The sequence below is a fragment of the Achromobacter sp. RTa genome, assembly GCF_000757485.1.
GTDB lineage: Bacteria > Pseudomonadota > Gammaproteobacteria > Burkholderiales > Burkholderiaceae_B > Achromobacter.
The window spans coordinates 57076-113034 of record NZ_JPYO01000013.1 but is presented as its reverse complement, the minus strand read 5'-3'; the positions used below and the strand labels follow the sequence as shown (position 1 = coordinate 113034).

50 protein-coding genes (2 of these 50 cut by a window edge) are annotated in these 55959 nt (G+C 67.7%); 19 read left to right on the top strand and 31 right to left on the bottom strand.

Features of this window, described 5'->3' with window-relative positions:
• A protein-coding gene (locus tag JL37_RS05220) for a nucleoside recognition domain-containing protein (RefSeq protein ID WP_043542642.1) crosses the window boundary here: on the bottom strand, nt 1-59 show its 5' end (the start). 1171 nt of this gene lie to the left of the window's left edge; the window shows 59 of its 1230 coding nt (coding positions 1-59); it begins with the start codon at nt 57-59; its stop codon lies off the left edge, out of view.
• A 131-nt stretch (nt 60-190) separates the two neighbouring features.
• On the opposite strand from JL37_RS05220, the gene JL37_RS05215 reads away from it, so the two are divergent.
• Nucleotides 191-2482 (top strand): acyl-CoA dehydrogenase, encoded by a 2292-nt coding sequence (locus tag JL37_RS05215; RefSeq protein ID WP_052096871.1) that lies wholly within the window; start codon nt 191-193, stop codon nt 2480-2482.
• Here the strand turns inward: JL37_RS05215 and def are convergent.
• The 8 genes from def to glyQ form a co-directional block, all read right to left on the bottom strand.
• Nucleotides 2479-3012, bottom strand: coding sequence for a peptide deformylase (gene def / locus JL37_RS05210; protein WP_043542491.1), 534 nt, complete (start codon nt 3010-3012; stop codon nt 2479-2481). The genes JL37_RS05215 and def overlap by 4 nt on opposite strands.
• 411 nt (nt 3013-3423) lie before the next feature.
• A complete protein-coding gene (gloA, locus tag JL37_RS05205) occupies nt 3424-3819 on the bottom strand; it encodes a lactoylglutathione lyase (protein ID WP_043542490.1) in 396 nt (131 codons plus the stop codon).
• An 11-nt stretch (nt 3820-3830) separates the two neighbouring features.
• Entirely contained in the window at nt 3831-4973 is a 1143-nt protein-coding gene (locus JL37_RS05200; protein WP_043542489.1) for a 2-aminoethylphosphonate--pyruvate transaminase, read from the bottom strand.
• A 37-nt stretch (nt 4974-5010) separates the two neighbouring features.
• A complete protein-coding gene (locus JL37_RS05195) occupies nt 5011-5988 on the bottom strand; it encodes a M48 family metallopeptidase (RefSeq protein WP_081954979.1) in 978 nt (325 codons plus the stop codon).
• Entirely contained in the window at nt 5975-6703 is a 729-nt protein-coding gene (locus tag JL37_RS05190) for a 1-acyl-sn-glycerol-3-phosphate acyltransferase (RefSeq protein WP_043542488.1), read from the bottom strand. The genes JL37_RS05195 and JL37_RS05190 overlap by 14 nt, the downstream gene beginning before the upstream one ends.
• A 4-nt stretch (nt 6704-6707) precedes the next feature.
• Nucleotides 6708-7247 carry a D-glycero-beta-D-manno-heptose 1,7-bisphosphate 7-phosphatase gene (gmhB, locus tag JL37_RS05185; protein WP_043542487.1) on the bottom strand — a complete coding sequence of 180 codons (540 nt, stop codon included), beginning with the start codon at nt 7245-7247 and terminating at the stop codon, nt 6708-6710.
• Nucleotides 7244-9382 carry a glycine--tRNA ligase subunit beta gene (gene glyS / locus JL37_RS05180; RefSeq protein WP_043542486.1) on the bottom strand — a complete coding sequence of 713 codons (2139 nt, stop codon included), beginning with the start codon at nt 9380-9382 and terminating at the stop codon, nt 7244-7246. The genes gmhB and glyS overlap by 4 nt, the downstream gene beginning before the upstream one ends.
• Nucleotides 9383-10294, bottom strand: a complete 912-nt coding sequence (glyQ, locus tag JL37_RS05175; protein ID WP_043542485.1) for a glycine--tRNA ligase subunit alpha — start codon at nt 10292-10294, stop codon at nt 9383-9385.
• A 264-nt stretch (nt 10295-10558) separates the two neighbouring features.
• On the opposite strand from glyQ, the gene JL37_RS05170 reads away from it, so the two are divergent.
• Nucleotides 10559-11326: a crotonase/enoyl-CoA hydratase family protein gene (locus JL37_RS05170; RefSeq protein ID WP_043542484.1), complete on the top strand. Its 768-nt coding sequence runs from the start codon at nt 10559-10561 to the stop codon at nt 11324-11326.
• 115 nt (nt 11327-11441) lie between these two features.
• Entirely contained in the window at nt 11442-12965 is a 1524-nt protein-coding gene (locus JL37_RS05165) for a fumarate hydratase (protein ID WP_043542483.1), read from the top strand.
• 58 nt (nt 12966-13023) lie between these two features.
• On the opposite strand, the gene JL37_RS05160 is transcribed toward JL37_RS05165, so the two are convergent.
• Genes JL37_RS05160 through JL37_RS05150 form a run of 3 tightly spaced genes read right to left on the bottom strand, consistent with a single transcriptional unit; the run spans nt 13024 to nt 16047 of the window.
• Nucleotides 13024-14268: a CaiB/BaiF CoA-transferase family protein gene (locus tag JL37_RS05160; protein ID WP_043542482.1), complete on the bottom strand. Its 1245-nt coding sequence runs from the start codon at nt 14266-14268 to the stop codon at nt 13024-13026.
• Complete coding sequence (locus JL37_RS05155) at nt 14265-15125, bottom strand: MaoC/PaaZ C-terminal domain-containing protein (protein ID WP_043542481.1); 861 nt, start codon at nt 15123-15125, stop codon at nt 14265-14267. The genes JL37_RS05160 and JL37_RS05155 overlap by 4 nt, the downstream gene beginning before the upstream one ends.
• Nucleotides 15126-15132: 7 nt before the next feature.
• Entirely contained in the window at nt 15133-16047 is a 915-nt protein-coding gene (locus JL37_RS05150) for an SDR family NAD(P)-dependent oxidoreductase (protein ID WP_043542480.1), read from the bottom strand.
• Between the two features lie 149 nt (nt 16048-16196).
• On the opposite strand from JL37_RS05150, the gene JL37_RS05145 reads away from it, so the two are divergent.
• Nucleotides 16197-17096, top strand: coding sequence for a LysR substrate-binding domain-containing protein (locus JL37_RS05145; protein WP_043542479.1), 900 nt, complete (start codon nt 16197-16199; stop codon nt 17094-17096).
• Nucleotides 17097-17280: 184 nt separating this feature from the next.
• Nucleotides 17281-18264, top strand: coding sequence for a tripartite tricarboxylate transporter substrate binding protein (locus JL37_RS05140; protein ID WP_043542478.1), 984 nt, complete (start codon nt 17281-17283; stop codon nt 18262-18264).
• A gap of 312 nt (nt 18265-18576) precedes the next feature.
• Here the strand turns inward: JL37_RS05140 and JL37_RS05135 are convergent, their stop codons facing one another.
• From JL37_RS05135 to JL37_RS05115, 5 genes are read right to left on the bottom strand one after another with little or no spacing between them, the layout of a single operon-like run.
• A complete protein-coding gene (locus JL37_RS05135; RefSeq protein ID WP_043542639.1) occupies nt 18577-19542 on the bottom strand; it encodes a nitronate monooxygenase family protein in 966 nt (321 codons plus the stop codon).
• 17 nt (nt 19543-19559) lie between these two features.
• A complete protein-coding gene (locus JL37_RS05130) occupies nt 19560-20537 on the bottom strand; it encodes a tripartite tricarboxylate transporter substrate binding protein (RefSeq protein WP_043542638.1) in 978 nt (325 codons plus the stop codon).
• A gap of 55 nt (nt 20538-20592) precedes the next feature.
• A complete protein-coding gene (locus JL37_RS05125; RefSeq protein ID WP_052096891.1) occupies nt 20593-22113 on the bottom strand; it encodes a class I adenylate-forming enzyme family protein in 1521 nt (506 codons plus the stop codon).
• A gap of 14 nt (nt 22114-22127) precedes the next feature.
• Nucleotides 22128-23300, bottom strand: coding sequence for a thiolase (locus JL37_RS05120; protein WP_043542477.1), 1173 nt, complete (start codon nt 23298-23300; stop codon nt 22128-22130).
• The gene (locus tag JL37_RS05115) at nt 23297-23701 is read right to left on the bottom strand and encodes a Zn-ribbon domain-containing OB-fold protein (RefSeq protein WP_043542476.1); all 405 of its coding nucleotides are present in this window, start codon (nt 23699-23701) and stop codon (nt 23297-23299) included. The genes JL37_RS05120 and JL37_RS05115 overlap by 4 nt, the downstream gene beginning before the upstream one ends.
• Nucleotides 23702-23905: 204 nt before the next feature.
• Between JL37_RS05115 and JL37_RS05110 the strand changes: the two genes are divergently transcribed.
• Genes JL37_RS05110 through paaG form a run of 3 tightly spaced genes read left to right on the top strand, consistent with a single transcriptional unit; the run spans nt 23906 to nt 27057 of the window.
• Nucleotides 23906-25096: an acyl-CoA dehydrogenase family protein gene (locus tag JL37_RS05110; protein WP_043542475.1), complete on the top strand. Its 1191-nt coding sequence runs from the start codon at nt 23906-23908 to the stop codon at nt 25094-25096.
• Nucleotides 25097-25135: 39 nt separating this feature from the next.
• Complete coding sequence (locus JL37_RS05105; RefSeq protein WP_043542474.1) at nt 25136-26248, top strand: acyl-CoA dehydrogenase family protein; 1113 nt, start codon at nt 25136-25138, stop codon at nt 26246-26248.
• Nucleotides 26245-27057 carry a 2-(1,2-epoxy-1,2-dihydrophenyl)acetyl-CoA isomerase PaaG gene (gene paaG, locus JL37_RS05100; protein WP_043542473.1) on the top strand — a complete coding sequence of 271 codons (813 nt, stop codon included), beginning with the start codon at nt 26245-26247 and terminating at the stop codon, nt 27055-27057. The genes JL37_RS05105 and paaG overlap by 4 nt, the downstream gene beginning before the upstream one ends.
• Nucleotides 27058-27109: 52 nt before the next feature.
• Here paaG and JL37_RS05095 read toward each other — a convergent pair whose 3' ends face one another.
• Nucleotides 27110-28003: a LysR substrate-binding domain-containing protein gene (locus JL37_RS05095; protein WP_043542472.1), complete on the bottom strand. Its 894-nt coding sequence runs from the start codon at nt 28001-28003 to the stop codon at nt 27110-27112.
• Between the two features lie 150 nt (nt 28004-28153).
• Between JL37_RS05095 and JL37_RS05090 the strand changes: the two genes are divergently transcribed.
• From JL37_RS05090 to JL37_RS05075, 4 genes are read left to right on the top strand one after another with little or no spacing between them, the layout of a single operon-like run.
• Entirely contained in the window at nt 28154-28984 is an 831-nt protein-coding gene (locus tag JL37_RS05090; protein WP_043542471.1) for a MaoC family dehydratase N-terminal domain-containing protein, read from the top strand.
• On the top strand, nt 28981-30174 hold the full coding sequence (locus tag JL37_RS05085; protein ID WP_043542470.1) for a CaiB/BaiF CoA-transferase family protein: 1194 nt from the start codon (nt 28981-28983) through the stop codon (nt 30172-30174). Before JL37_RS05090 ends, JL37_RS05085 begins: the two co-directional genes overlap by 4 nt.
• A complete protein-coding gene (locus JL37_RS05080; protein WP_043542469.1) occupies nt 30171-31004 on the top strand; it encodes a CoA ester lyase in 834 nt (277 codons plus the stop codon). The genes JL37_RS05085 and JL37_RS05080 overlap by 4 nt, the downstream gene beginning before the upstream one ends.
• A gap of 37 nt (nt 31005-31041) precedes the next feature.
• Nucleotides 31042-31953, top strand: coding sequence for a sugar kinase (locus tag JL37_RS05075; RefSeq protein ID WP_043542468.1), 912 nt, complete (start codon nt 31042-31044; stop codon nt 31951-31953).
• Nucleotides 31954-32286: 333 nt separating this feature from the next.
• Here JL37_RS05075 and JL37_RS05070 read toward each other — a convergent pair whose 3' ends face one another.
• From JL37_RS05070 to hda, 4 genes are read right to left on the bottom strand one after another with little or no spacing between them, the layout of a single operon-like run.
• The gene (locus JL37_RS05070) at nt 32287-32781 is read right to left on the bottom strand and encodes a 2-amino-4-hydroxy-6-hydroxymethyldihydropteridine diphosphokinase (RefSeq protein WP_043542467.1); all 495 of its coding nucleotides are present in this window, start codon (nt 32779-32781) and stop codon (nt 32287-32289) included.
• 3 nt (nt 32782-32784) lie between these two features.
• The gene (pcnB, locus tag JL37_RS05065; RefSeq protein WP_043542466.1) at nt 32785-34143 is read right to left on the bottom strand and encodes a polynucleotide adenylyltransferase PcnB; all 1359 of its coding nucleotides are present in this window, start codon (nt 34141-34143) and stop codon (nt 32785-32787) included.
• The gene (locus tag JL37_RS05060) at nt 34144-34842 is read right to left on the bottom strand and encodes an HAD family phosphatase (protein WP_043542465.1); all 699 of its coding nucleotides are present in this window, start codon (nt 34840-34842) and stop codon (nt 34144-34146) included.
• A complete protein-coding gene (gene hda / locus JL37_RS05055; RefSeq protein ID WP_043542464.1) occupies nt 34839-35540 on the bottom strand; it encodes a DnaA regulatory inactivator Hda in 702 nt (233 codons plus the stop codon). The genes JL37_RS05060 and hda overlap by 4 nt, the downstream gene beginning before the upstream one ends.
• 418 nt (nt 35541-35958) lie before the next feature.
• Between hda and purM the strand changes: the two genes are divergently transcribed.
• Nucleotides 35959-37008 (top strand): phosphoribosylformylglycinamidine cyclo-ligase, encoded by a 1050-nt coding sequence (gene purM, locus JL37_RS05050; RefSeq protein WP_043542463.1) that lies wholly within the window; start codon nt 35959-35961, stop codon nt 37006-37008.
• A 224-nt stretch (nt 37009-37232) separates the two neighbouring features.
• Here the strand turns inward: purM and miaA are convergent, their stop codons facing one another.
• Complete coding sequence (gene miaA / locus JL37_RS05045) at nt 37233-38195, bottom strand: tRNA (adenosine(37)-N6)-dimethylallyltransferase MiaA (protein WP_043542462.1); 963 nt, start codon at nt 38193-38195, stop codon at nt 37233-37235.
• Nucleotides 38196-38197: 2 nt separating this feature from the next.
• A complete protein-coding gene (gene mutL, locus JL37_RS05040; protein WP_043542636.1) occupies nt 38198-40147 on the bottom strand; it encodes a DNA mismatch repair endonuclease MutL in 1950 nt (649 codons plus the stop codon).
• A gap of 104 nt (nt 40148-40251) precedes the next feature.
• On the opposite strand from mutL, the gene JL37_RS05035 reads away from it, so the two are divergent.
• On the top strand, nt 40252-40893 hold the full coding sequence (locus tag JL37_RS05035) for a VTT domain-containing protein (RefSeq protein ID WP_081954978.1): 642 nt from the start codon (nt 40252-40254) through the stop codon (nt 40891-40893).
• Nucleotides 40894-40996: 103 nt separating this feature from the next.
• Here JL37_RS05035 and JL37_RS05030 read toward each other — a convergent pair whose 3' ends face one another.
• Both JL37_RS05030 and tsaE read right to left on the bottom strand, forming a co-directional pair.
• Nucleotides 40997-42382, bottom strand: coding sequence for an N-acetylmuramoyl-L-alanine amidase (locus tag JL37_RS05030; protein WP_043542461.1), 1386 nt, complete (start codon nt 42380-42382; stop codon nt 40997-40999).
• A complete protein-coding gene (tsaE, locus tag JL37_RS29920) occupies nt 42310-42849 on the bottom strand; it encodes a tRNA (adenosine(37)-N6)-threonylcarbamoyltransferase complex ATPase subunit type 1 TsaE (protein WP_081954977.1) in 540 nt (179 codons plus the stop codon). The genes JL37_RS05030 and tsaE overlap by 73 nt, the downstream gene beginning before the upstream one ends.
• Before the next feature lie 163 nt (nt 42850-43012).
• Between tsaE and fumC the strand changes: the two genes are divergently transcribed.
• Nucleotides 43013-44398 carry a class II fumarate hydratase gene (fumC, locus tag JL37_RS05025; protein ID WP_043542460.1) on the top strand — a complete coding sequence of 462 codons (1386 nt, stop codon included), beginning with the start codon at nt 43013-43015 and terminating at the stop codon, nt 44396-44398.
• 274 nt (nt 44399-44672) lie between these two features.
• On the opposite strand, the gene JL37_RS05020 is transcribed toward fumC, so the two are convergent.
• Nucleotides 44673-45566, bottom strand: a complete 894-nt coding sequence (locus tag JL37_RS05020; protein ID WP_043542634.1) for an AEC family transporter — start codon at nt 45564-45566, stop codon at nt 44673-44675.
• A gap of 241 nt (nt 45567-45807) precedes the next feature.
• Here JL37_RS05020 and JL37_RS05015 point away from each other — a divergent pair, with 241 nt between their 5' ends.
• Nucleotides 45808-46800, top strand: a complete 993-nt coding sequence (locus JL37_RS05015) for a tripartite tricarboxylate transporter substrate binding protein BugE (RefSeq protein ID WP_043542459.1) — start codon at nt 45808-45810, stop codon at nt 46798-46800.
• Nucleotides 46801-46885: 85 nt separating this feature from the next.
• Here JL37_RS05015 and JL37_RS05010 read toward each other — a convergent pair whose 3' ends face one another.
• The gene (locus JL37_RS05010; RefSeq protein ID WP_043542458.1) at nt 46886-47791 is read right to left on the bottom strand and encodes a LysR family transcriptional regulator; all 906 of its coding nucleotides are present in this window, start codon (nt 47789-47791) and stop codon (nt 46886-46888) included.
• A gap of 109 nt (nt 47792-47900) precedes the next feature.
• On the opposite strand from JL37_RS05010, the gene ggt reads away from it, so the two are divergent.
• Nucleotides 47901-49658, top strand: coding sequence for a gamma-glutamyltransferase (gene ggt, locus JL37_RS05005; protein ID WP_043542457.1), 1758 nt, complete (start codon nt 47901-47903; stop codon nt 49656-49658).
• Nucleotides 49659-49948: 290 nt separating this feature from the next.
• Here the strand turns inward: ggt and JL37_RS05000 are convergent, their stop codons facing one another.
• From JL37_RS05000 to JL37_RS04990, 3 genes are read right to left on the bottom strand one after another with little or no spacing between them, the layout of a single operon-like run.
• Nucleotides 49949-51055: a CaiB/BaiF CoA-transferase family protein gene (locus tag JL37_RS05000; protein WP_043542456.1), complete on the bottom strand. Its 1107-nt coding sequence runs from the start codon at nt 51053-51055 to the stop codon at nt 49949-49951.
• Between the two features lie 11 nt (nt 51056-51066).
• Complete coding sequence (locus JL37_RS04995) at nt 51067-52047, bottom strand: tripartite tricarboxylate transporter substrate binding protein (protein WP_043542455.1); 981 nt, start codon at nt 52045-52047, stop codon at nt 51067-51069.
• A 48-nt stretch (nt 52048-52095) separates the two neighbouring features.
• Nucleotides 52096-53796, bottom strand: a complete 1701-nt coding sequence (locus JL37_RS04990; RefSeq protein ID WP_043542454.1) for an acyl-CoA dehydrogenase family protein — start codon at nt 53794-53796, stop codon at nt 52096-52098.
• Nucleotides 53797-53920: 124 nt separating this feature from the next.
• Here JL37_RS04990 and JL37_RS04985 point away from each other — a divergent pair, with 124 nt between their 5' ends.
• Entirely contained in the window at nt 53921-54823 is a 903-nt protein-coding gene (locus JL37_RS04985; RefSeq protein ID WP_043542453.1) for a LysR family transcriptional regulator, read from the top strand.
• Nucleotides 54824-55012: 189 nt separating this feature from the next.
• Nucleotides 55013-55959, top strand: partial view of a SulP family inorganic anion transporter gene (locus JL37_RS04980; RefSeq protein WP_043542451.1) — the 5' portion only. 727 nt of this gene lie beyond the right edge of the window; 947 of the gene's 1674 nt are visible here — the first part of the coding sequence; it begins with the start codon at nt 55013-55015; its stop codon lies beyond the right edge, outside the window.

Sequence of the window (55959 nt, the reverse complement as noted above, 5' to 3'; positions counted from 1 at the left end):
CGGTACAGCGCGGCCGCCGCTGCGGTAAGGAAGAAGCCCAGCCAGAGTTTGTTCAGCATGCGGAAAGTGCCCGGATAGCGATTCGTTGCGCCGCCCATTGTCGCATCCCGGCAAGCCGCAGCTTGGCCCGGGCTTGCCAATTCTGGTACTTTGGTCCCAGGGCGATAACAGATAACAGTGAGAGACACTCATGGATTTCAATGCCTGGCGCCGGCGCCGCATCTCGGAACCCGCGTATCGCTGGGCGCGCAACGCGCTGCCGGCCATGTCCGCTACCGAGCGCGAAGCCATCGAGGCCGGCGACACCTGGTGGGACGCCGACCTGTTCACCGGCAACCCCGACTGGCGCAAGCTGCTGGACGTGCCCGCCGCCGTGCTGACGCCGGAAGAGCAGCGCTTCATCGACGGCCCGGTAGCCCGTTTGTGCGCCATGCTGGACGAATGGGACATCACCTGGAACCGGCGCGACCTGCCGCCCGAGGTCTGGGCTTTCCTGAAGGCCGAGCGCTTCTTCGGCATGATCATTCCGCGGCGCTATGGCGGCCTGGGGTTTTCGCCCTATGCCCATTCCGAAGTCGTGCGGCGCATTTCGGCCTATTCCATCACCGCGGGCGTGACGGTCATGGTGCCCAACTCGCTGGGCCCGGGCGAATTGCTGATGCAGTTCGGCACGCCCGCCCAGCGCGATTACTGGCTGCCCCGACTGGCCGACGGCAGCGAGGTGCCGTGCTTCGGCCTCACCAGCCCCGAGGCGGGCTCGGACGCGGCGTCCATGGTGGACACGGGCGTCGTCTGCCGGCAGGTGGTGGACGGCCGCGAACTGATCGGAATCCGGCTGAACTGGCACAAGCGCTACATCACGCTGGGCCCCGTGGCGACCGTGCTGGGCCTGGCCTTCAAGATGTCGGATCCGGACGGCATCCTGGGAGGGCCCAAGGACATCGGCATTTCGGTCGCCCTGGTGCCGACCGAGGCGCCGGGCGTGGAGATCGGCCGCCGCCACCTTCCGGCCATGCAGGTCTTCCAGAACGGCCCCAACCGTGGGCGCGACGTGTTCGTGCCCCTGGATGCGCTGATCGGCGGCGCCGAGCGCGCGGGCCATGGCTGGCAGATGCTGATGAGCGCGCTGGCGGCGGGCCGGGGCATTTCGCTGCCGTCGCTGTCGGCCGCCGCCGCCGTGATGTGCGCGCACACCACCGGCATGTACGCGCGCGTGCGCGAGCAATTCGGCATACCGGTGGGCAAGTTCGAAGGCGTGCAGGAGCGCCTGGCCAGCCTGGCGGGCAATGCCTACCTGGTGGAGGCCGCCAGGCGCCTGACCTGCGCCGCGCTGAACCAGGACGTGAAGCCGGCGGTGGTCTCCGGCATCATGAAGTACCACGCCACCGAACGCATGCGCAGTTCGGTCAACGACGCCATGGACATCCATGCGGGCCGCGCCGTCATCGACGGCCCCAGCAACTACCTGGGCGCGCTGTATCGCGCCGTGCCCATCGCCATCACGGTCGAAGGCGCCAACATCCTGACGCGCAACCTGATCATCTTCGGCCAGGGCGCGATCCGCGCCCATCCCTACCTGATGCCGGAAATCCTGGCGCTGGGCAACCCCGACGAGGAACGCGGCATTGCCGTTTTCCACGACGTGTTCTGGCGGCACCTGCGCCATGCGGGGATCAACGCCCTGCGCGCCGTCGGCCGCGCCTGGACCGGAGGCCTGCTGGCGCCGGCTCCGGCCTCGGGGCCCACGGCCGGGCATTACCGGCGGTTGAGCCGCTACGCGTCGGGCTTCGCCCTGCTCGCCGACGCAACGCTGGGGCAGCTGGGAGGGGCCTTGAAGCGTCGCGAAATGATCTCCGCGCGGCTGGGGGACATCCTGTCCGAGCTGTACCTGCTGTCCGCCGTGCTGAAGCGCTGGGAGGACGAGGGCCGCAAGCACGATGACCTGCCCCTGGTGCATTGGTGCCTGGAACAGGGCTACGCCGCCATCGAGAAAGGCATGGACCAGGTGCTGCGCAACCTGCCGGGCCGCGTGCTGTCCTGGGGCCTGCGCGCGGCCATTCTGCCGCTGCGCCTGGCCAGGGGGCCGAGCGACGCCCTGACCCGCGAATGCGCCGAGCTGTTGCTGAAGCCCTCGCCGACGCATGCCCGGCTGGCCGCCGATCTGCACCGGGATCCGGGCGATCCCCATTCAGGGAGCGATCCGGTGGGCCTGCTGACCCGCGCGTTCGCGCTTGCTGATGCGGTGCAGCCGCTGCGCGAACGCCTGCATCAATCGGGCGTGCGCGACTGGCGCGAGGCGTATCGGCGCGGCGCGCTCACGGACGCGCAGGCGGCCGCGTTCGAGGAAGCCGAGACGATCGTGTCGCAGGTCCTGCAGGTGGATGATTTCGCGCCCGAAGACCTGTCGCCGCCCGCAGCGGGGCCGGAAGCGCCGCCGCGCGGCGGGGCCTCCTTGCCAGGGGAGCCTGGCAAGGAGGCCTAGTCGTCCTGGTTGGGATCCATGTCCGGGAACAGGATCTCGGTGTAGCCGAACTTCGAGAAGTCCTGGATCCGGGAGGGGTACAGCCGGCCGATCAGGTGGTCGCACTCGTGCTGCACCACGCGGGCATGGAAACCTTCGGCTTCCCGCTCGATGAGCTGGCCGTAAGGGTCGCGCCCGCTGTAGCGGATGCGGCGGTAGCGCGGCACCAGGCCGCGCAGGCCCGGCACCGACAGGCAGCCTTCCCAGCCGTTTTCCATCTCGTCCGACAGCGGCGTGATGACGGGATTGCACAGGATGGTCTGCGGCACGGGCGGCGCGTCGGGGTAGCGCTCGTTGCGGTCGAAACCGAAGATAACCAATTGCAGGTCCATGCCGATCTGGGGCGCGGCCAGGCCGACCCCTTGAGCGGCGGCCATCGTTTCGAACATATCGTCGATCAGGGCATGCAACTCGGGCGTATCGAAGCGGTCCACGGGAGCCGCCACGCGCAGCAGCCGCGGATCGCCCATTTTCAGGATGGGGTGGATCATGAGGGACCTTTATTGTGTCAGTGTCTGACACCCGTACGAGACGCCGGTACAGGCTTGAAACAGCCTATCCGGGTGTCAGACACCAGTGGCGCAAGATACAGTGTCTGACACCCATACGAGACGCCCATACAGGCCTGAAACAGCCTACCCGGGTGTCAGACACCAGTGGCCGCAAGATACAGTGTCTGACACCCATACGAGACGCCGGTTCAGGCCTGGAACAGCCTACCCGGGTGTCAGACACCAGGGGCGCAGTACAGTGTCTGACACCCATACGAGACGCCGCTACAGGCCTGAAACAGCCTCCCCGGGTGTCAGACACCAGTGGCCGCAAGATACAGCGTCTGACATCCCTACGAGACGCCGCTACAGGCCTGAAACAGCCTCCCCGGGTGTCAGACACCAGAGGATTCAGTCTTCGCGCCCTTTCTTCTCGATGAATTCGATCTTGTAGCCGTCCGGGTCTTCGACGAAGGCGATGACGGTCTTGCCATGCTTCATGGGGCCGGCTTCACGGGTGACCTTGCCGCCTTTTTCCTTGACCTTGTCACAGGCTTCGTAGGCATTGTCCACTTCCAGGGCGATGTGGCCGTAGCCGGAGCCCAGGTCGTATTTTTCCGTGTCCCAGTTGTGGGTCAGCTCGATGACGGCGCCTTCGGACTCGTCCTGGTAACCCACGAAAGCCAGCGTGAACTTGCCGTCGGGATAGTCTTTGCGGCGCAAGACGCGCATGCCGAGCACGTTGGTGTAGAAGTCGATGGATTTGTCGAGGTTGCCGACTCGCAGCATGGTGTGGAGCATACGCATGGATGTCTTCCTTAAGCGGTGAGGGGGAGCGGGAAGAACCCGCCGCTTGAGGCGGGTTCCCGGGTGATGCCGATATCGCCCAGCGCGGCGCCCATGGCGTCGACGGCCTGGCGCATCTGGTCCGGGCCGAAGGCGCCGATGCAGCCGACCCGGAACGTGGGTTGTTCGGTGTTGTAGAAGTTGCTGAGCACGTAGCCGCGGCGCTTCAGCGCATCGACGAACAGCTGCAGGTTCCAGGTCGGCGCGTCCGGAGCCCGGACGTTGACGACGATGGGGCCTTGCAGGGCGGGCTGCAGGTCAGGGACCAGGCCCAGTGAGCCGATGCCCTCGTATACCGTGCGCATGTTCGCCGTGTAGCGCGCCAGGCGGGCCTCGCGGCCTTCCTCATGATACAGCTCCAGGGCGACCGCAAGCGCGGCCAGCGTGGGCGCGGGCGGCGTGAAGCGCGGGCCGGCATTGGGCTGCAGGGTGTGCTGATAGATGTCGGCCAGGTCCAGCGACCAGCTGCCGGCATTGCCACCCGCGGCCTCCAGGCTGTCGCGCCGGGCCACGACGAAGGCGGCGCCTGGCAGGCCTTCCAGGCATTTGTTGGCCGTCAGCACCACCGCATCCACGGCGGGCAGGGCGCGTAGATCCAGGGGCAGCGCGCCGAAGGCGGACACCGCATCGACGATGAGGCGGCGGCCCTGCGCATGCGCGACGCGCGCCAGTTCGGGCACGTCGTGGCAGATGCCGCTGCCGGTTTCGCTATAGACCACGGCCAGGTGCGTCAGCGTGGGGTCGCGTTCCAGCGCGGCGGCCACGGCTTGCGGGTCCACCCGCTCGGCCGCGCCCACGGGCAGGGGCACGGCGATCCTGCCGGCGTCGGCCGCCAGCTTCTGCAGGCGGGCGGCGTAGGCGCCGGTGGAAGGGGCAAGCAGCCTGCCGCCCGGCGGCACGAAGGTGCGTATCGCGGCTTCGACGGCGAAGTGGCCGCAGCCGGGCAGCGCCAGCGCGGCATGCTCGTCGGCCGAGGCCTGCGCCACGCGCAGCAAGCTATCGCAGACCTGCCGGTAGGCCTGGCGGAAATCGTTGTCCCAGGGCGCGTAGTCCTGCGCCATGGCGGCCTTCACCCGCGCGTCGGTCGTGACCGGGCCCGGAATCAGCAGCAACATTTCAAAGCTCCTTTCGTGGAACAGGCAGCAAGTCGTCTCAGAATTGAGGCAGGGAAGCGGGGTCGTGACGCCGCAGGATGTTCTTCGCGTCTTCGAAGCCGGGCAGGATCTGCCCCACTTCACGCCAGAAATCCTGACTGTGGTTCATCTCGCGCAGATGGGCAAGCTCGTGCGCGATGACGTAGTCGATGATGGCGGGCGCGAAATGGATCAGGCGCCAGTTCAGCATGATGTTGCCGTCGCTGGTGCAGGAGCCCCAGCGCGTGGCCGCCGACGACAGGCGCCAGCGGCGGATTTTCAGCCCGCTGATCTGCAGGAAGTGGGCAAGGCGGGCGCCGAACCAGGCGCCGGCGCGCTGTTGCAGCCAGGCCTGCGCCGAATCGCGGATTCGGCCCTGGTCGGCCGAGGAAGGCAGCGCCAGCCACAGCGTGTCGCCGTCCTGGGGAGCCTCCGCGTCGCCGGACAGATAGGCCTGGCGGCTGTCGCCGCTCACGCCGATCACGATGCGCTTGCCCAGGTAGGGCAGTTCGCCGCCGGGCTGCCAGCGCGTATGCGCCATGGCCAGCTGCTGCTTGCGGGCATGCCATTCGCGCAGCTTGGCCAGGATCCAGCGGGATTTTTCCCGGACCGCGTCGTCGATCTGCGCCAGCGTGACCCAGTTGGGGGCGGTGACGCGCAAGCCATCGTCCGTGACCACGAAACCGATGCTGCGGCGGCGCGAGCGCAAGAGCACGAAGCCGATCGGCTGCTGCTCGGTCGGGACTTCGCGCCAGCGAGCGCCGGGCGGCAGAGGCTCGGGGCAGGGCGTCGGCACGCGCGACGAGGCGTTGGGGGAGAGTGTCAGGAGCGGTTCGCCAGCGGGGCCGGAGGGCGGCGGCGCGTCGGGGTAGAGCGGCTTGGGAGGCGTAGGCTGAAGCGGGGACGCGCCGGTAGCGCCGCCCAGTTGCGGCGCGCCGGCGGGCGCGCCGTTTGGCTGCACGTCGAACAGGAGTTCGAGCTGATCAGGGCTGGACATACCTTTCAGGATTGAGACGCCGCATTTCCCCTTCGATCCAGTCCTGAACCTTCTGGTTCAGTTCCTCGGGGGAGAGACCCTTGGATTCTATCGCGGGACCGATGGACAGGGTGACCATGCCCGGTTGTTTCACGAAGGCGTTGCGCCGCCAGCACTCGCCGGCATTGTGCGCGACGGGAATGACGGCGGCGCCGGTGCGGGACGCCAGCAGCGCGCCGCCCATCTTGTAGCGGGCGACCTTGCCCGGCGCGACCCGGGTGCCCTCCGGGAACAGCAGGGGCCAGCGGCCCTCGTCCAGGCGGGTCTGGCCTTGCTTGACGACCTGTTCGAAGGCGTCGCGCCCTTTCGATCGGTCGATCGCAATCATGCGCAGCAGCGCCAGGCCCCACCCGAAGAACGGCACCATGTGCAGTTCTTTTTTGTAGACGAAGCAGACTTCGCGGGGCATGTAGGCGGGGAAGAACAGCGTTTCCCAGGCCGACTGATGCTTGGACAGCAGCACCGCAGGGCCGTCGGGCAGGTTTTCCCAGCCCTTGACCTGCCAGCGGATGCCGCAGATGACGCGCGCGCCCCAGATGGCCAGGCGCGGCCAGCCCACAGTCAGCCTGTAGCGCCAATGCAGCGGCAGCGGCGCCCACAGGATGCAGGCAAACGCGTAGGGTATGACCGTGACGGACAGGAACAGGAGATACAGCAGGGAGCGTAGCCAGGCCATGGGGTCAGCTGTCCTGGAGCAGGGCGTCGGCCACGGCCGACAGGTCGTCGCACACGCGGGTGTTTTCGGGCAGGCCGCCCTTGGCCAGCGTCTTGTTGCCGTTGCCCGTCAGCACCAGCCAGGGCGAGCAGCCGACCGACGATGAGGCCTGCAGATCGCGCAGCGAGTCGCCGACCGCGGGCACGCCGGCCAGGTCCACGTCGTAGCGGTGCCCGATCTGTTCGAACATGCCCGGCCGGGGCTTGCGGCAGGTGCAATTGTCGTCCGGGCCATGCGGGCACATGAAGACGGCGTCGATGCTGCCGCCGGCGGCGGCCAGTTCGCGCCGCATCTTGGCGTGGATGGCGGTCAGCGTGTCCATATCGAACAGGCCGCGCGCCAGGCCCGACTGGTTGGTGGCCACCACGACTCTCCAGCCGGCCTGCGTGAGGCGCGCGATGGCCTGCAGGCTGCCGGGCAGGGCGATCCATTCATCGGGGTTCTTGACGAAGGCGTCGCTGTCCTGGTTGATGACGCCGTCGCGGTCGAGGATGATCAGTTTCACTGTGCGAGCCTGGAAATGTCTGCCACCTGGTTCATCAGGCCATGCAACTGCCCCAGCAGGGCCAGCCGGTTGGCGCGCACGGCCGGGTCTTCGGCCATGACCATGACGTCGGCGAAGAAGGCGTCCACGGGCTCGCGGACCTGGGCCAGCGTGGTGAGGCTGCCGGCGAAGTCGCCCGCGGCCAGTTGCGCCTCGGCCTTGGGGCGCAATGCGGACACCGCGGCGGCCAGCGCCTTTTCGGCCGGCTCGACCAGCGCTGCGTCGTTCACCGCGCCGATTTCGCCCTCGGCCTTCTTGAGCAGGTTGCCGATGCGCTTGTTCGCGGCGGCCAGGCTGGCGGCTTCCGGCAGCTGCGCGAAGGCGGCGGCCGCGCGCACGCGCTCGGCCACCTGGTGCAGGGGCGGAGTCAGCGCGATGACGGCTTCCACGGCGTTGCGGTCGGACTCGTTGATCAGCTGGTTGCGATAGCGTTCGTAGATGAAGGCGCGGACCTCGGCCAGCGTATCGGCCGGGATCTTGCCGGCGGGGAAGGTGCCCGCGGCCAGTTCCAGCAGGCCGTCCAGCGAGAGCGGGCCGTCATGGCTGATCTTCAGCCAGCCGCCCGCGGCCAGCTGCTCGAACGCGCTGATCAGGCCCAGCGCGGCGCGGCGCAGGCCGAAGGGGTCGCGTTCGCCGGTGGGGGCCAGGCCGATCGCCCAGATGCCCACCAGGGTCTCCACGCGCTCGGCGATGAACAGCACGGCGGCGGTCAGCGATTCCTGGGTGACAGGCGAGTCGTAACGGTTGCGGTATTGGTTGCGCAGGGCCTGCACGACGCTGTCGGGCTCGCCATCGCCCGCTGCGTAGTACGCGCCCATGACGCCTTGCAGCTCGGGGAATTCGCCGACCATATTGGAGCCCAGGTCCGCCTTGGCCAGCAGGGCGGCGCGGTCGGCGGCGGAGATGTCGCCGCCCAGTTGCCCGGCCACGCCGCGGGCGATGGCGCGCACGCGCTCCACGCGCTCGAGCTGCGTGCCCAGCTTGTTGTGGTAGACGATGGATCCGAGCTGTTCGACGCGCGCGGCCAGCGGCGTCTTGCGGTCGGTTTCGAAGAAGAACTGTGCATCCGCCAGGCGGGGACGCACCACGCGCTGGTTGCCTTCGACGATGTTCACCGGATTGTCGGTGTGCATGTTGCTCACGATCAGGAAGCGGTGCGTCAGGCGGCCGGTGGCCGGATCGAACAGCGGGAAATACTTCTGGTTGAGCCGCATGGTCAGGATCAGGCATTCCTGCGGCACCTGCAGGAACTGTTCCTCGAACTCGCCCACGTAGACGGTGGGGTGCTCGACCAGGGCGGTGACTTCGTCCAGCAGCGCGGCCACTTCGGGGTCGTCGCCCAGGGTGGCGGACAGGCGGCCGGCGTGGTCCAGCAGCTGGCGCTTGATTTCGTCGCGTCGGCCTTCGAACGAGGCCACGACGCTGCCGCGCTCGGCCAGCGTGGCGGCGTAGGAATCGGCGTCGGCGAACGATACCGGGCCGGAACTCATGAAGCGGTGGCCCAGCGTCTCGCGGCCTGCCGAGAGGCCCAGCGCCGACACAGGCACCACGTCGGCGCCGAACAGCGCGACCAGGCCATGCGCCGGGCGCACGAACTTGACCGTGGTGACGCCGTCGGCCAGCTGGTAGCGCATGACCTTGGGGATGGGCAGGCCGTCGATCGCGGTGTCGATACCTTCCTGCAGGCCGGCGGCCAACTGGGCGCCCGGCGCGGTGCCGCGCGCGACCAGGTAGTCCTGCTTGCCGTCGGATTCGCGGTCCAGCGTGGAGACGTCGATGTTCTCCAGGCCCTTGGCGGCCAGCTTCTTCTGCAGCGCGGGGGTGGCGCTGCCGTCTTCGGCGAGGCCGATCTTCACCGGCATCAGTTTTTCGGCATAGGGCTGGTCAGGCGCTTGCGCCAGCACGGCGGACAGGTGCACGGCCAGGCGGCGCGGCGTGGAATACGCGGTGGCGGCGCAGCCGGCCGCCAGCAGGCCGTGGCGCTCCAGCGTGGCGCGCACGCCTTCGGCAAAGGCCTGGCCCAGCTTTTGCAGGGCCTTGGGCGGAAGTTCTTCGGTCAGCAGTTCGACCAGCAGCGGGCGGATGTTCGTCGTCATTTATGCTGCCTCCCCGGCGGCCTTGTTGCGGCCCAGCATGGGAAAGCCCAGTCGTTCGCGGGAATCGTAGTAGGCCTGCGCGACGGAGCGCGACAGGTTGCGGATGCGGCCGATGTAGGCGGCGCGTTCGGTAACGCTGATCGCGCCGCGCGCGTCCAGCATGTTGAAGGTGTGGGCGGCCTTCAGCGCGGCCTCGTAGGCGGGCAGCGCCAGCGGCACGTCCATCAGGCGCTTGGCCTCGGCTTCGTAGTCATTGAAGTGCGCGAACAGCATCTCGGCCGACGAATGCTCGAAGTTGTAGGTGGACTGCTCCACTTCGTTCTGGTGGAACACGTCGCGGTACAGCACGCGGTTGCCGTTGGCGCCTTCGGTCCAGACCAGGTCGTACACGCTTTGCACGTCCTGCAGGTACATAGCCAGGCGTTCCAGGCCGTAGGTGATTTCGCCCGTGGTCGGCGTGCAGTCCAGGCCGCCCACTTGCTGGAAATAGGTGAACTGGGTGACTTCCATGCCGTTCAGCCAGACTTCCCAGCCCAGGCCCCAGGCGCCGAGCGTGGGGTTTTCCCAGTCGTCCTCGACGAAACGGATGTCGTGCTGGGCCGGGTCGATGCCCAGCGCCTTGAGCGAACCGATGTAGAGGTCCAGGATTTCCGGAGGCGCCGGCTTCAGCACCACCTGGTATTGGTAGTAATGCTGCAGGCGGTTGGGGTTTTCGCCATAGCGCCCGTCCTTGGGACGGCGCGACGGCTGCACGTAGGCCGCGCGCCAGGGTTCCGGGCCGATCGCGCGCAGGAACGTGGCGGTATGCGAGGTGCCGGCGCCGACTTCCATGTCGTAGGGCTGCAGCAGGGCGCAACCCTGCTTGTCCCAGTATTCCTGGAGCGTAAGGATGATTTGCTGAAAGGTGAGCATAGGATTCTTGGAATTCGGCCGCCGGGCAGGGCTTGCCCTGGGCGTGGAAAACCTGGCATTTTAACTGGCGCGGAGCGGTCCTGTTCCCAGAGGGCCATTGGACGGTTACATCTGGCCCGAAGGCCCCCCGATGTGCCCCTGGTGGACGCTCGGCCAGGGCGGCGGCGGCGGCGTCAAACCAATGGTCGTATGATTCCGGGTTGAGCCAAGTCTTATATAAAAGCCAGGAACTCGGTTCCGAGGAACCCGAAAAGGAGCAGCCCCATGTCCGACCTGATCAAGGTAGAAGTCACCGACGGCATCCAGATCATCACGATCAACCGTCCCGAAGCCAAGAACGCCATCAATCTGGAGACCGCGCAGGCCATGGCCGCGGCGCTGGACCAGCTGGACAGCCGCGACGACATCCGCATCGGCATCCTGACGGGCGGAGGCGGCACGTTCTCCTCGGGCATGGACCTGAAGGCCTTCGCCAAGTCGGGCCAGCGTCCGTACGTGGATGGCCGCGGCTTTGCCGGCCTGAACGAGCGTCCGCCCAAGAAGCCGCTGATTGCCGCCGTGGAGGGCTATGCGCTGGCCGGGGGCTGCGAAATGGCGCTGGCCTCCGACCTGATCGTGGCCGCCAGCAACGCCAAATTCGGGCTGCCCGAAGTCAAGCGCGGCCTGGTGGCGGGCGCCGGCGGCATGCTGCGCCTGCCGCGCCGCCTGCCGTACCATATCGCCATGGAGGTCATCCTGACCGGCGAGATGCTCACCGCCGAGCGCGCCCATTCCTTTGGGCTGGTGAACCGCCTGACCGAGCCGGGCGGCGCCCTGGCCGGCGCCCTGGAACTGGCGCGCGCCATCGTCGAGAACGGCCCGCTGGCCGTGCAGACCGCGAAGAGCATCGTGTCGCAGTCGGGCGACTGGGAACAGGAAGGCATGTTCGACCGCCAGCGTCCGCTGATCGCCCACATTTTCTCGTCGGCCGACGCCAAGGAAGGCGCCACCGCTTTTGCCGAGAAGCGCAAGCCGGTGTGGCAGGGCAAATAGGAAATGCCCCCCACGCCGCGCCCCTGCGGCGAACCGTCCAAGAATCGTTAACCTATAGCGCGCGGCCGGCTGCGCCGGCCGCGGTTTCAATTTTCCATCCAGACAGTCAATCGCCATGTCCGTCATCATCAAAGAAGAAGACTTCATCCAGTCGATCGCCGACGGGATCCAGTTCATCAGCTACTACCATCCGGTGGACTACATCCGCCACCTCGCCCGTGCCTACGAGCGCGAGGAAAGCCCGGCCGCGCGCGATGCGATGGCCCAGATCCTGACCAACTCGCGCATGTGCGCGGAAGGCAAGCGCCCGCTGTGCCAGGACACCGGTATCGTCAACGTGTTCCTGAAGGTCGGCATGGACGTGCGCTTCGACACCAAGCGCACGTTGCAGGAGCTCTGTGACGAAGGCGTGCGCCGCGGCTACCTGAATCCCGACAATCCGCTGCGCGCCTCCGTGCTGGACGACCCGCTGTTCGCGCGCAAGAACACACGCGACAACACGCCCTGTATCCTGCACGTCGAGCTCGTCCCCGGCGACAAGGTCGACGTGCAGCTTGCCTCGAAGGGCGGCGGTTCGGAAAACAAATCCAAGTTCGCCATGCTGAACCCCAGCGATTCGCTGGTGGACTGGGTGCTCAAGACTGTCCCGACGATGGGCGCCGGCTGGTGTCCGCCGGGCATGCTGGGCATCGGAGTCGGCGGCACCGCCGAAAAGGCCATGCTGATGGCAAAGCAGTCGTTGATGGAAGACATCGACATGTACGAGCTGCTGGCCCGCGGTCCGCAGAACAAGCTGGAAGAGCTGCGCATCGAGCTGTATGAAAAGGTCAATGCGCTGGGCATCGGCGCGCAGGGCCTGGGCGGCCTGACCACGGTGCTCGACGTCAAGATCAACACCTTCCCGACGCACGCAGCCTCCAAGCCCGTCGCCATGATCCCCAACTGCGCCGCCACGCGTCACGCGCATTTCGAACTGGATGGCTCGGGCCCCGCGCGCCTCGATCCGCCGTCGCTGTCCGAATGGCCGGAAGTGCACTGGGCGCCGGACTACAACAAGTCCAAGCAGGTCGACCTGAACACGCTGACGAAGGAAGAGGTCGCCAGCTGGAAGCCGGGCCAGACGCTGCTGCTGTCGGGCAAGATGCTGACCGGCCGCGACGCCGCGCACAAGCGCATCCAGGACATGCTGGCCAAGGGCGAGCCGCTGCCCGTGGATTTCACGAACCGTGTCATCTACTACGTCGGCCCGGTCGATCCGGTGCGTGACGAGGTGGTCGGCCCGGCCGGCCCCACCACGGCCACCCGCATGGACAAGTTCACCGACATGATGCTCGAGCAGACCGGCCTGATCGCCATGATCGGCAAGTCCGAGCGCGGCCCGGTCGCGATCGAGTCCATCAAGAAGCACGGCTCGGCCTACCTGATGGCCGTCGGCGGCGCCGCCTACCTGGTGTCCAAGGCCATCCGGGGCGCCAAGGTGCTGGGCTTCGGCGACCTGGGCATGGAAGCCATCTACGAGTTCGACGTGAAGGACATGCCGGTCACCGTGGCGGTCGACGCCCAGGGCACCTCGGTCCATACGACGGGCCCCAAGGAATGGCAAGCCAAGATCGGGAAGATCCCGGTCGCCGTCGCCTGACCTGGCTGGCTTGAGCTGAAAACGGCCGCTGGCGCAGCGGCCGTTTTCTTTTTGAGGGCTAGCCGTCCTGGGACGGTTTCGCGGTCGCGGCCTTGAACGCTGCGATCGCATCCGCGGATTTCCCCAGCACATCGCGCAACACCTCTTCGGTGTGCTCGCCCAGCAGGGGCGGGGCGCGTCGGTACGCGACCGGCGATGCCGAGAGCCGCAAGGGGCTGGCCGTGACGGCGGCGAAGCCGCCGGCGGGGTGGGGCAGGTCGCGGCGCAGCTGTCGCGCGTGCGCCTGGGGATGCGCGAAGGCCTGCGCGATATTGTTGATCGGGCCGCAAGGCACGCCCGCGGCCTCCAGTTTTGCGATCCAGTCGTCGCGCCTGCCTTGCCGCATGATGTCGGCCAGCATGCCTACCAGCGCTTCGCGGTTGGCGATGCGCAGGCGATTGGTGGCAAAGCGTGGATCGTCTCCCAATTCCGGCGCGCCGATGGCGGCGCAGTAGGCGCGGTACTGCGATTCATTGCCCGTGGCCACGATCAGGTGGCCGTCGCTGGCGCCGAACACCTGGTAGGGGACGACGTTCTGGTGCGCGTTGCCGGCGCGCGTGGGCGCCACGCCCGAATTGAAATAGTTGGAGTTCTGGTTGGCCAGCAGGGCCACGTGGCTGTCGAGCAGCGCGATGTCCAGGTGCTGGCCCAGGCCGCTCCTGTGGCGTTCGTGCAGGGCCGCCAGCACCGCCACCGTGGCGTACATGCCGGTGACGATGTCCGTCACCGCCACGCCCGCCTTCTGCGGGCCGCCGCCGGGCAGGTCGTCGCGTTCGCCCGTGATGCTCATCAGGCCGCCCATGCCCTGGATCATGAAGTCATAGCCCGGGCGCTGGGCGTAGGGGCCGTCTTGTCCGAACCCGGTGACCGAGCAATAGATCAGGCGGGGATTGATTTCCCTGAGGCTGTCGTAGTCCAGGCCGTACTTGGCCAGGCCGCCGACCTTGAAGTTTTCCACCAGGATGTCGCTGACGGCCGCCAGTTCGCGGATCAGCGCCGCGCCTTCCGGCGTGGCCATGTCGGCCTCGATCGAGCGCTTGTTGCGGTTGGCGCTGAGGTAGTAGGCGGATTCGCTGGTGTCCTGGCCGTTGCCGTCCTTGAGGAAGGGCGGGCCCCAGGCGCGGGTGTCGTCGCCCACCCGGGGGCGCTCGACTTTGATGACGTCGGCGCCCAGGTCCGCCAGGTTCTGCGTGCACCAGGGGCCCGCCAGGATGCGCGACAGGTCCAGCACGCGGATGCCGTCGAGAGCGGGGGGGCGGGTCATGGCCGCAGCTCCGCGGTGCCGTTGCTCAGCACGACCACGTTGCGCTCGCGGGCGCGCGCAAGAAAGCGCACCTGTCCGTCCGGCATCCGCCAGATGTCGCATTGCAGGGTTTCGCCGGGATACACCGGCGCCGAGAAGCGCGTGCTCAGGCTGGAGAGGCGCGAGGCGTCGTAGCCGCAGCAGGTCTTCACGATCGCGTGCGCCGCGAAGCCATAGGAGCACAGGCCATGCAGGATGGGCCGGGGATAGCCCGCCTGGCGCGCGATTTCGGGATCGGCGTGCAGCGGGTTGCGGTCCGCGTTCAGCCGGTACAGCAGGGCGGCGTTCGGCGGAATGTGGAGTTCGCAGCGCAGGTCCGGTTCGCCGCCGGGCGCGGCGGGCAGGGGCGGCGGGCCGTCATCGCCCTGGCCGAAGCCGCCATCGCCGCGGCAGAAGGTGCTGTGCTGCAGGGTGGCCAGGCAAGTGCCGTCCTCGCTGTGCAGCGTGCGCTCGGTGACGACGATGGCGCCCTTGTCCGCGCCCTTGTCGATCACGTGCGTGTTGCGGCTCTTGCCGATGACGACGCCCGAGGCGGGCAGGGGCGCATGCATCGTCAGCCGTTGCTCGCCGTGCACCACCTTGACCCAGTCGATGCCGGCGCGGGGATCCCGGACCCAGAAGCCCGGATACCCCAGCACCACGCTCATGGTGGGAAACGCCAGCAAGCCCTTTTCGTAGACGTAGCGCAGCTGGCCGGCGTCTTCGGGGTCTTGCCCCAGGCCTATGCCCAGCGCATACAGCATGGTGTCTTTTTCGTCGTAGCGCTGGCGCACGTCATCGAAGCGCCAGTCTTTCACGGTTGCGTAGTCCAGGGGCATGGCGGCCTCAGATGGGATCCCAGTCGATCACGTCGGGCGAACGCTCCAACGCGTAGAAGTGCTTGCGCATGGCGGGCACCGCGATTTCCCCGATGAGCTCGGGCGTCCAGCCTTCTGCGTGATGCACGGTGCGCAGCGGCCGCGGCTGGCTCATCAGCATGATCTCGTTGGCGCGCACGGCGAAGATCTGCGCGGTGATCGCGCTGGCCGCGTCGCTGGCCAGGTATACGGCCATGGGGGCGACCTTGCCAGCCTCCATTTTCTTCAGCTTTTCGACGCGCGCCTTTTCTTCGTCGGTTTCCGCGGGAATGGAACTGGTCATGCGGCTCCAGGCGAACGGCGCGATGCAATTGGAGCGGACGTTGTAGCGCGCCATGTCCAGCGCGATGGATTTCGACAGGGCGACGATGCCCAGCTTGGCCGCCGCGTAGTTCGCCTGACCGAAGTTGCCGATGAGGCCCGAGGTGGACGTCATGTGCACGAACGCCCCGGATTCCTGTTCGCGGAAGTAGGGCGCGGCGGCCCGGCTCATGAAGAAGGAACCGTTCAGGTGCACGTCCAGCACCTGGCGCCATTCCTCTTCGCTCATCTTGTGGAAAACGCGATCGCGCAGATTGCCCGCGTTGTTGACGACGGCATCGATGCGGCCGTAGGCATCGATCGCGGTCTGCACGCAGCGGCTGGCGCTGTCGTAGGCGGCGACGCTGTCGGTGTTGGCCACCGCCTGCCCGCCGGCAGAGATGATTTCCTTGGCCACGGCCTGCGCCGGGCCCTCGGCGCCGCCTTCGCCGGTAAGCGAGACGCCGATATCGTTCACGACCACCTTGGCGCCGGCCTGCGCCATGGCCAGCGCGATGCTGCGGCCGATGCCGCCGCCCGCGCCCGTAACGATCACTACCTTGCCGGAAACTATGCCGCTCATTGAAGCTGACTCCTGTGCTGCGGCGCGCGCGCCGTGTGGAAAACAGTTCCGCATCAACCAGTCTGGTTTAGGGGAATGCCCCATGGTAGATTCGGCAAGGCATTCGCAGAATTCAAAATTAGAAATGCCCCCCTTCTGCGTGGTGGAACATGAGACATGACCTGACCGACCTGCGTTTGTTTCTGAACGTGGGGGAAACACTCAACCTGACGCGCGCCGCAGAGCGGACCTTCCTGTCCTTGCCGGCGGCAAGCGCGCGGGTGAAGAACATGGAAGAGGCCTTCAAGGCCAGGCTGCTCGTGCGCATGGCCACGGGCGTTGCGCTGACCCCGGCGGGCGAAGTGCTGCTCAAGCACGCCAACGCGGTCTTTCGCCAGCTGGAGTGCCTGAATGCGGATCTCCAGCCCTACGCGAGCGGGTTGAAGGGGCGCCTGCGCCTGTTGGCCAACACCACGGCCACCAATTCCTTTCTTGCCGACGCGCTTTCCACGTTTCTTGCGGAAAACCCGGACGTGGACGTCGAACTGGAAGAGAAAATCTCCGGCGATATCGTCATCGCGATCCGCGCGGGCGCAGGGGACCTGGGCCTGGTGGCGGGCAACATCGATGTAGAGGGGCTGGACGTCACGCCCTTGTTCCGCGACGAGCTCACCGTGGTGACGGCGCTGGACCACCCGCTGGCATCTCAGGAATCGGCGCATTTCGTGGACCTGGTGGACGCCTACCAGTTCGTGGGCATACATCCGGACAGCGCCATTCAGACCTTTCTGGAAGACATCGCCAGCGGCCTGGGCAAGCGCATCTGCCAGCGCGTGCACGTAGGCAGCTTCGAAGCGGTATGCCGCATGGTGGAGGCCGGCGCCGGCATTGCGGTGGTGCCGCGCGCCTGCGCGGCGCGCTACAGCCGTCCCGACGCGCTGCACGTGCTGAAGCTGAATGATCCCTGGGCCTTGCGCGACCGGCTGCTGTGCCGCCAGCGCGGCCGCGACCTGCCCAGCTTCGCTGAATGCTTCATCGGCCACTTGCAGCGCGCCGCGCGTGGGCAATAGCGCCAGGGCCATCGGCGCTACGCCATCAGGCGGATAGTGTCCGGTGACCGAACTTCGGGGTCGTGCGAAAGAGGGGCTTCCGGAAATGTGTAGCGGCGGGCGCGCGCATTCGGAAAATAATAAACGGCGCGGCAGGCAGCGGTTCCATGTCCAGGCCGTGAAAAACAAGACCCAGGAGACAGCCTTGACCGATACTCAACGCCGCCGCGTCATCGCGGGGCTGGGGGCCGCATGCGCCGCCGCCATCATCCCGTCCTGGGCCCGCGCCGCCGCCTGGCCGGGCCATGCCGTAACATTCATCGTGCCCTTTCCGGCGGGCGGGCCGGTGGACACCACGGCCCGCTTCACCACGCAGCCGCTCAGCCAGCTATGGTCCGTCCCCACCGTGGTGGACAATCGTTCCGGCGCGGGCGGCATCGTGGGCGCGCAGTTCGCCGCCAAGGCCGAACCCGACGGCTACAGTTTCTTCTTCGCCTCCATCCACCATGCGGTGCTGCCCAGCCTGCGCGACAACCTCAGCTACGACATCCGCCGCGATTTCGAGCCAGTGGGCATGGCGGCGGTCTTTCCCATCGTGCTGGTGGTCAATCCGTCGCTGCCCGTCAATTCCGTCAGTGAATTGATTGCCTATGCCAAGGCCAATCCCGGCAAGCTGTCCTTCAGCTCGTCCGGAACGGGCGGCGGCACGCACCTTGCGGGCGAACTCTTCAATGCGATGGCCGGCGTGAAGATCCAGCACGTTCCCTACCGGGGCAGCGCGCCCGCAATGCAGGACCTGCTGGGCGGGCAGGTGCAGGTGATGTTCGCCGACGGGCCCTCCGCCGTTCCCCACCTGAAGGCGGGGAAAGTGCGCGCGCTGGGAGTCGGCAATCCGCGGCGCTCGGACATGCTGCCCGACTTGCCCACCATCGCGGAGTCGGGCCTGCCGGGCTACGAGGCCTATTCATGGAGCGGCGTGCTGGCGCCCAAGGGAACGCCCGCCGACATCGTCGCGCGGCTGAATGCCGACATGGTGAGGGTGCTGTCGGATCCGGCCACCGCCAAGGGCATGATCGCGGCAGGAGCGGAACCCCGGCCGGGCACGCCCGCGCAGTTCGGCGAGTTCGTCCAGGCCGAGATCGCGAAATGGAGCGAGGTGATCAAGTCGGCGGGAATCAAGCTGGAGTAAGGACAGGTGTGCCGGACGCCGCGACGTGCAGGTTTCTCGTATGCATGCAGGCAAGTGTCAGACACCCATACGGGACGCGCTCAGGTGTCAGACACCCATACGAGATGGACTCGGGTGTCAGACACCCATACGAGATGCACTCGATTTCGCATTGCTGCTTCCCGGGTGTCTGACACCATACGGCATGGAATGCGTCAGGCACTGGGAGACTGTGTCAGACACCCGAGAGGCGATGGATCTGATTGACCGTCATCTCGTACGGGTGTCAGACACTGTAATCCTGCAACCGGTGTCAGACACTGCAATCCGGTGTCAGGCACGGATGGACACGGCCTCTCGCGCGTTCAAATATTCGACTTCCAGTTGGGCCACCAGCGTTTCCACCGGAAGGATCTCCTGCGCGGCGCCCACGCCCTGGCCCGCGCTCCAGACGTCTTTCCAGGCCTTGGGGCGCGAGTTCTTGTCCAGCATCGGAGGCGGGGCCTCGCGGTGTTTCGCAAGCTCCGCGGGATCGAGCCCCGCGGCCAGGATGCTGGCCGCCAGGTAGTTCGCGGGCACGCCCGAGAAATAAGGGGTGTAGACCACGTCCGCGGCCTGGGCCTGCAGCACCATTTCCCGGTAGGCGTCGCCCGCCAGCGACTCGCGCGTGGCGATGAAGCGCGTTCCCATGTAGGCGAAATCGCAGCCCATCACCTGCGCGGCCAGGATGTCCTTGCCGTGGCTGATACAGCCCGACAACGCCAGAGGCCCGTCGTAGAAGGCGCGTATCTCGTTCACCAGCGCGATGGGGTTCACCTGGCCCGCGTGGCCGCCCGCGCCGGCCGCCACGAGGATCAGGCCGTCCACGCCGGCATCGAGCGCGCGCTTGGCGTGGCGCACGTTGGTGACGTCATGGAAAACCAGCCCGCCATGCGGATGCATGGCGCGCACCGCGGCCTCGGGCGCTTGCAGCGAGGTGATGAGCAGCGGCACGCGGCGCTCGGCGCAGATCGCCAGGTCGCCCTGCCAGCGCGCGTTGCTGGGATGGACGATAAGGTTCACGCCATATGGCGCCACCTTGGCGGCGGGGTCCGCGCGGCGCTTCTCGTCCAGCCCTTGCTCGATGCGGGAGATCCAGGCATGCAGTTGCTCCTGCGGCCTGGCGTTGAGAGAAGGAAACGTTCCGATGATGCCCGCGCCGCATTGCGCGATCACGAGTTCGGGGCCCGAGACCAGGAACATGGGGGCGCCGATGACCGGCAGGCGGGTCTGGGCGCGCAATGCGGGCGGCGGGTTCATCATGGCGCTCCGGAGCTTCAGTTGGCCTGGATGTTGGCGTTTCGGATGACGTCGGACCACAACGCGTACTCGCGATCGATGCGGGCCTGCAAGGCTTTCGAGTCGCCGTTGTTGATGGCGTAGCCGCCGTCGACCATGGCCTGGCGGAACGCCGGGTCCTGGGAGACGTCCGCCAGCGCTCGGGTCAGCCGGGCGGAGACGGCCTCGGGCAGCTTCTTCGGCCCCACCAGGGCGTACCAGCCGACGACTTCGTAGTCCTTCAGGCCGGCCTCGATCATGGTGGGCACCTCGGGTAGCTCGGGGTTGCGAGTCTTGGACGTGACCGCGAGCGCGCGGGCCTTGCCGCTCTTGATGAAGGGAATGGCGGTGCTGGTGATGTCGAACATGAACGTCACCTTGCCGCTTACCACGTCCATCATGGCAGGGGAGTTGCCGCGGTAGGGCACGTGCAGCATCGGCACGCCGGCCTGCTTTTTCAGGAGTTCCGCGGACAGATGGTTGGAGGCGCCGATGCCCGCGGAGCCGAAGGAGACGGCGTCGGGGTGCGAGCGCGCGTAGCTGACGAGCTCGCCCACGTCCTTGGCGGGAATCTGCGGGCCGATGAGCAGCACGTTGGCGTAATCCACGACCAGCCCGATCAGCGAAAAGTCCTTGCGCGGATCGAACAGCGTGCTGCGTTGCACCAGCGGCGACATGGTGAGGGTGGGGCTGGCGGCGAAGCCGAGCAGGTAGCCGTCCGGCGCCGCCTTGGCCGTGGCGTCCGAGGCGATCATGCCGCTGGCGCCCGCGCGGTTTTCCACGACGACGGCCTGCCCCAGCTTGTCGCCCAGGTATTTGGCGAACACCCGGGCCGTGGTGTCCACGGGGCCGCCGGGGGCGTAGCCCACCAGCAGCCGGATGGGGCGATCCGGATAGGCGGCCTGGGCCCAGGCGGCCTGACCGGCTGCAATCATCGCCGTGGCGGCTGCCGCGGCGAACAGGGTCTTGATGCGCATGCTCATGTCTCCTAGTGTGCGTGGGCCGGTCGTGGAGCTAAGCCAGGTGCAAGCGCTACGCCAGCCTTTCTTTCAGCGGCTGCTTCAGGATCTTGCCGCTGACTGTGGTGGGAATCGTGTCGATGGGAATGATCTGGGCCGGCCGCTTGTACGGCGCCAGCTGGGCCCGCAGGTGCAGCATCAGCAGGCGCAGGTCGAGCGAGGCGCCGGGCAGCGGCTCGACGAAAGCAATGACCTCTTCGTTCTGGTCGGCGGTGGCGCGGCCCACCACGGCGGACAGCCGCACGCCGGGAAAGGCATTGATGACGGATTCGACTTCGATCGGATAGACGTTGAAGCCCGAGCGGATGATCAGGTCCTTGGAGCGTCCCGATATGAACAGCGCGCCGTCCGCGTCGACATAGCCGATGTCGCCGGTATGGAGCCACCCGCCAGGCAGCAGGGCCTGGGCCGTCTGCGCCGCGTCCCGGTAGTAGCCCAGCATGACGCCGGGACCGCGGATCAGGATATCTCCGCGCTGGCCCGGCACGGACGCGCCGCTGTCCGGGGTGCCGATGCGCAACTCCACGCCGTCCACCGCGAATCCCGCCGAGCAGTCGGCGCGGGGTGCGTCCATGTCCGTGACGAACATGGAGCCGGCGTATTCGGTGATTCCGTAGCCATGGTGCATGGGCAAGCCGAAATAGCGCTCCACGTCGCGCTTCTGGGTCGGATCCAACGCCGCGCCGCCGGTATATACGTAGCGCAGCGCGGGCGCGCGCAGCGCCGTCTTTGGCGGCGCCGCCGCCATCATGCGGCTGAACATGGTGGGCACGCCCTGCAGGATGCTGACGCCAGGGCATGCCAGGGCCTTGAATGCGTCTTCGGGGTCGAAACGGCTGCGCAGCACCAGGCTGGCCCCGGCGTGCACCGTGGCCATCAGCACGGTGGCGATCCCGAAGATGTGCGACATGGGCAGCGCTGCGTAGCCGATGTCGTGCGGCGTCAGGCGGCGCGACGCGGCCGACACGCGGGCGAAGTGGAGCAGGCCGCGATGCGGCACCATGACGCCCTTCGGCGCGCCGGTCGTGCCGGAGGTGTAGATGAGGGTGGCCACTTCGTTTGCGTGGCTGGCCGTTTCTGGAGCCGTGGAAGCGTCCGCCGGAACGGCCTGCACGCCGGGCCCCCATACGGCGGGCGGGGCCTCGCTTGCGCCGGCCGTTTCGGCGTGGACGCGGGCGCTTGGGGAAATGCCGGTGGTGTAGAGCGTGACCTGGGGTTGCGCGTGCTGGCGGATGTTCTCGATCTCGCGCGCGGAAAGCCGGGCATTCACTCCCACCGGCCAGGCGCCGGCCAGGCTGCAGCCGAACAGGGCGGCGATCATGGCGCTGCAGTTCTCGCCCACCATCATGACGCGGTGGCCGGGCCGCACGCCTTGCGTTTCCAGCCAGCGGGCCACGCCCTGCACGCGCTGCCAGAATTGCGCATAGCTCAAGGTGCCGCCGCCTTCCTCGTGCAGGAAGACGGCGTCGGGCCGCTGGCCCGCCTGTTGCGCGAGCAAGTGGTGAATGCGTGTGGGAGAGGCTGCCTGGTGCATCGATGCGGTGTCGTTCAAAGAGTGGCCTGGGTGCCCAGGATCGCGGTGGACTGGCTGGACAGCGTGCCGCCGTTGCCATGCACCAGCGCCAATTGCGCGCCGGAGACCTGACGCGCGCCGCCTTCGCCGCGCAGTTGCCGGACCGCCTCGATCATGATGAAGACGCCGTACATGCCGGGATGCACGCAACACAGCCCGCCGCCATTGGTGTTCACGGGTAGCCTGCCGCCCGGCGCGATCGCGCCGCCGGCGATGAAGTCCTTGCTTTCGCCCTTGGCGCAGAAACCCAGGTCTTCCAGGAAGAGCAGGGTGTTGATGGTGAACGCGTCGTAGAGCTCCACCACGTCGATATCGCCGGGCGCCACGCGCGCCATGTCGAACGCGCGCCTGCCCGATTCGGAGGCAGCCGTCACGGTGAGGTCCGTCATGGACGATATCTGCCGGTTCCAGACCGCCGTGGCGTTGCCCAGCACGTAGACCGGGGGGCGGGGCAGATCGCGCGCGCGGTCGGCGCGCACCAGCACGTAGGCGCCGGCGCCGTCGGTGACCAGGCAGCAGTCGCGCACGCTCAAGGGGTCGGACACCATGCGCGAAGCCAGGATCTGTTCCAGTGTCGCGGGCTCGCGCAGTTGCGCCTCGGGGTTCAACTGGGCCCATTGGTTGGCCGCCAGCGCCACTTGGGCCAGGTGCTCGCGGCGCGTGCCGTACTGGTGCATGTGGCGTGCGGCGGCCAGCGCATACGAAGACAGGGGGCTCAGCGGGTCGTACGGCGTTTCATAGGGCTGAGGATCGAATTGCTTGCGCACGCGGCCGATTTCGGCCCGGCTCAGCGTCGAGGTGCGCTGGGTGCTGCCGTAGCAGACCAGCACGGCATTGCACTGGCCCGAAGCCAGCGCATGCAGCGCGGGCATGAGGTGCGCCACGAAGCTGGAGCCGCCCAGCATCGTGCTGTCGATGAAGCTGGGGCGGATACCCAGGTGCTCGATGACCGGCATCGCCCACATCGGCGCGGCTACGCTGGCGGTGCAGATGCCGTCGATATCGCGCATGGAAAGGCCGGCATCCGCCACCGCGCGCTGCGCGGCCTGCACCAGGATTTCCATTTCCGTGTAGCCGGCGGCCTGGCCCAGTCCGGCGTGCCCCACGCCGGCCACCGCCACGGCGCCCCGCAGATCGTCGAGCTTCATTGCGCCTCCTTGCAGGGAACGAACACCACCAGGCCATGCCCGTCCTGTTGCGCCACCTGGGCGCGCACGGCCATGCCGATGCTCACGGCCTCAGGCGGCACGCCTTCCACGCGGCTCATCAGCCTGACGCCTTCTTGCAGATCCACCAGCGCCACGTTGTAATCGCCGCCCGCGTCGGGCTTGCGCCGCACGACGGTGGTGGAATAGACGGTGCCGCGTCCATCCGGCGCGACCCAGGAAAGCGAGCCGGCGCCGCAGTGCGGACAGATCATGCGCGGATAGAAGACGGCTCGGTCGCAGGCGGCGCAATGCTGGATGAGAAAGCGGCCCTGGTCGAGCGCCTGGCGGTACTGCGCCTCGACGCCCTGCGGCGCGGCTTCCTGGTGATCGGGGAGGGTCATGATGCGTGAGGCCTTTCGGTCAGTGTCAACAGGCACTAGTGTCGGCACTGCCGCCGCGTTGGGCCATTCTTCATTGCTGAAGCAGGCCTTCCGCCGGCCCGTAGTGGGTGCGCGCCCTACATCCAGCCCGAAGCCGGTCTTCGGCAGAGGCAGATTGTCCGGGCCGCTGGACCATGGCTAGATACCGGGAAAAGGAGGTAGACCATGAACCTGACCTGGACGCCGCAAGAGCGCCGATTCCGAGATGAGGTGCGCGCGTTCGCCGAGGCCAAGCTGCCGAAAGATATCCGCGGCAAGGTGTTGCGGCACCAGCGGCTGGAGCGCGACGATTACGTGCGCTGGCACAACATCCTGGCCGACCAGGGCTGGGGCGCGCCGAACTGGTCCGTCGAGCACGGCGGCACCGGCTGGAGTGCGCTGGAGCGCCTGATCTTCGAGGTAGAGTGCTTCAAGGCGGGCGCGCCCCGCCTGCTGCCCTTCGGGCTGTCCATGATCGGCCCCGTCCTGATGAAGTACGGCAGCGCCGAACAGCAGGCCCGCTTTCTCCCGCGGATCCCGCGCGTCGAGGATTGGTGGTGCCAGGGCTATTCGGAACCGGGCTCCGGGTCCGACCTGGCCTCGCTCAAGACGCGCGCCGAACGCGACGGCGGCGATTACGTGGTCAACGGCCAGAAGACCTGGACCACGCTGGCCCAGTACGCCGACTGGATGTTCTGCCTGGCCCGCACCGATCCCGACGCGCGCGCGCAGCGCGGCATCTCGATGCTGTTGCTGGACATGCGCGCCCCGGGCGTAACCGTCCGTCCCATCCGCACGCTCGACGGCGGCCACGACGTGAACGAGGTGTGGCTGGAGAACGTGCGCGTGCCCGCGGCCAACCTCGTCGGCGAGGAAAACCAGGGCTGGACCTACGCCAAATACCTGCTGGGCCACGAGCGCACCGGCATCGCCGGGCTCGGCCATTGCCACCGCGAACTCGGCATCCTGAAGCGCATGGCGGAGAACGCGCGCTCGCACGGGAGGCCCTTGCTTGCGGACGGCCGCATGCGCGACCGGATTTCCCGCATCGAAGTGGACATCATGGCGCTAGAGATGCTGTTGCTGCGGGTAGCGTCCAGCAATGACGGCTCGCCGGGCCCCGAAGCCTCGGTGCTGAAGATACGCGGCTCCGAAATCCAGCAGGACCTGGCCATGCTGCAAATGGAAGTGGCGGGGCCGGACGCCTGGCCCTATGACCCCGACTGGATGCATGCCGATGCCGCCTTCCACGGTCCCGGCCCCGAGATGGCCGCGGCGGCGGGCGCGGGCTATGCCGACATGCGCAAGACCTCCATTTACGGCGGCACGACCGAAGTGCAGAAGGGCATCATCGCCCGCCAGGTGCTGGGCCTCTAGGGGCCGCGGCCCCAGGGCGTATCGACAGGAACGCGACGCATGGATTTCATCTATACCGAAGAACAACGCATGCTGGCCGACAGCTTGCGCCGCCTGGTGGACCAGGCATGGACCTTTCCCCAGCGCCGCTTGCGGCAGTCCGCCGGCGTGCTGGACCCGCAGGCCTGGGACGCGCTGGCGGAGCTGGGCGTGCTGGGCCTGAACATATCCCAGGATTTCGGCGGGTTCGGCGAAGTGCCGGCCAGCCTGCTGCCGGTGCACGTGGAGCTAGGGCGGGGGCTGGTGTCAGAGCCCGTCATCCCCAGCGCCGTCATGGGCGCCGCGCTGGTCGACGCCTGCGGCGATGCGGCGCGGGCCCGCTGGCTGCCGGCGATCGCGGCGGGCGAGGCCATCGTCAGCGTGGCCTATCAGGAGCCGGGCCGCCGCTACGACACGGATCCCCAGGATTGCCGAGCCGCTGAAACCGCGGATGGCTGGCGGCTGGACGGCGCCAAGCACCTGGTCTGGCACGGCGCGGCGGCCTCCGCCTGGCTGGTGAGCGCGCGGTGCGCCGACGGGCGCCCGCTGCTGCTGGCGGTGCCGGCGGATACGGCGGGTGTGCGCATGACGGACACTCCCACGCTGGACGGGGCGCGCTGCGCCCGGCTGGACCTGGACGGAGCCGTCGTGCCGCCCGACGCGCTGCTGGCCCAGGGCGAGGCGGCCGAGCACGCGCTGGCCCAGGCCCTGCAATGGGGCACGGCGGCGCTGTGCGCCCATGCGGCGGGGGCCATGGAGCGCCTGCTGGAGATCACCGTCGAATATTTGAAGACGCGCAAGCAGTTCGGCCAGCCGCTGGCGTCCTTCCAGGCCTTGCAGCATCGCCTGGCCGAGATGCTGGTGGCGAAGGAGCTGGCCCTGTCGATGGCCTACGTCGCGGTGGCGGCCCTGACCGAGCCCGACGCCGCGCAGCGCCGGCGCATGGTCGCCTCGGCCAAGCTGGAGGCCGCGCGCGCGGGCCGCCTGGTGGGGCAGATGGCCGTGCAGCTGCATGGTGGCATGGGCATGACCGACGAACTGGAGGTGGGCGACTACTTCAAGCGGCTGACCGTCGTGGACCAGCTGCTGGGCGACACCGCCGAGCAACTGGCCGTCCTGGAGGTGCTGGCATGACGGCCCCCATGTCCGGCGGCGGCTATGCGCAGATCCGTTTCACGCTGGAAAACGGCGTGGGCCGCATCACGCTCAACCGGCCCGAGCGCCTGAACAGCTTCACCGAGGCCATGCACGCCGAGCTGGCGCGGGCGCTGGACGCGCTGGAGGCCGAGCCCGGGCTGCGCGGCCTGGTCATCACCGGCGCCGGCCGCGGCTTTTGCGCCGGGCAGGACCTGGGCGAACGCAAGCCGGCGGAAGACGGCTCGCGACGCGATCTGGCCGAAGGCCTGGAAAAGCGCTATCGGCCCCTCATTGGGCGCCTGCGCGCCTTGCCCGTGCCGGTGGTGTGTGTCATGAACGGTGTTGCGGCCGGCGCGGGCGCAAGCCTGGTGTTGGCCTGCGACGTGGTTTTCGCCGTGGAATCGGCCCGTTTCATCCAGGCTTTCAGCAAGATCGGGCTGCTGCCCGATGCGGGCGGCACCTGGTTCCTTCCGCGCCTGGTGGGGTCTGCGCGGGCCATGGGCGCGGCGCTGTTCGGCGAGGCCGTGAGCGCCGCGCAGGCGGAGTCCTGGGGGCTGATCTGGCGCGTGGTGCCGGACGCGGCGCTCGCGGACACGCTGGCCGAGGTGGAGGCCACGCTTGCGGCCGGCCCCACGCGCGCATACGCGGCGACCAAGGCGGCGCTGCATGCTTCCAGCGGCAATACGCTGGCGCAGCAGTTCGACCTGGAATGCAGCCTGCAGCGCCAGCTTGGCCATACCAACGACTATCTGGAAGGTATGCGGGCTTTTGCCGAGAAGCGCCCGCCTGCCTTCACCAGCACCTGACGCGGCGGGCGCCAGGGGGCCTTCGGGCGGACATCTTTCGATGCCGGTCGGCCTAAGGCGCCCGGGCCGCCTGGATCTGCTCGATCAGCTCGCGCGCGCAGCCGGGCAGGGCGTCGATGTCGCGCACCAGCAGCTTGCGTTCGCGCACGACCCAGGGCTCGTCCAACTCCACCACGCGCAGCTTCATGTCGGCGCCGTACCGCCGTGCGGCCGAATCGGGGATGACCCCGATGCCGACGCCGGCCTGCACCATCCGGCAGATCGAATCGAAGCTGTAGAGCTGGATGCGCTGGGGCAGGCGCTGGCCGACGCGTTCGAGCTGGTCGCGCAGGAACGCCACCAGGGTGGAGCCTTCATGCATGGTGATGAACGGATAGCGCACGGCATCCGCCAGCTTGATCTTTTCCTGGTCTTGCAGCGGATGGCCATTGGGCACCACCAGCACGAGCCGGTCGGTGCTGAAATGAATGGCCTGCAATTCGGGGGCGTCCACCGGGCCCGCCACGATGCCCAGATCGGTGGTGCCGTCGAGCACGCCGCGCACGATATCGCGCGTCAGCCGTTCCTGGAGGTCCACCGTGACGCCGGGATGCCCGGACAGGAATTGCGCCAGGATGTCCGGCATGAACTCGGTGACCGCCGTGGTGTTGGCGAAAATGCGGATGTGGCCGGCGTCGCCGTCGGCCTGTTCCTGGAAATCATGCTTCAGGTGGTCGACCTGGCGCATGATGACCCGGGCATGCTGCAGCAGTTTCTGGCCCGCGGGCGTGATTTCCACGCCGCGGCTGTCGCGGTACAGCAACCGGGAATTCAGCTGGTTTTCAAGGGCCTTGATCCGCACGCTGACGGCCGCCAGGGACAGGTGCGCCCGCTTGGCCGCCTGGGTCAGGCTGGGGGATTCGGCGATGTGGATGAACAGGCGGAGGTCGGCGAGGTCGAAGTGCATAGCCCATATATTACGGCGGCGGGGCGGCGGCAGCGGGGAGGCGGTCCGATTCAGGCGCCGCAAACCCCGCCTTGAGGAAAAACGAATTCACAATGGGAAGGGCTTGCGGGCATGCTTCAGGCTGTAAAAACCCCACCAAAGGATATCGGCATGACGACTACAGATCCGGCCGCGTGGATCGGCAGCGGCGAACGGAAGGCGGACGCCATGGACCCGGGCCACGCCGCGCGCATCGCGGCCACGCTGGGCGGCCCCGCGCCCGCCCAGGGGGACGCATTGCCGCCGCTGTGGCAATGGGCGTTTTTCATCGGCACCGTGGGCATGGACGGGCTGGGGACGGATGGCCATCCCTCGCGAGGCGGTTTCCTCCCGCCGGCCCAGGACCGCAACCGCATGTGGGCGGGCGGCCGCGTGGAGTTCCGCAAGCCGCTGAAGGCCGGCGTGCCGGCCGAGCGCGTATCCACCGTCATCGACGTCAAGGAAAAAACGGGCCGCACCGGCGCGCTGCTGTTCGTGACGGTGCGCCACGAATATCACCAGGCGGGCGAAATCGTCATCCAGGAAGAGCAGGACATCGTCTACCGTCAGCCCACGCCGCCCAAGCTCGCGGGCAGCGAACCGGCTCCCGAAGCGCAGTGGCGCGATACGGTGGAACCGTCCCCCGTGCTGCTGTTCCGCTATTCGGCGGTGACCTTCAACGGCCATCGCATCCATTACGACCATCCCTACGTGACCGGCACCGAAGGCTATCCCGGCCTGGTGGTGCACGGCCCGCTCATCGCCACGGAGATGGTCGCCGCCTTCTCGCGCGCGCATCCCAAGGCGCGTCTTACCCATTTGTCATACCGGGGCCTGCGCCCGCTGATCGCGCCCAAGCCCTTCCAGGTGGCCGGCCGCTTGACCGAGCCGGGCGTGGCCCAGCTTTGGGCTGAGCAAGACGGCACGCTGGCCCACCAAGCCGAATTGAGGTTCTCCGAATGAGCAAGCAGGCCCCCCGTCCGCTGGACGGCATCACCGTCGTCAGTCTCGAACACGCCATCGCCGCGCCCTTCTGCACCCGCCAGCTGGCGGACATGGGCGCGCGCGTCATCAAGATCGAACGCCCCGGCAGCGGAGATTTCGCCCGGGGCTATGACGAGCGCGTGCGCGGCCTGTCCTCGCACTTCGTCTGGACCAACCGCTCCAAGGAAAGCCTGACGCTGGACCTCAAGCGCGAGGAGGCCGGCGGCATCATGGACCGCCTGCTCGAATCGGCCGACGTGCTGGTGCAGAACCTCGCCCCGGGGGCCGCCGCGCGGCTGGGGCTGTCCTTCGGCGCCCTGCACGAGAAATATCCGCGCCTCATCGTCTGCGACATTTCCGGCTACGGCGAAGGCGGTCCCTACCAGGACAAGAAGGCCTACGACCTGCTGATCCAGAGCGAAAGCGGCTTCCTCTCCGTGACCGGCACCAAGGACGACCCCGTCAAGGCGGGCTGCTCCATCGCGGACATCGCCGCCGGCATGTACGCCTACTCGGCCATCCTGAACGCCCTGCTGCTGCGCCAGAAGACCGGCGAGGGCAGCCGCCTGGACGTCTCCATGCTGGAGAGCATGGTCGAATGGATGGGCTTCCCGATGTACTACGCGTTCGACGGCGGCTCCCCGCCCGTGCGCGCGGGCGCCGCCCACGCCTCGATCTACCCCTATGGGCCGTTCCCCGTGGGGGGAGGCTCCACCATCATGCTGGGCCTGCAGAACGAGCGCGAATGGCGCGTGTTCTGCGCCCAGGTGCTGCGCCAGGCGGAGCTGGCGGAAGATCCGCGCTTTCTTTCCAATTCGCTGCGCACCGCGAACCGCGACGACCTGCGGGCGCTGATCGTGGCGGCGTTCGCCGACCTGTCCATCGAGCAGGTGACGCAGCGCCTGGAGGACGCCCAGATCGCCAACGCCCGCGTGAACGACATGGCGGGCGTGTGGGCGCACCCCCAGCTGCAGGCGCGGGCCCGCTGGAGCAAGGTCGGCAGCCCCGCCGGCGAACTGCCGGCGCTGCTGCCTCCGGCCAGCAGCAACGCCTTCGCGCCGCGCATGGAGGCCGTGCCGGCGGTGGGCCAAAACACGGATGCGGTGCTAGCATCATTGGGATACGCGCCTGATCAGGTGGCGCAATTCCATGCCTCGGAGGTCGTGTGACCCATCCTGTCGTCCGTAGCGCCCTGTTCGTGCCCGCCTCGCGGGCCGAGCGCATCCCCAAGGCGCTCGCCGCCGGCGCGGATGCCGTCATCGTCGACCTGGAGGACGCCGTCGAGCACCTGGCCAAGGCGTCCGCGCGGGAATCCCTGTGCGATTTCCTGGGGACGAATCCCCGCGCCCGCCTGTGGGTGCGCATCAACGATGCCTCGACGCCCTGGCACGACGACGATCTGAAGGCCTGCCGCGGCAAGCCCGGCGTGGCGGGCATCCTGCTGCCCAAGGCGGAAAGCCTGGCGCAGGTGCGCCACGTGGCCCAGACCGGGCTGCCCGTGATCCCCATTCTGGAAACGGCCCAGGGCGTCCTCAATGCCGCCGAGGTCGCGGCGACGCCGGGCGTGGCGCGCCTGGCCTTCGGCAGCCTGGACTATGCCCTGGACATGGGGCTGGCGCCCGACACGCCTGGCGCCGCGACGGTGCTGGACCAGGCGCGCGTGCAGGTGCTGCTGCATACGCGCTCGGCCGGCCTGGCGCCCGCGCTGGACGGCGTGTTCCCCGGCGTCCAGGACCAGGCCGGCTTGGCGCAAGCCGCCGGCAGGGCCCAGCAGATGGGGTTCGGCGGAATGCTGTGCATCCATCCCACGCAGGTCGCCGTGATCCACGCGGCCTTCGTGCCGGTGCAGGAAGAACTGGAGTGGGCGCGCCGCGTCATCGCCGCGCATCGCGACACGGCCGCCGGCACCTTCATGCTGGAAGGCAAGATGGTCGACGCGCCGGTCATCGCGCGCGCCCGGCTGGTGCTGGCGCAAGCGGGGGAATCCGCCGGCGCGTAGGGGCGCGCCTTCCCGTCAACCTCTTTCTGGCAGGCCTATGCGCGAAGCGCTCTTCATCGGACACACCTATATCGACGTAACCGTGCTGGCGGACCACTGGCCCACGGGCGACGAGAAGAGCGTGGCGCGGGACTACGCCGTGTCCTTCGGCGGCAACGCGGTCACCGCCGCGTTCGCCTGCGGGCGGCTGGGCACGCCGCCCGACCTGATCTGTTCGCTGGCGCCCGACTGGCTGGGCCATATGTACTCCGATATGGCCGCGGCGCATGGCGTGTCGTTGCACGCGCGGCAGGTGCGCCGTTCTTCCTTGTCCTTCATCATGCCCAACCAGGGCAAACGCGCGATCGTGCGGGCGCGCGATGTGGATTACCTGAATGATTTCCCCCGCCTGGACATCCGAGGCTATCGCGCGCTGCACCTGGACGGGCACCAGCCCGACGCCGCCCTGCATTACGCGCGGGCCTGCCGGGAAGCGGGCGTGCTGACTTCGCTGGATGGCGGAAGCTTGCGCGAGAACACCGATGAGTTGCTGCGCTACATCGACGTGGCCGTCTGCGCCGAGCGCATGTGCGAACAGCTGGGCCTGTCGCCGCAGGGCCTGCTGGACCTGCTCAAGGCCCGCGGCTGCCGCATCGGCGCCGTCACCATGGGCGAGCGCGGCATGCTTTGGTACGACGAAACGGGCGCCGTCGATACGCTGCCTTCGCTGGACGTGCCGGGGCCGAGCATCGTCGACACCTCTGGCGCGGGGGACGTGTTCCACGGCGCCTATGTCTGGTCGTACTTGAATCGGCCGGAACAGCCCTGGGTAGAGCATTTCACGTTCGCGCGCGCCGCGTCTGCGCACAAGATCCAGCATTTGGGGAACGAGGCCGGATTGCCGCAGGTGGAAGATGTGGAAAGGGCGATGATGGTTTATGGGGTAAAACCAACAACTCCGCGTGTCTGACACCTTGTATCTTGGTCGGCGTGGTGATTAGCTATCACCACAGCGGATTCGAGCAGCTTGTTCTGACACCCAAAGCTTGGACTTTGTTTAACAGATTAAGCCTCGAATCCGCACCTCTGAGCCGGCTGGACACTGGACGGTAGCCTTGTGAGAGGCTCTGTGGATCAGGGATAGTCTTCCCGGGTGTCTGACACCGGCTGACTTTGAAGCGATGTTGGAAATATGGCCGGTGTCAGACACCCGGGAGGACTGTCTCCTTCTTGGCAGACTGTCTCATAAGGGTGTCAGACACTCGGAAAGTAGGGCTTAGTCAGACACTCGGAAAGTAGGGGTTTAGCCTGACACGCTGAGTTGCAGGATTTCCTGCCCCCCGATCCCTTCCGCCCATTCCTCCAGGCTCTTTCCTTTCAGCATCATGCCCGGCGCCAGGTCCTTCAGCGGCAGCAGCACGAAAGCGCGCAGGTGCATGCGGGGGTGCGGCAGGTACAGCCGTTCGTGCTCCATCGCGACGTCGCCGTAAAGCAGCAAATCCAGGTCCAGCGTGCGGGGAGCGTTCTTGTAAGGCCGCTGGCGGCCGTGGCGGTTTTCCAGTGCTTGCAGCGCGTCCAGCAGCGCCAGCGGCGCAAGATCGGTGTCCACCGCGGCCACGGCGTTGATGAAATCCGGGCCGGTGGCCTCCACGGGAGCGCTGCGGTAGAACGGCGACGCCTCGACCGTCAGGATGCCATCCGTATCGCGCAGCTCGGCCAGGACCTGACGCAGGGTCGCCGCGCCGTCGCCGAGATTGGCGCCCAGGCCGACGTAGGCGCGAACGGGAGCGGGCGCCATGAGTCAGCCCGCGCTGGGCGCGCCGCGCGAGGATGAGCGCCGCGGGCGGCGGCGCTTGCGCGGCGCCGGTGCATCGCCGGCGTCGCGCGGCTGGCGCGAGATTTCCTCGATCATGTCCGCGCGGGTGACGTCGTCGGCGTTGGCCAGGTCCATCCACCATTGAGCCAGCACGCTGTCGAATTCGCCGGCGGCGGCGCGCAATTGCAGGAAGTCGCAGGCCGCGCGGAAGCGCGGCTGTTCGATCATGCGGAAGATGCTCTTGCCCATGCGGCGCTCGAAGCGCGGCTGCATGAACCAGATTTCGCGCATGTCGGACGAAAAGCGGCGCTGGATGGCGAGCTTCTCGGTCTGTTCGTCCAGCACGGAGTCCGCGGCCTGGGACAGCGCGGGAATGGTGTGCTCGCCCTGGGCGCGCAACTGCTTCCAACGCACGTCCACCTGTTGCCACAGCAGCGCGGCGAAGAGGAAGCTCGGGCTGATGGTCTTGCCCGAACGCACGCGCGCATCGGTGCGTTCCAGCGCCAGCTCCACGAAATGCTCGCCGCCGGGCTGTTCCAGCACCACGTCCAGGAGCGGCAGCAGGCCTTTGTGCAGGCCGTCCGCGCGCAGCTGGCGCAGGCAGTCCATGGCATGGCCGCAGGTCAGCAGCTTGAGCATTTCGTCGAACAGGCGCGAGGCCGGCACGTTCTCGATCAGGTCGGCCATCGTTCCGATCGGCTGGCGCGTGGCCGGGTCGATCGTGCCGTTGAGCTTGGCCGCGAAGCGCACGGCGCGCAGCATGCGGACCGGGTCTTCGCGGTAGCGCTTGGCGGGGTCGCCGATGATGCGGATCTGGCGCTTCTTCAGGTCGGCCACGCCATTGTGGTAGTCGATGACTTCCTCGGTGTGGGGATCGTAGTACAGCGCGTTCATGGTGAAGTCGCGCCGCTTGGCGTCTTCTTCCTGCGTGCCGAATACGTTGTCGCGCAGGATGCGGCCGTGTTCGTCGGTCTCCTGGTCTTCCGAGGCGGGCGCGCGGAAGGTGGAGGTTTCGATGATTTCCTGGCCGAACACCACGTGCACCAGCTGGAAGCGGCGGCCGATGATGCGGGCGCGGCGGAACAGCGGGCGGATCTCCTCGGGCGTGGCGTTGGTGGCCACGTCGAAGTCCTTGGGCTCCAGGCCCACGATCAGGTCGCGGACCGCGCCGCCGACGATATAGGCTTCATAGCCATGCTGGCGCAGGACTTCGCAGACCTTGATCGCGTGGCGCGATACGTTGCGGCGGTCGATGCCGTGTTTGTCGCGCTCGATGCGCAACGGCCCCCGGGGCGCCGGCGCGAACAGTCGGCCGACGAATTTTCTTATGGTTTCAGTGATCATTTAGGACTTCGCATCTTCCATGTGGTCGAACAAGTCGATCACTTGCCAACCGCGTTCCTGGGCGATCTTGCGCAGGGTGGGGCTGGGGTTCGCGGCGATCGGACGGGTGACTTTTTCGAGCAGCGGGACATCATTCACCGAATCGCTATAGAAAAACGATTCCGAGAAATCCGCAAGCCCCAGGTTCATGCCGGCCAGCCAGTCGTTGACGCGCAAGACCTTGCCTTCCTTGAAACTGGGGGTGCCCAGGATACGGCCGGTGTAGCGGCCTTGCAGGTATTCGGCATCCGTCGCCACGAGGTGGGGCACGCCGAAGGCGCGGGCGATGGGGGCGGTGACAAAACTGTTGGTGGCGGTGACGACCGCGCACAGATCGCCGGCTTCCAGGTGCGCCTGCACCAGTTCGCGCGCGGCGGGCGTCATGGACGGGCGGATCACCTCGCCCATGAAGGCTTCGTGCCAGGCGGCCAGATCGTAGGGAGTGTGCGCGGCCAGCAGGCCGAGCATGAATTCGGCGGCCTGTTCGGCTGTCAGTTCGCCGCGGTTGTAGCGGTCCATCAGATCGTCGTTGCGGCGGCGGGCCTCGTTGGGATCGCCCGCGCGGCCCGTGCGTGCCAGATAGTCGGCCCATTGGTAGTCGCTATCGAGCGGCAACAGGGTGTGATCCAGGTCGAACAGGGCGAGACGTCGGGAGGTCATTTGCGTTGCGAATCAGGGTCTGCGAGCATGGCCCGCAGCAGGGGCAGGGTGATGGGACGGCCGGTGGCCAGGGAATAGCGGTCGAGCGCGTCGATCAGCGTCGCCAGCTTGCGGATGTCGCGCTCGTGGTGCGTGAGCATCCAGTTGATGATTTCCGGCGCCAGGTGCATGCCGCGTTCCGCCGCCTGGGCGGACAGGGCGGCCAGCTTGTCGGCGTCGGACAGCGGATCCAGGCGGAACACCAGGTCCCAGCCGAGCCGCGTGCGCAGGTCTTCGCGCAGGGGCATGGACAGCGGGGCGCGGTCGCCCGCGAGCGCCAGCGCGAAGGCGCGGCCCGTCGCGGCGGATTCGCGCCAGCGGTTGTACAGGGCGAACAGGGCGGCCTGGCGGCTGTCGTCCATGCGGTGCACGTCGTCGACCGCCACGAACTTGGGCATGGGCGATTTTGAATCGGCCTCGGCCAGGCGCCGCAGCATGTTCTCGCCGGTGGGGGCGTCGATGTAGACGGCGTCGCGGCGCGCGGTCAGGGCGCGCAGCAGGTGGCTGCGGCCGCAACCCGCGGCGCCCCAGATATACAAGGCGCGGCCGGGCGCGAGCGCGCGCACGGCCGCGAGCGCTTCTCCGTTCGGGCCGGCGATATAGTTGTTCAGCGATGGCGCTGGCGCGGGAAGAACGTCGAGCAGCAGCTGGCGGTTCATGAGAGCTTATCAATCAGGCTTTTCCGGAATACCCGAAAACCAACGCCGCGAGTCCACATAGCGGGGTTCCGCGAGCGGCATGCCGGGCAGCGCCGCCGGGTGCCGAAAAGCCAAAAAACGGTAGTACAAGGGCCGGAAGCCGGGCGCGATGCGAACCGAAACAGGATCGCGTCGGGCTTCAGCCGCCAGAAACTGGCAAAATCAATACCGGCGAACCCTACACTTTAAACCACCTGAGGGGGCAGTGTCGCGTCGGGCCCTTGGGCCGGCCTGGCTTTGCGCGGTTCCTGCCATCCTTGGCCGGGCCGCTTTCGCGGCGCCCCGGCGGGGGCAATCCCTGCTTGAGCCCGCAACATCGTAAAATGCGGGGCGTTCCACCCAAATCCCAGCAATTGTTACATACCCCACGGCATTTCTCATGACGAATCAACCTACCGCCCCTCTGACCTACCGCGATGCCGGTGTCGACATCGACGCAGGCGATGCCCTGGTCGACCGTATCAAACCGCTTGCGGCCCGCACCATGCGTGCCGGCGTGCTGGCCGGTATCGGCGGCTTCGGCGGCTTGTTCGAAGTGCCGAAGACCTTCAAGGAACCCGTGCTGGTCTCGGGCACCGATGGCGTGGGCACCAAGCTGCGCCTGGCGTTCGACTGGAACCGCCACGACACCGTGGGAATCGACCTGGTCGCCATGAGCGTCAACGATATCCTGGTGCAGGGCGCGGAACCCCTGTTCTTCCTGGATTATTTCGGCTGCGGCAAGCTTTCGGTGGACACGGCGGCGTCGGTGGTGGGCGGCATCGCCAAGGGCTGCGAGCTGTCGGGCTGCGCGCTGATCGGCGGCGAGACCGCCGAAATGCCCGGTATGTACCCCGACGGTGAGTACGACCTGGCCGGTTTCGCGGTGGGGGCGGTCGAAAAGTCCGCCATCATCACCGGCAAGTCGATCAAGACGGGCGACGTGGTGCTGGGCCTGGCTTCCAGCGGCGCGCACTCCAATGGCTACTCGCTGCTGCGCAAGATCCTCGAACGCGCCAATGCCAAGCCCGACGACGACTTCCATGGCCAGCCGCTGGTCGACGTCGTCATGGCGCCGACGCGCATCTATGTGAAGCAGGTGCTGGCCGCGCTGGCCAAGCACGGCGCCAGCATCAAGGGCCTGGCCCACATCACGGGCGGCGGCCTGCTGGACAACGTGCCGCGCATCCTGCAACCCGGCCTGGCGGCCCAGCTGCACCGCGCCAACTGGGAAATGCCCAAGCTGTTCCAGTGGCTGCAGGAGCAGGGCGGCGTCGAGGACACCGAGATGTACCGCGTCTTCAACTGCGGCATCGGCATGGTGCTGGTCGTGGATCCGGCCGAGGCGGAAGCCATCGCGGCCACGCTGCGCGAACAGGGCGAAACGGTCAGCACGCTGGGCGAAATCGTCGAGCAGAAGGAAGGCATGGCGCAGACTTTTGTAGTCTGATCCTGCGCGTGTCTGACACCCAACGACCCGCCGGCACAAGCTGAAGCCGGTCTTCCCGGGTGTCTGACACCGCCTGACTTTGAACCTGTCAGGCATCCATAGTTCGAATGTGTCAGACACCCACGGGGCATCAGCGCAGGCTGAACGCCGTCTCTTAGGGTGTCAGACACTTTAAAGTGTCAGACACTTGCGGATATCTTCGGGTGTCGGACACCGCCACCCAATCACTCCCCCAACATCACCGCCACCGCATCGATGGTCTGCGCCACGGCATCCGCGGCCAGGCAGTCCACGATGACGCGCTCGGGTTGCGCGCGCAGCCAGGTGATCTGGCGCTTGGCCAGCTGGCGCGTGGCGGCAATGCCCTGTTCTCGGGCGGTGGCCAGGTCGGTTTCGCCGTCCAGATGCGCCCACATCTGCCGGTAGCCCACGCAACGCACGGAAGGCAGGCCCGGATGCAGGTCGGCCCTGGCGCGCAGGCCGCGCACCTCGTCGAGGAAACCATTGGCCAGCATGGCGTCGAAGCGCTGCTCGATGCGCGCGTGCAGGGCGGCGCGGTCGGAAGGTTCCAGGCTGATGGTGAGGTATTGGCGGCCGCTGTCGTCACGCTGGCGCTGGCTGCGCAGCAGCAGGGCGGACATGGGCTGCCCAGATAGCCGGCAGATCTCCAGCGCGCGCTGGATGCGCTGGCTGTCGTTGGGCGCCAGGCGGGCCGCGGTAGCCGGATCCAGCAGGGCCAGCTCCGCATGCAGCGCGGGCCAGCCCTGGACGGCCGCGCGCGCCTCCAGTTCGGCGCGCAGCGCCGGATTGGCCTGGGGCAGGTCGTCCAGGCCGTCGCGCAGCGCCTTGTAATACATCATGGTGCCGCCCGCCAGAAGGGGAATGCGGCCGCGCGCGCGGATCTCGCCGATCAGCCGCCGCGCGTCCGCGACGAAGTCGGCGGCGGAGTACGACTGGACGGGATCCAGGATGTCCAGCAGGTGCTGGGGCACGCGCGCCTGCTCTGCAGGCGAGGGCTTGGCCGTGCCGATGTCCATGCCGCGGTAGATCGTGGCGGAATCCACGTTGACGATTTCCAGCGGCCAGCGTTCCGCGAGCGCCAGCGTGGACGCGCTCTTGCCGGCCGCGGTGGGGCCGGCAAGGCAGATGACCGGCTGGCCGGCGGAGGAAGGGGAGAGGGACGACAAGCCTATTGCCCGCGCAGGAAGAGCTTGTCCAGGTCGGACACCGACCACTGCACCCAGGTCGGGCGGCCATGGTTGCACTGGTCGGCGCGTTCGGTGGCTTCCATCTGGCGCAGCAGCGCATTCATTTCTTCGATGGTGAGCTTGCGGTTGGCGCGCACCGAGCCGTGGCAGGCCATGGTGGACAGCAATTCGTTGCGTTGCTCGGTCAGCAGGCGCGAGACTCCCACGGCGCCCAGGTCGCGCAACACGGCGCGGGCCAAGGTTTCGATGTCGCCGCGGGCCAGGATGGCCGGCACGGAGCGCACGGCGATCGAGGTCGGCCCCGACGGGCGCATCTCGAAGCCCAGCTCGTTCAACTGCTCTTCGAATTCCTCGACCAGGGCCACGTCTTTTTCCTGCGCGTGGAACACCACGGGCACCAGCAGGTCCTGGCGCGGCAGGCTGCGCGCGTCCAGCGCCTGCTTGAGCTGCTCGTACACGACGCGTTCATGCGCGGCGTGCATGTCCACCAGCACCATGCCCCGGCGGTTCTGCGCCAGGATGTAGATGCCGTGCAGCTGCCCCAGGGCCATGCCCAGCGGGTGTTCTTCATCCGCCGGCATGGCGGCCGGCGCAGCCGCCGCGGGAGAGGGCTCGCGCAGGGGCGCGGCCTTGGCCGCCGTATCGTCGTCGAGCGGGCGGTAGAGCGATTGCCAGTCCGCAGCGGGAATGCCGGCGGGTTCGGCGTGCAGCCGGAATGGAACCTGGGTATGCGGGCGTTGCGGCGCGGGCGAGGGACGCAGCCCGTAGGACGCGCCGCCATTGCCTCCGTTGCCGCCATAGGCCGGCCTGGGCGGATCCGCGGCCAGGGGACTGGCGGGTGCAGGCGCGGCTTGCGGGGGCATGCCGGCCGAGGAGGCTGGCTGGGCCACGGTTTCGAATCCGGCATCTTCGTCCTGGCTGGCCGGCGTGACCACGGCAGAACCGCCGGTCTGCGCCAGCGTCTGGCCGACTGCATGGGAAACGAAACGATGCACGGCGCCGCTGTCGCGGAAGCGCACTTCGTGCTTGGCGGGATGGACGTTCACGTCCACCGCGGCAGGGTCGATGTCCAGGAACAGCACGTAGGCCGGCTGGCGGTCTCCGTGCAGCACGTCCGCGTAGGCGGCGCGCAGCGCGTGGCTGACGGTGCGGTCGCGCACATAGCGTCCGTTGACGTACAGGTACTGCCGGTCCGCGCGGGCGCGCGCGGCGGTGGGGCGGGTGATCATGCCGGCGAGGCTGACGTTGCCGACCGAATGCGACAGCAGCAGGCCGTGTTCGGCGAATTCCGCGCCCAGCACGTCGCGGATGCGCTGGGGGGGCTCGGCGGGCAGCCATTGGCGCTGCGCGCGATCGTGATGGAACAGGCGGAAGGCGATCTGCGGATGCGCCAGCGCGATGCGTTCCATGGCGTCGACGCAGTGGCCGAATTCCGTGGCCTCGGACCGCAGGAACTTGCGGCGGGCCGGCACGGCGTCGAAGAGCTGACGCACGTCGACCGTGGTGCCCACCGGGCCCGACGCGGGGCTGACCTGCATGCTGCCCGCGTCGATCTGCCAGGCGTGTTCGCCGTCGCGGGTGCGGGAAATGATGGTTAGCTGCGCCACCGAGGCGATGGAAGCCAGCGCTTCGCCCCGGAACCCCATGGAGGCGACCGATTCCAGTTCGTCCAGCGAGCGGATCTTGCTGGTGGCGTGGCGCGCCAGGGCCAGCGGCAGTTCATCGGGCGGGATGCCGCCGCCGTCGTCCGTGACGGCGATGCGGCGGATACCGCCGCCCTCCAGCCGCACCTCGATGGCGCGCCCGCCCGCGTCGATCGCGTTCTCGAGGATTTCCTTGAGCACGGAGGCGGGCCGCTCGATGACCTCGCCGGCGGCGATCTGGCTGATCAGCAGGTCGGGAAGCGCAAGAATGGAGCGGCGTTCGGTCATATTGCTGGTGGTTTCTGGCATGGCTATGTGGATGATTTTAGCGTCATGGGCGGGTGGGCTATAGTCGCTGAGACTTATTCCGTTCCGACCGCAGGATTGCTTCGATGCTCGAATTCTTCAACATGGTGCTCCACATCGACCAGACGCTCGGCGTCTGGGTCGAACAGTATGGCGTATGGGTGTACCTGGTGCTGTTCCTGATTGTCTTTGCCGAGACGGGGCTGATCATCCTGCCCTTCCTGCCGGGCGATTCGCTGCTGTTCATCGCCGGCGCCTTCGGCGCGACAGGCCATATCGATCCGTTCCTGATGGCGGCCCTGCTGATCATCGCGGCGATCACCGGCAATACCGTGAACTATGCCGTGGGACGCTATATCGGGCCCCGCGTGTTCTCGATGAATCTGCGCTTTCTCGACCGCGGCGCCTTGATGCGCACGCACGCGTTCTATGAAAAGCATGGGGGCAAGACGATCGTGATGTCGCGCTTCATTCCGGTCATCCGGACATTCGCGCCGTTCGTGGCGGGCGTGGCCGACATGCCGCTGGCCCGCTTCCAGCTGTTCAACATCATGGGCGCGCTCCTGTGGGTGATCAGCCTGGTGGCCGCGGGCTATTTCTTCGGCAATATCCCGCTGGTGCGGGAACACCTGAACACCATCGTCTTGCTGGGCCTGGCCGCGGCGATCGTGCCGGTGATCGGGGCGGGGCTGTTCAAGCTCTTCAAGGCGCGCCGCGGCGCTCGTTGAGCGAGGTCCGCGCCACGGCGCGACGGCAAAGGAAAAAAGGCGATGCGCATCTTCCGCGCATCGCCTTTTTTTATCGCCGGGGCCGGCCGTCGACGAAACGGCCTCAGCTCACGTCGCCCAGCCGCGCGAGCGGCGGATTGGCGGTGAAGTAGCGCTGGATGCCCGTCATCATGGCCTGCGCCAGCTTGTCCTGGTGCGAGCTGCTGCGCAGCAGGGCCTCTTCCTGAGGATTGCTGATAAAGGCGGTTTCGACCAGCACCGACGGAATGTCGGGCGCCTTCAGCACGGCGAAGCCGGCCTGCTCGACGCTGTTCTTGTGCAGGCGGTTGATCTTCTTGATTTCGTCCAGGAAGGCGCTGCCGACCTTCAGCGAATCGTTGATCTGCGCGGTGGTGGACAGGTCCAGCAGCACCTTCGCCACCTGGCGGTCGTGGCTGCCCAGGTTGACGCCGCCGATCAGGTCGGCCGCGTTTTCCTTGTCGGCCATCCAGCGCGCCTGGGTGCTGGTGGCGCCGCGCTGGGACAGCGCGAACACCGAGGACCCGTTGGCCGAGGGCTTGATCCAGGCGTCGGCGTGGATGGAGATGAACAGGTCTGCGCGCACGCGGCGGGCCTTCTGCACGCGCACGTGCAGAGGCACGAAATAGTCGTCGTCGCGCGTGAGGTAGGCGCGCATGTAGGGCTGGCTGTCGATCAGCGCCTTCAGGCGCCGGGCGATGCGCAGCACCACGTCTTTCTCGCGCAGGCCGCTGCTGCCGATGGCGCCTGGATCCTCGCCGCCGTGGCCCGGGTCCAGCGCGATGGTCAGCATGCGCGGCTTGCCGCGGCTGGCGGTGGCGGGAGGTGGCTTGGGCGTGGACGGCAGGGGCGCGGCGGGCTGCTGGCCCCGGACGCGGGGCGGCTCGGGCGGGTCGGCGCGGGTCACCGGGTTGCGCTGGATGTCTTCCAGGATGCGCGCCAGCGGATCGTCCACGTCGGGACCGCTTTGCTTGTTCAGGATGGCGATCAGCGGGTCCTGGGCGATTTTCGGGTACAGGTCCAGCACCAGCCGGTACTGGTAATCGGCCACGGGCTTGAGCGTGAACACCTGCGGCGCCACGGGCTGCTTCAGGTCGAACACCAGGCGCACGACATTCGGACGGTTCTGCGCCACGCGCAGGCTCTGGATATAAGGGTCGTCGGGACGGACCTTGGAAACCAGGTCGTTCAGCGCGGCGCTGATGGTCAGTCCCTCAATATCCACCACGAGGCGGTGAGGGTTTTCCAGCGTGAACTGTTCGGCCTTGAGTTCGCTGTCGAGTTCGAGCGTAACCCGGGTGTATTCATCGGCAGGCCAAGTGCGCACGGCCAGGATCGTAGCCGCCTGGGCCAGGCGCGGCAGGACCGGCAGGACGAGCAGGGTGGCTGCGACGCTGATCAGGCGACGCCGGGTGGCGCCTGCCGAGGGGAGGGCGCCGCTGAGGGCGGGGGGACAATCGCGTTCAACCATGTTTGTCCTCGAGCGGTGTACGCGGTCAGGGTGGCGTCGCGTCCTTCGCCTGCGTAGGCGAGGGAAACCAGCAGGTCAGGCGGGGGCAAAAGGCCCTCTGCCCGCTCCGGCCATTCGATCAAAACGACTGCGTCGTCACGCAGTAAATCCCGGAATCCTGCGTCCAACCATTCGCGCGAATCACTAAATCTATAAAAATCAAGGTGATAGAAGTATAAGTTAGAAACTTTATAGGATTCAAGCAGCGCGTAGCTTGGACTTTTGATTCGCCCGGTGATGCCGCATTCGCGCAACAGCGCCCGGGTGAAGGCTGTTTTCCCTGCGCCGAGGTCCCCCTGGAGGTGGATGCAGCCGCCCGCCAGCCCCGTTTGCCGGCCGGAAACCAGGGGGGCGAGCTGCCGCGCCAGCGCTTCCGTGGCGGTTTCGTCGGGCAGGTGCAAGGTCAGGCTGCAAAGAGGGGCGGACATGGCGCTGGGCGAGTGGTAAAAACAGTGGAGGAAACACGGATGTACGCGCAATTATAGGAATGCGGGTTTCTGCTAATCTAGTAGTGATTTTCATTCTCAACATTACCGTGGCCGGCGCCCAGCCGCCGGCCGCCATCGACGTCGCCACGGAGTTGCACGCGCCATGAAGACCCGCATCGAAAAAGACACGTTTGGCCCGATTGAAGTGCCCGAAGACCATCTTTGGGGCGCGCAGACGCAGCGTTCGCTGCATTTCTTCGCGATTTCCACCGAAAAGATGCCGGCGCCCCTGGTCGAGGCGATGGCACGCCTGAAGCGGGCGGCGGCCAAGGTCAATGCCGACCTGGGAGAGCTGGATCCCAAGATCGCCGATGGCATCGTCCGCGCCGCCGACGAAGTGATTGCGGGCAAATGGCCCGGCGAGTTCCCGCTGTCGGTCTGGCAGACCGGTTCGGGGACGCAAAGCAACATGAACATGAACGAGGTGCTGGCCAACCGCGCCTCCGAGCTGCTGGGCGGCGTGCGCGGCGAAGAGCGCAAGGTCCACCCGAACGATCACGTGAACCGCGGGCAGTCGTCCAACGACACCTTCCCGACGGCTATGCACGTGGCGGCCGCGGTGCAGGTCGAGCACCATCTGCTGCCCGCGCTGAAGGCGCTGCGCGCCACGCTGGCCGCCAAGAGCGCGGAGTTCTACGACATCGTCAAGATCGGCCGCACGCACCTGCAGGACGCGACCCCGCTGACCCTGGGCCAGGAGCTCTCCGGCTATGTCGCCCAACTGGATCTGGCGGAGCAGCAGATCCGCGCCACCCTGGCCGGCCTGCACCAGCTGGCCATCGGCGGCACCGCGGTGGGCACCGGCCTGAACGCGCATCCGCAATTCAGCGTCAAGGTGGCGGCGGAACTGGCGCACGCCACCGGCACGGCCTTCGTGTCGGCGCCCAACAAGTTCCAGGCGCTGGCTTCGCACGAAGCGCTGCTGTTCGCGCACGGAGCGCTGAAGTCGCTGGCGGCGGGTCTGATGAAGATCGCCAACGACGTGCGCTGGCTGTCCAGCGGCCCGCGTTCGGGCCTGGGCGAGATCAGCATTCCCGAGAACGAGCCGGGCAGCTCGATCATGCCAGGCAAGGTCAACCCGACGCAATGCGAAGCCATCACGATGCTGGCCGCGCAGGTGCTGGGCAACGACGTGGCGATCAACATCGGCGGGGCCAGCGGCAATTTCGAGCTGAACGTGTACAAGCCGCTGGTGATCCACAATTTCCTGCAGTCCGTGCGGCTGCTGACCGACGGCATGGCCAGCTTCGACAAGCATTGCGCCGCGGGCATCGAGCCCAATCGCGAGCGTATCGCCGAACTGGTGGACCGTTCGCTGATGCTGGTCACGGCGCTGAACCCCCACATCGGCTACGACAAGGCCGCGCAGATCGCGAAGAAGGCCCACAAGGAAGGCCTGTCGTTGAAAGAGTCGGCGCTGGCGCTGGGCTACCTGACCGAAGCCCAGTTCGCCGAGTGGGTGGTGCCGGCTTCGATGACCAATAAATAGTGGGTCCGCCCGCCGTACTCCCTGGCTAGCCCCTGAGAAGGGGGCTGGCGGCCTGGGGGGCGGATCTGGTGTCAGGCACTTGCATGGTCCTGCTGCCTGGCTTGGTGTCAGACACCCGGGAGCGCTGGCTTCAGCTTGAGCCAGCGTCTCGTACGGGTGTCAGACACTTGTACGGTCCCGGGTGTCAGGCACTTGTACGGTCCCAATGCCCGGCTTGATGTCAGATACTTACACTATCTCGCGCTCGGCCTTGTCTGTTTGATATGGGCCCCGCTCAGCCGGCCAGCATCAGCCACAGCGGGATCGATAGCGCGGAAAACAGCGTGCCCAGGGATATCAGCACCGCCACCATGCGGCCGTCGCCGCCCATGCGCATCGCCAGCACATAGGCCGCGGAAGCCGTGGGCAGGGCGGCAAACAGCAGGAGCATCCGCGCCTCGAGCGGAGGCAGCCCCAGCAGGCCCGCCACCAGCCAGGCGACGGTGGGCAGCGCCACGAGCTTTACCGCCAGCATCCACGCGATCAAAGCGCCATAGCCCTTGCCGCCTTCCCAGGACAGGCTGGCCCCCACGCAGATGATGCCCAGCGCGATCGCCGCCGCGCCCAGGCGGGCCAGCACCGTGTCCACGGGGCCGGGCAGTTGCAGGCCGGCCAGATTGCAGGCCAGGCCCAGCAGGGTCGAGATCAGGAGCGGGTTGCGGGCCAGTTCGCGGAACAGATTGCCGCCGCTGTGCCGGGCCAGCCCATAGACTGCCGCCAGGTTGGCCATCGGCACCGCGAAGCCGACGATCAGGGCCATGACCGTCTGGCCCTGCGTGCCGCCGAGGCTGGCGGACAGCGCCAGGCCGATGTAGGTATTGAAGCGGTAGCCGCATTGCGCGGACGAGGCCAGGCCCAGAGAAGAGGGCCGCAGCACCAGGCCGGCCAGCCAGGACAGCGCCACGCCCGAGCCGACGACGGCCGCCGTGGCCTGGAGCAGCATGGCCGCGTTCCCGGCCGTGATCGGAGTTCGGATGATGGCCTGGAACAACAGGGCGGGGAAAAGGACGAAGTAGACCAGCCGCTCGGTGCCGGCGAAAAACTCCCGGGAGAAACCCAGTTTGTGACGCAGCGCCCAACCCAGCGCGACCAGCAGAAAATCAGGGAAAACCAGGAGTGCAACCGACATTGGCGAGTACGAATTGATGGGCGTCAACCGGGAATCGGCGCGCTATGCGACTGTAAGCATTTGCTGCTATTCTCCGTCATTCTGGCGGCCGCGTGTGCCACAAGCAACCTACAAACGCGGTGCGATTCGACCCGTACCCAAGCAGCGCCCCGCCATTATCAATTGCTGACCCGTCCACAGGCGGGCACATCACATACGGGCTGTTTACATGCGGGCCCGCAATATTGGAGGAAACACTTCTATGAACAAAGTCCGCTCCCTGGCCGTCGCCATCGCCCTGGCTGCCGGCGCTGCCGGTACCCTCGGCGCCTCCGTCGCGCACGCCGCCGACAAGTATCCGAGCAAGGCCATCCGCGTCATCGTTCCGTTCGCGCCTGGCGGTTCCACCGACATCATCGCGCGCCTCGTGACGCAGCGCATGAGCCAGGAACTGGGCCAGCCCATGGTTGTGGAAAACAAGGGCGGCGCGGGCGGCGCCATCGGCGCGTCCGAAGCCGCGCGCGCCGATGCCGACGGCTACACCCTGTCCATCGCCACCGTGTCGACGATGGCCGTGAACCCTGCTTGCCGTCCCAATGACCTGCCCTACGATCCGATCAAGGATTTCCAGCCGGTCACCAACTTCGCCAACACCGCCAACGTCGTGGCCGTGAATCCGAAGTTTCCCGCCAAGGACTTCAAGGGCTTCCTGGAAGAGCTGAAGAAGAATCCGGGCAAGTACTCCTACGGCAGCTCGGGCACTTGCGGCGTGCTGCACCTGATGGGCGAATCCTTCAAGATGGCCACCGGCACGGACATCGTGCACGTGCCGTACAAGGGCTCGGGTCCGGCCGTGGCCGACGCCGTCGGCGGCCAGATCGAAATCATCTTCGACAACCTGCCGTCGTCGATGCCGCAGATCCAGGCGGGCAAGCTGCGCGCCATGGCCATCGCGTGGCCGGACCGGATCGCGTCCATCAAGGACGTTCCCACATTCAAGGACGCCGGCTTCCCCGTGCTGAACCAGCCGGTCTGGTACGGTCTGCTGGCCCCGAAGGGCACGCCCATGGAAGTCGTGAACAAGCTGCGCGACGCAGCCGTGGTGGCCCTGAAGGACCCGAAGGTCATCAAGGCGCTGGACGACCAGGGCTCGGCTCCGTCGGGCAACACGCCTGAGGAATTCGCCAAGGAAATCAAGGAACAGTACGACTGGGCGAAGGACGTCGTGAAGAAGCAGAACATCAAGCTGGACTGATGCCGCATGGGGTGGGCCGGGCCCGCCCTGGGCTAGCGAACGGGCGCCTTCGGGCGCCCGTTTTTTTTGTGTCGAGACCGGGCCTTCAGGCAGGGCCGTCAAGCGCCGCCTGGCGCGCTTCGCAGCCGGCCTTCAGCCGCTCGATCAGATCGCGGTGCAGGGCGGAGAGGGGATCCTGGTTGCGCACCATGATGCTGATGGGCACGCGCAGCGCCGGTTCCAGGCGGCGCAGGTTCATGCCGGGACGCAGCATCGCCTGGGCCGTGATCGCATCCACGATGGCGTCGCCGCAGCCCGCCTCGACCAGCGCGCAGGCCACGTAGTGGGTCTGCACCTGGATGGCGACCTGGGGATCCAGGCCCTGCGCGTCCAGCGCCATCTGCAGCAGGGCGCCGGAGGCATCGCCGGCATCCAGCACGATCAGCGTGCCGCCCGCCATGGCCGACACCTCCGGCAGCCTGAGCGGGCCTGAACCGGGCTTGCGGCTCAGGTGCACCAGTTCCGTGTGGCCCAGGCCCATGCGGGTGAGGCCCGGATAGTCGTTCGTGTCGAATGTGATGGCCAGGTCCAGTTCGCGCGTCAGCAGGCCCTGCACCAGTTCGGCGCTGTGATGCGTGTGGATGTCGAAAGTAATGCCGGGCTGCGCGTCGCGGCTGTCGCGCACCACGCCCGGCAGCAGCCCCAGGCCCAGCGCGGGGGCGCAGCCCAGCCGCAGGTGCCCGTTGGGCCGGTCGCGCAGGCTGGCCGCCAGCCTGCGCACGCTGTTCAGGTCCTGGTTCAGGCGCGCGACTTCGGGGGTGAGGATTTCGGCTTCGCGGGTGGCGACCAGCCGGCCCTTCACGCGCTCGAACAGTTTGAAACCCAGTTGGGCCTCGGCGTGCGCCAGCAGCTTGCTGGCGGCGGGCTGCGAGATGTGCAGCGCGGCCGCGGCTTCGGTCAGGGATCCAGTACGGCGGATCGCTTCGAAAATCTCGATGTGGCGCAGGCGCATGGCACGACGGAGGCAATGGACGGAAACCCGGATTCTATGCCGGAAGCGCAAGCGGGCGCGTTGATATGATGGACGCCTGCCGGAATGCCGGCGCACCTCGGAGTTCCACATGCGCGCACCCAGTCACGCCGCCGCGATCCTGCTTGCCGCAGCCATGGCTGCCATGCCCGCCGCCTGGGCGCGCACGCCACAGGCGGCCGAGGACCTCAATCCGGAGGCCGCCAGCGGCACGCAGGCCCGGCAGCTGGCGCGCACATCGCATTTCATGATGGTGTCGGCCAATCCGCTCGCGACGCAGGCTGGCGATGAGATGCTGCGCCGGGGCGGCAGCGTCGTGGACGCGGCCATCGCGACCCAGCTGGTGCTGAACCTGGTGGAGCCGCAATCCTCCGGCATCGGCGGCGGCGCGTTCATGGTGCTGTATTCGGCCGGCAGCGGCCGCATGCAAACCTACGATAGCCGCGAGACCGCGCCCGCGGCGGCCCGCGAGGACCGCTTCCTGGACGCCCAGGGCAAGCCCCTGCCTTTCGCGCAAGCCGTCAACAACGGCATGTCGGTGGCTGTGCCCGGCCTGCTGCGCGGACTGGAATTGGCGCACAAGGAGCACGGCGTGCTGCCCTGGGCCGAGCTGTTCCAGCCCGCAATCCGGCTGGCCGAACAGGGTTTCGCCGTATCGCCGCGCCTGCACAAGTTGCTGGCCGGCAACAAGGCGCTGCCCGCGCAGCGGGCGGCTGCGGTCTATTTCTACGCGCCGGACGGCACGGCGTGGCCGGTGGGCCACGTGCTGAAGAACCCGGATTTCGCGCGCACGCTGCGCGCGCTGGCCGAGCAGGGCGCGGATGCGTTCTACCAGGGCGAGATCGCCCAAGATATCGTGGCCGCCGTGCATGGGCACGCCGTGCCGGGAGACCTGAGCCTGGCCGACCTGGCGGCGTATCGCGCCAGGAAGCGGCCGCCCATCTGCGGCGACTACCGCGGCTACCGGCTGTGCGGCATGGGCCCGCCCAGCAGCGGCCCCATCGCGGTGTTGCAGATGCTGGGCGAGCTGGAGCAATACCCCATCGGCCGCTACGCGCCGGGCAGCGTCGAGGCCGTGCATTATTTCTCCGAGGCGGGGAGGCTGGCGTTCGCCGATCGCGACTTCTACGTGGCCGATCCGGCCTACGTGCCGGTGCCGGTGAGCGCCTTGCTGAACCCGGCCTACCTGCGCGCGCGCGGCGCCCTGATCCGGCCGGACCGGAGCATGAAGGTGGCGCTGCCCGGCGATCCGGAAGGCAAGCTCCTGTCGCTGGGCAAAGACAATGCGCTCGAGCTGCCGTCCACCAGCCACCTGGTTGCGGTGGATGCCCAGGGCAATGCGCTGAGCATGACGACCACCATCGAAAGCGAATTCGGCAGCAAGATCTTCGTGCGCGGTTTCCTGCTGAACAACGAGATGACGGATTTTTCCTCGTCGTACCGCGATCCCGAGGGCCGGCTGGTGGCCAACCGGATCGAGCCCGGCAAACGTCCGCGCAGCGCGATGGCGCCGATGATCGTGCTGCGCGACGGCAAGCCCTATCTGCTGGTGGGTTCGCCCGGCGGCAGCGCCATCATCAACTATGTGGCCAAGACATTGGTGGGCGTGCTGGATTGGGGCCTGGACATCCAGGCCGCCATCGCCCTGCCCAATATGGGCAGCCGCAACAAGGACACCGAACTCGAGAAGGGAACGCCGCTGGAGGCCTTGGCGCCCGCGCTGGAGCGAATGGGGCATCCCGTGCGCATTACCGAATTTCCCAGCGGCATCCATGGCATCGTGATCGGCCCGGATGGGCTGCAGGGCGGCGTGGACCCGCGCCGCGAAGGCCTGGCGCTGGGCGGCTGATCCGAAATGCCCGGTGGGATGGGTGTAGCACGGGAGTTCTTAACCGAGAACGCCGACGCTCAACGCGCGAAACCCATCGGCCGGCGCAAGCCGGCATTCGCGCTTGCCACGAAAAACGGCGGCTCGCGCCGGTCGATGGGTAGAAGGCCGACGCTCAACGCGCGAGATTCATCGGCTGGTGCAGGCTGGGATTTGCGCTTGCCACGAAAAACGGCGGCTCGCGCCGCCCGATGGGTTGCGCGCGTTGGATACTTGGGGTCTTTTTTTAGAACTCGCGCGCTGCACCCATCCTACAGCCCCGGTGGCAGCTTGCGCAGCGTGGCGGGGGTGCGCGAGAGCTTGATGGGGGAACCCACGCCGCGGTAGTCGCCTTGCTCCAGCACCATGCCGCGATGCCGCGTATGCGGATGCGCCAGCGCCTGGTCCACCGTCAGCACGGCGGCCGCGGGCACGCCGCTGCGCAGCAGGCGGTCGGCCAGCGCTGCCGCGTCGTGTCCGGCCAGCAGCGCGGACAGGTCGTCGCGCAGTGCCTGGCGGTTGCGCAGGCGGTCCGCGTTGGCGGCATAGCGCGGGTCCTCGGCCAGCGCCGGCGCTTCCAGCGCCTGCGCCAGCTGCGCGAATTGCCGGTTGTTGCCCACCGCCAGGAAGATCGGGCCGGTGGCCGTGGGCAGCGTTTCGTAGGGGGCGATGTTCGGGTGCGCGTTGCCGCTGCGCGAGGGAACCTTGCCGCTGTAGAAATAGTTCGGCGCATGCGGGTGCAGCAGCGACAGGGCGCAGTCGTACAGCGTGATGTCGAGGAACTGGCCCAGGCCGCTGCGGCCGCGCTCGTTCAGCGCCAGCAGGATGGCTACCGCCGCGTTCAGGCCCGTCACCATGTCCACCACGGGCAGGCCGACGCGGGTGGCTTCTCCCTCTGCATCGCCGTTCACGCTCATGAGGCCGCACATGGCCTGGGCGCAGGCGTCGTAGCCGGGCAGGCCGCCCAGCGGCCCGTCGGATCCGAAGCCGCTGACCCGGCAATGGATCAGCGCGGGGAACTCCTGGGTCAGGGTGTCGTAGCCCAGCCCCCATTTCTCGAGCGTGCCCGGCTTGAAGTTCTCGACCAGCACGTCGGCGTCGGCCAGCAGGCGGCGCAGCAGCTCCTGGCCGGCCTCCTGGGACAGGTCCAGCGTCATGCCCTCCTTGTTGCGGTTCACGCCGATGAAGTAGGACGCGGTGTCGCCCAGGAAGGGCGGGCCCCAGCCCCGCGTTTCGTCGCCGCCGGGCGGCTCGATCTTGAGCACGTCGGCGCCGTGGTCGGCCAGGATCTGCGTGCAATAGGGGCCGCCCAGCACGCGGGACAGGTCGATCACCTTGCAGCCGGCCAGGGCGCCGGCATTGGGTAGGGTTGAAGCCATGCGGGATCCGTTCAGTCGATGGAAACGTGGGCGCTGGCGATGACGTCGCGCCATTTGGGAACTTCGGCGGAGATGAACGAAGACAGGCCCTGGGGCGTCTTGTCCTGCGCCTCGACAATGCCCTGGCTGCGCAGCGTCTGGGCCACGTCGGGATCGGACAGGGCGCTCTGGAACGCCCGGTTCAGGGTGTCCACGACCGGCGCCGGCGTGTTCTTGGGCGCGACGATGCCGAAGAACACGCTGACGTCATAGCCCTTGAGCCCTTGCTCCGACAGCGTGGGCAGGTCCGGCAGGGCATCGGAGCGCTGGGCGCTGGCCAGGCCGATCGCGCGCAGCTTGCCTGCCTTGACGTAGGGCAGCGCGGTGAGGATGTCGGTGAACGACATGGATACCTGCCCGCCCAGCAGGTCGTTCAGGGCGGGGCCGGTGCCCTTGTAGGGAATGTGCATGATCTGCGTGCCGGCCATGCGGTTGAAGAGAATGCCGGCCAGGTGCGAAGACGCGCCGTTGCCGGACGAGGCATAGCTGAGCGCGTCCGGATTCTTCTTGGCGTAGGCGATGAGCTCCTGCATGTTCTTGGCGGGCACGGACGGATTCACCACCAGGATATTGGGCAGGTGGCCGATCCGGATGATGGGAGCGAAGCTGGTCTGGGGGTCGTAGCCCTGCTTTTTGTACAGGCTGACGTTGATCGCCAGCGGCCCCGAGGTGCCGAACAGGATGGTGTAGCCATCGGGCTTGGCATTGGCCACGTACTCCGAACCGATGTTGCCGCCCGCGCCGCTGCGGTTTTCGACGATCACGTTCTGGTTCAGCGGCTGCCTGAGCTTGTCGGCCAGCCTGCGGGCCAGGGCGTCGGTGGGACCTCCGGGCGGGAAGGGCACGACCAGGGTGACCGGGCGCTCCGAGGGATAGGCGTCGGCGGCCAGGGCGGGCGCTGCGGGGATGGCCGCGGCGGCGGCCAGCAGCAAGGGGGCGAGGTAGCGGTTCATGCTTGTCTCCAGTGGTGGATGCGCGCCGGCTGTGCCGCCGGCGTCGGTTTACAGCGCGTATTGCAGGATGGCCCGGCAAGCCGCGCTTTCGTCGGGCGGGATGGCGTAGGGATCGCGCGGCCCCAGGCGATGCAGCAGCACCTGGTCGGCCAGCTGCGCCCGGCTTTCCAGCCCGGGCGCGGCGGCTTCCCAGCGCAGGGCGGCCAGGGACACCGCGTGGTACAGCAGCGACGCCGCCTGGCGGGCCAGTTCGGCATGGTTGCCTGCCGCGGCGTGCTCGGCGAGCGCATAGGTCTGCTCCAGCGCGCGCGCCTGCAGCGGGGCGAGCTCGGGGCGGCAGGGAGCGCCGTCGGCCAGCAGGCGGTCGATATGGCTGCGCAGCGCCGGCAGCGATTGCTCCTTGGTGATCGCGCGCAGCACGTCCAGCGCCACGATGTTGCTGGTGCCTTCCCAGATGGAACCCAGGTGCGCATCGCGCACCAGGCGCGGCTCGGTCCATTCCTCGATGTAGCCGCAGCCCCCGCGCACTTCCATCGCGTCGCCGGTGACTTTGCGGGCGTCGCGGCAGGCGCGGAATTTGATGAGAGGCGTGAGGATGCGGGCCAGGGCGGGAGATCCGTGGCCCTGGTCGGCATCGGCCAGGGCCCGCGCCGTCTGGAACATCACGCTGCGCGCCTGCTCGGCCCAGACGGTCATCTTGACCAGCTGGCGCTGCATCAGCGGCATGTCGATCAGGCGCTTGCCGAAAGCGCGGCGGTGCTGAGAGAAATAGACCGCCTCGGTGACGGCCCGGCGCATCAGGCCGGCGGCGCGCATGCCGTTGGACAGGCGCGAGTTGTTGATCATGTCGGCCATCTGCTTGAAGCCGCGGCCGCGCTCGCCCACCAGCCAGGCCACCGCGCCTTCCAGGCGGATTTCGCCGCTGGCCATCGAGCGCGTGCCCAGCTTGTCTTTCAGGCGCAGGATGCGGTAGTGGTTGTGGGCTCCGTTGGGCAGGTCGCGCGGCAGCAGGAAGAGCGACACGCCTTTCAGCCCGGGCTGCGGTTCGCTGCGCGCCAGCACCATGGCGTAGCCCGCGTCCGGGTTCGAGCAGAACCATTTATCGCCGTGGAGGCGCCAGGTGCCGTCGTCCTGGAGCTCGGCCGTGACCTCGGTGGCGCTGACGTCCGAACCCGCGCCTTGTTCCGTCATGAACATGGCGCCCTGGCGCAGCGTGTCGAAATCCTGGGACGTCACCTGGGGCAGGACCCGCTCCACCAGCTCTGGGGCGCCGAACTTGCGCAGCGTGCGCGCCAGCGAGTCCGTCATGCTGACCGGGCAGCACAGACCGAACTCCGCCTGCACGAACAGATGGCTGAGGGCGTACTTGGCGGCGGCGGGCATAGGTTCTGGCCAGCCCAGCACGCCGCCGCGGTGCGATAGCGCGGCCAGGCCGAACTCGCTATAGGCCAGGCGTTCGAGTTCGACGTAGGCCGGATGCTTGTCGATGCGCGATTCATCCGTGCCGGCGCGGTTGCGCACCGAGAGCGTGGGCGGGTGCTTGTCCGCCGTGGAGGCCAGTTCGTCCATGGCGCCGCCAGCCAGTTCGCCCAATCGTTCCAGGTGGGGCAGCAGATGGGCGTGCAGCGCCGGGGGCAGGTAACGCTGGCTGAGCGCCGCGGCATAGGGGTCCGCGCGGAACAGGTTCAGGCCACGCGAATCGGGTACGGGCGTGGCGGCGGGCGTGACGGTCTTGACGGGGGCATCCATGGCGGCATCCAGTGCAAAACGAAAAGATGCCTTGATGGTGCGCAAATCGATTAATCTATACAAATACTGTTTTTGTGTAGAACAATCCAAAAAAAGTATAGATAAGAGCGGGAAGGAGACCGACATGGACCTGGACCCGCGCCTGCTGCGGTATTTCATCGCCGTGGCCGAAGAGCGCCATTTCAGCCGGGCCGCCGTCCGGCTCCATATTTCCCAGCCGCCGCTCAGCTACGCCATCCGGCAGTTGGAGGACAGCGTGGGCGCCCGGCTGCTGAACCGCAGCAGCCGGCACGTGGAACTGACCGACGCCGGGCAGGTGCTGTACCGCGAGGCCTTGACGCTGCTGCGCCAGGCGGAAGAAGTGCGCACGCTGGTGCAGCGCGTGGACGCCGGCCTGCGAGGCAGGCTGCGCATCGGCTTCGTGGGCTCCATGCTGTACCGCGGCCTGCCGGCGCTGCTGAATGCGATGCGGACCGAGCTGCCCGACGTGGAGCACGTGCTGACCGAACTGAATTCGCACGATCAGATCGAGGCGGTGCGGCGCGGCGAGCAGGATCTGGGCTTCATCCACGCCAATCCCCTGCCGAAAGGGGTGGAGGCGCGCGACCTCGTGGCCGAACCCTTCATGGTGTGCCTGCCGCAAGCGCATCCGCTGGCAGGCCGCGCATCGCTGAGGCTGGCCGATCTGGCGGGGGACGATTTCGTGTTCTTTGCCAGGGCGGCTTCGCCGAGCTATTACGAGACGGTGCTGGCCATGTGCGTGTCGGCCGGCTTCATGCCCGTCATCCGGCACGAGGTGAGGCACTGGCTGAGCGTCGCCTCGCTGGTGTCGCAAGGGCTGGGCGTGTCCATCGTGCCGGCCTGCCTGTCGAGCAGCGGCCTGGCCGGCACGCGCTTCATTGAATTCGAGCATGCGGCGCGCTCGGTCAGCCAGGCGATCTGGCCCGGCGCCGGGCGCACGCCGTTGCAGGAGAAGGCCGTGGAGCTGGTGGCGCGCCATTACGGGGCCGGCCCGGAAACTCCCTAGGCCCGGCCTGCAAACAGGCAGCGCCAGAGCCGTCCTGCGGGAGTACACTGATCCGGCCATGTCCTATCGACCGATCCTGCCGCTGACACGCCGCAAGCGTTTCATCACCCGGCTGCGTCATTGCGGCCCTCCGGCGAAGAACTGAACCCCATACGAGGGCGTTTCAGTTTCACTTCTCCGGAGTCGATTGTGGACATTCCCTTTTCTTTTCATCCGCGTCTCTTCGTGGCGCTGCGGGGCTACGACCGCAGCCGTTTCCTGCAGGACCTGGGCGCAGGCCTCACGGTGGCCGTGGTGGCGCTGCCCCTGGCCATGGCCTTCGCCATCGGTTCGGGCCTCAAGCCGGAGGCGGGCCTTTTCACCTCCATCATCGCGGGCTTCCTGATTGCCTTGCTCGGCGGCAGCCGGGTGCAGATCGGCGGGCCGGCGGGCGCGTTCATCGTCATCGTCTACGACATTGTCCAGCAGTACGGCGTGGCCAACCTGATCATCGCCACCGCGCTGTCGGGCGTGCTGCTGTTCGTGATGGGGCTGCTCAGGCTGGGGACGCTGGTGCGCTTCATTCCGGTGGCGGTCATCATCGGCTTCACCAACGGCATCGCGGTGCTGATCGCGCTTTCGCAGGTCAAGGATTTCCTGGGGCTTTCGATTCCCGAGATGCCGGGCGATTTCTTCGGCATCCTGGGGGCGCTGGGCGGCCACCTGTCCACGATCAATCCATGGGCCGCCGGCGTGGCGCTGGTGTCGCTGCTGGTGATCGTCGGCTGGCAGCGCTGGCTGCCGAAGTGGGGCGGACGCCGGGCCGCGCGGCTGACGCGGGTGCCGGGCTCCATTGTGGCGCTGGCGCTGGCCACGGCGGCCGTAGCCATGTTCGGCCTGCCGGTCGAGACCATCGGCAGCCGCTTCGGCGGCATACCGGCGGCGCTGCCCGATTTCACGCTGCCGGCGTTCAGCTGGGAATCGGCCCGCTTTCTGCTCATGCCCACCATCACGCTGGCGGTGCTGGGCGCCATCGAGTCGCTGCTGTGCGCGCGCGTGGCCGACGGCATGATCGGCGACCGGCATGATCCCAACCAGGAATTGATGGCGCAGGGCGTCGCCAACTTCGTCACGCCGTTCTTCGGCGGCATGCCTGC

What these genes read in the sequence shown, in the direction of transcription:
- JL37_RS05215 (WP_052096871.1), top strand. Translation starts at nt 191, where the DNA reads ATGGATTTCAATGCCTGGCGCCGGCGCCGCATCTCGGAACCCGCGTAT.
- def (WP_043542491.1), bottom strand. Translation starts at nt 3,012, where the DNA reads ATGATCCACCCCATCCTGAAAATGGGCGATCCGCGGCTGCTGCGCGTG.
- gloA (WP_043542490.1), bottom strand. Translation starts at nt 3,819, where the DNA reads ATGCGTATGCTCCACACCATGCTGCGAGTCGGCAACCTCGACAAATCC.
- JL37_RS05200 (WP_043542489.1), bottom strand. Translation starts at nt 4,973, where the DNA reads ATGTTGCTGCTGATTCCGGGCCCGGTCACGACCGACGCGCGGGTGAAG.
- JL37_RS05195 (WP_081954979.1), bottom strand. Translation starts at nt 5,988, where the DNA reads ATGTCCAGCCCTGATCAGCTCGAACTCCTGTTCGACGTGCAGCCAAAC.
- JL37_RS05190 (WP_043542488.1), bottom strand. Translation starts at nt 6,703, where the DNA reads ATGGCCTGGCTACGCTCCCTGCTGTATCTCCTGTTCCTGTCCGTCACG.
- glyS (WP_043542486.1), bottom strand. Translation starts at nt 9,382, where the DNA reads ATGACGACGAACATCCGCCCGCTGCTGGTCGAACTGCTGACCGAAGAA.
- glyQ (WP_043542485.1), bottom strand. Translation starts at nt 10,294, where the DNA reads ATGCTCACCTTTCAGCAAATCATCCTTACGCTCCAGGAATACTGGGAC.
- JL37_RS05170 (WP_043542484.1), top strand. Translation starts at nt 10,559, where the DNA reads ATGTCCGACCTGATCAAGGTAGAAGTCACCGACGGCATCCAGATCATC.
- JL37_RS05165 (WP_043542483.1), top strand. Translation starts at nt 11,442, where the DNA reads ATGTCCGTCATCATCAAAGAAGAAGACTTCATCCAGTCGATCGCCGAC.
- JL37_RS05160 (WP_043542482.1), bottom strand. Translation starts at nt 14,268, where the DNA reads ATGACCCGCCCCCCCGCTCTCGACGGCATCCGCGTGCTGGACCTGTCG.
- JL37_RS05155 (WP_043542481.1), bottom strand. Translation starts at nt 15,125, where the DNA reads ATGCCCCTGGACTACGCAACCGTGAAAGACTGGCGCTTCGATGACGTG.
- JL37_RS05150 (WP_043542480.1), bottom strand. Translation starts at nt 16,047, where the DNA reads ATGAGCGGCATAGTTTCCGGCAAGGTAGTGATCGTTACGGGCGCGGGC.
- JL37_RS05145 (WP_043542479.1), top strand. Translation starts at nt 16,197, where the DNA reads ATGAGACATGACCTGACCGACCTGCGTTTGTTTCTGAACGTGGGGGAA.
- JL37_RS05135 (WP_043542639.1), bottom strand. Translation starts at nt 19,542, where the DNA reads ATGAACCCGCCGCCCGCATTGCGCGCCCAGACCCGCCTGCCGGTCATC.
- JL37_RS05130 (WP_043542638.1), bottom strand. Translation starts at nt 20,537, where the DNA reads ATGCGCATCAAGACCCTGTTCGCCGCGGCAGCCGCCACGGCGATGATT.
- JL37_RS05125 (WP_052096891.1), bottom strand. Translation starts at nt 22,113, where the DNA reads ATGCACCAGGCAGCCTCTCCCACACGCATTCACCACTTGCTCGCGCAA.
- JL37_RS05120 (WP_043542477.1), bottom strand. Translation starts at nt 23,300, where the DNA reads ATGAAGCTCGACGATCTGCGGGGCGCCGTGGCGGTGGCCGGCGTGGGG.
- JL37_RS05115 (WP_043542476.1), bottom strand. Translation starts at nt 23,701, where the DNA reads ATGACCCTCCCCGATCACCAGGAAGCCGCGCCGCAGGGCGTCGAGGCG.
- JL37_RS05110 (WP_043542475.1), top strand. Translation starts at nt 23,906, where the DNA reads ATGAACCTGACCTGGACGCCGCAAGAGCGCCGATTCCGAGATGAGGTG.
- JL37_RS05105 (WP_043542474.1), top strand. Translation starts at nt 25,136, where the DNA reads ATGGATTTCATCTATACCGAAGAACAACGCATGCTGGCCGACAGCTTG.
- paaG (WP_043542473.1), top strand. Translation starts at nt 26,245, where the DNA reads ATGACGGCCCCCATGTCCGGCGGCGGCTATGCGCAGATCCGTTTCACG.
- JL37_RS05095 (WP_043542472.1), bottom strand. Translation starts at nt 28,003, where the DNA reads ATGCACTTCGACCTCGCCGACCTCCGCCTGTTCATCCACATCGCCGAA.
- JL37_RS05090 (WP_043542471.1), top strand. Translation starts at nt 28,154, where the DNA reads ATGACGACTACAGATCCGGCCGCGTGGATCGGCAGCGGCGAACGGAAG.
- JL37_RS05085 (WP_043542470.1), top strand. Translation starts at nt 28,981, where the DNA reads ATGAGCAAGCAGGCCCCCCGTCCGCTGGACGGCATCACCGTCGTCAGT.
- JL37_RS05075 (WP_043542468.1), top strand. Translation starts at nt 31,042, where the DNA reads ATGCGCGAAGCGCTCTTCATCGGACACACCTATATCGACGTAACCGTG.
- JL37_RS05070 (WP_043542467.1), bottom strand. Translation starts at nt 32,781, where the DNA reads ATGGCGCCCGCTCCCGTTCGCGCCTACGTCGGCCTGGGCGCCAATCTC.
- pcnB (WP_043542466.1), bottom strand. Translation starts at nt 34,143, where the DNA reads ATGATCACTGAAACCATAAGAAAATTCGTCGGCCGACTGTTCGCGCCG.
- JL37_RS05060 (WP_043542465.1), bottom strand. Translation starts at nt 34,842, where the DNA reads ATGACCTCCCGACGTCTCGCCCTGTTCGACCTGGATCACACCCTGTTG.
- hda (WP_043542464.1), bottom strand. Translation starts at nt 35,540, where the DNA reads ATGAACCGCCAGCTGCTGCTCGACGTTCTTCCCGCGCCAGCGCCATCG.
- purM (WP_043542463.1), top strand. Translation starts at nt 35,959, where the DNA reads ATGACGAATCAACCTACCGCCCCTCTGACCTACCGCGATGCCGGTGTC.
- mutL (WP_043542636.1), bottom strand. Translation starts at nt 40,147, where the DNA reads ATGACCGAACGCCGCTCCATTCTTGCGCTTCCCGACCTGCTGATCAGC.
- JL37_RS05035 (WP_081954978.1), top strand. Translation starts at nt 40,252, where the DNA reads ATGCTCGAATTCTTCAACATGGTGCTCCACATCGACCAGACGCTCGGC.
- JL37_RS05030 (WP_043542461.1), bottom strand. Translation starts at nt 42,382, where the DNA reads ATGGTTGAACGCGATTGTCCCCCCGCCCTCAGCGGCGCCCTCCCCTCG.
- tsaE (WP_081954977.1), bottom strand. Translation starts at nt 42,849, where the DNA reads ATGTCCGCCCCTCTTTGCAGCCTGACCTTGCACCTGCCCGACGAAACC.
- fumC (WP_043542460.1), top strand. Translation starts at nt 43,013, where the DNA reads ATGAAGACCCGCATCGAAAAAGACACGTTTGGCCCGATTGAAGTGCCC.
- JL37_RS05020 (WP_043542634.1), bottom strand. Translation starts at nt 45,566, where the DNA reads ATGTCGGTTGCACTCCTGGTTTTCCCTGATTTTCTGCTGGTCGCGCTG.
- JL37_RS05015 (WP_043542459.1), top strand. Translation starts at nt 45,808, where the DNA reads ATGAACAAAGTCCGCTCCCTGGCCGTCGCCATCGCCCTGGCTGCCGGC.
- JL37_RS05010 (WP_043542458.1), bottom strand. Translation starts at nt 47,791, where the DNA reads ATGCGCCTGCGCCACATCGAGATTTTCGAAGCGATCCGCCGTACTGGA.
- ggt (WP_043542457.1), top strand. Translation starts at nt 47,901, where the DNA reads ATGCGCGCACCCAGTCACGCCGCCGCGATCCTGCTTGCCGCAGCCATG.
- JL37_RS05000 (WP_043542456.1), bottom strand. Translation starts at nt 51,055, where the DNA reads ATGGCTTCAACCCTACCCAATGCCGGCGCCCTGGCCGGCTGCAAGGTG.
- JL37_RS04995 (WP_043542455.1), bottom strand. Translation starts at nt 52,047, where the DNA reads ATGAACCGCTACCTCGCCCCCTTGCTGCTGGCCGCCGCCGCGGCCATC.
- JL37_RS04990 (WP_043542454.1), bottom strand. Translation starts at nt 53,796, where the DNA reads ATGGATGCCCCCGTCAAGACCGTCACGCCCGCCGCCACGCCCGTACCC.
- JL37_RS04985 (WP_043542453.1), top strand. Translation starts at nt 53,921, where the DNA reads ATGGACCTGGACCCGCGCCTGCTGCGGTATTTCATCGCCGTGGCCGAA.